We start from the raw sequence: 56,266 nt of genomic DNA on the forward strand, positions 1-56,266 counted from the left end.
ATGCCGTGTTGCTTAAGTTTGTGCTTGATCTGGAAATACGGCTCGCCCATTTTCACAAACGGTTTGCTGTCCGCGCTGCGGGCGATCACGCAGCCATCGTTATTCGACAAAACTACGATCGGCGTCTTCGCCAGATCTGGGCGAAAGACTCGCTCACAACTCGCGTAGAAGCTGTTGCAGTCGATAAGCGCGAAGACAGGATCAGGCTTTCGGATCATGAGCACGTACGCTGAATGTCACCACACCCCAGATAATCAACTCATCGCCTTCGAGGATGTATCGCGGTGGGTAACCTACGTTTTCGGACATCAAGATGATGTTGGGCCCACGCTTACAAAGGCGCTTGCAGACCGGCTCGCAATTCACCGCCGCAATCACGATGTGCCCATGCTCAGCGGTGATCGAGCGATCAACCACAGCCATATCACCATCGAATATTCCAGCACCTTCCATGCTGCTTCCCTCGATGCGCACCAGGTAGATATGCGGTGCTCGAATGTCCAGAAGCTCGTCGATGGAGATGTGTTGCTCAAGGTGATCCGCAGCCGGCGATGGGAACCCCGCAGGGACTTTGAAGGAGTAGAAGGGAAGCTGAACTCCCCCCTCTGCAATTGGGCCGAGGATGGTAACGCTCATGAAGGTTGCCTTAACCTAAACTGTATATGCATACAGTTAACGTCGAAGCGCGCTTGCGGTCAATCTTGGGCGAGGAAAATTGCGACCGATGGGTTTTCTTGGAAGACGTTTGGAGGTTGGTCAGGAGTCATGAAGGCTGAAACCTGACCGAATTTCGATGTGCCGTCCGAGGTTGCGAACTGCATTCCACTGCTGACCGGTTTGCATGCAACTCACCAATCGCATTGGTTTGTCCCTAAACCAAATTGGGCAAGGAACAAGGCATGCGACAGGCAGAAGTCGGCCAAGAGCAGCCATTCAGCGCACCAAACAACGGACGAATGATGCATTTACTGATTCACCATGGGGTGACGGAAATGGGCTACCTTGGTGACCCAGTTACTCACAGCTCAGGGAGAGCGACATGTCTGTAGAAATCCAGCTTTCGGAAAATGCGACTGAAGCAGAGCGGTTAGGAATTTTGACTCCGTTACTGGCCCATAATCTGGCTAACGGTGGGAACGACGCCCATGAAACATTTGCCCTGTTGCTACGAGACCCTGACAGTAACGAAGTTATAGGCGGGCTGTACGGCAAGGTCTCATATCGATGGCTGCTCATTGATCTTGTCAGCGTTCCCGAGTCGATACGTGGCCAAGGTATCGGAGAACGGCTAATGCGCATGGCCGAAGATATCGCTCAGAAAAAGAACTGCACGGGTATCTGGCTGGAGACCTTCAGCTTTCAGGCCCCCGGCTTTTATCAAAAACTTGGCTACTCCGAATTCGGACGCCTGGCAGACTATCCACCGGGACATACCCGGCTCTACTACCAGAAGTCGTTGTGCTGACAGCGTTTTGATCTTGGCCCGATAGCTGCCTCGTAGGAGACCACATTCGGCCAGAAGTTGCCTTTCACCTGTCCACAGAAAGACGCTCAACGTATCCCGCCGAAAGACAACATTGAAAAGGAGTTCGAATGAAAACTGATTGGCAACAAATTCGAGAAATGATGAGCACTGTCATCGATAGCTGTGAGCAGATCGAAACGGCAGGATTCAATGAAGAACATCGCTCCGCGACCTTGGAAATCAAAGGCGTCCATTACTCCCTTCAGGAGTTTTTAATCAGTGCCTGGACGCTCCCGGAAAACATTCGCTATCAGATCATTCGTGAGCGTCATGAGGCTGGAAATGACCTTCCCTACGTTCCCGAAGCAGCACGCATGCTTGTCTCAATGGCGCAGGCTTGTGCGGAATTGGTCGGAGCAGCGGACACGGCACCAGCTCAAAAAGCTATTGCAGGAATGAATCATTGGTACAAGGCCTACGCTGTACCGCATATGACCACAGCCATCAGGCTAGCAAAAAAAGAATCTGACGCTTAGATTCACCGGCAATCACCGGCGGAGACGGATTTGTAATCTCTGGTATGAACGTCTCCTATGGGTTGATTTCAGCCAGTCGCGATAGGCAGAAATCGGCCAAAGGCGGACACGTCGGCCTGGTTTGCGTCAGAAAATAATTCGAGATTATTAGAATGCCGGTTGAGTGCAAAAGGTGCGGTCAAGGTTCAGTCCAAGCTATGCGTATCCGTTCTACGAATATCTTGCTGTGGGTCTGCGAAGAGTGTGAAGCGACATGGAAAAGCCAAGAGGAAGTCAACGTCGGTAAGTTTGAAGACTACGGAACGCTAATGAGGGGAATCGGGCGCAGCATTTTGTGGTCGGAGCTAGTGCCCCAGTAAAAAGCGCGCAACATTCGCTTTACACTTTCTGCGAACCGTCCGCTTGGGGTCGATCTCTGCCGGTCGCTCATCTAGATTCAGCGTCAAACTCGATGCAAAAAGCTGATCAGAATGGATTTAATCTGGCTTGCGATCCTGTGCAATTTCCCGGCAGAAAGGCAATCGCTTCTTCGCGCAAGCGGCTTGCCGTACCGGGGGAATAATCCAATCAGGTAGGTGGTTCATCAATGCCCCAGGTAGTGACAGGCGATTGAGTGTGCGCATGATAGCCTCGGCTCAGACATCACTGTTCTGAGAACCAACCTTGAGCACAGCTAGCCTACCCAACGATTTCCACGCACTGATCAACGCACCAAAATTTTCGGACGACGCGGTTGGACAGCGTCAAATGAAGCGGTGGCAATTGTTCGCTGGCGACATCTACAAAAGCACCTCCATCGAGGCATTGCTCGAAGCAAGGGGCAAAGCTGAGGGCTACATTCACGGCCTGGTGGACGCTGGGCACCTGTCGACGAGAGACACTGACCGAGACTATTTGATCATGTGCATCGTGCAAAGACGGCGCGAGTTTTAGCGGCAACTGACTCACGGAGCGGCCGGAACAACAGGCAGCTCCCGCACCTCGCTGACGCGCACTTATCAAGGACGACTTTCGATACCCTGTCCTGCAACCTGCAATCGCCTCTTCGCGCTAGCGTCTAGCCTTTTCATATTTCAGTGTTTGGCAGGTCTGACCGCACCCAAAGGCCGGGGGTTTTCAACAATATCAATCGCCATCGTCAGCTCAAGCTGCATATGCGCAAAAACTGTATCGAGGTTCGGATGGCCTACCGAATCGCGCAAGGCATTCACCAACTGCAGTAGCTCTCGACCGTGTGCGACCGGCGTTTGGATATCGCAGTACACAGTGCCGTCATCATGGGCCACCTTCAATCTCCGCATTAGCCTTACTGGAGTACATTTGGCGGAATTTGGGAACTCTCTGTGACAGATTTAAGAAAGGATCTGAAGCTAGCCCGCCCTTCCCCTTTCATGAATGAAGCGACCAAATAACGAGAGTTCATGGTAGTCAACACCCAGAACCTCCCCTCCTTTTTTGCATTACGAATGCTAGATGTGCGCATCAAATGTCCGTCAGCGAAACGGCCATGACGATCCACCCTTGTATGGCCAAAAACGACTCCAACCGCCACGCCATTTGATACAAATACATCGCTCAAGGACGCAGTAATGGGCGCGTCATAGATGTGTTCACTTGCACGAACGATTCGGCTCAGCTGGAAATCCGTGAGACGCTTTGAGTGAAGCTCGACTTCGTGTATGTCGCTCATTAAATTTCTCCGATTCGGTAGTCGCCCGGCGATGGATTAAAAACGTCAGTAAATTTTCCTGACGTTAGTTAACGACTCTGGCTTAAAAGACCGATCGTGGGTGTCGGTGTAGACCTCGCCACTCTCAAGCTCAAGCAGACATATGACGATGCCATTTCGGTCGTAGCCAATAGAAACCCCCTTTAAAATTTCCATTCGCCAACTTTCGCCGCCGTTCATCCAAGAGGGTGTCAACGCTTGAATTTCTGTAATGACAAAGTCTTCGTTCTGCAACTCAAGAATTTCGAGCAGCCGTGTCTCATCATTCAACATCTCAATCATGCTCACGAATCGACCGTCGAGCTTCTTTTTCACGCATACGTGATACCAGTGAATATTCAACGCCCGCGAAATGCCATGCCAGTGCGCGAGACCTTCCCCGAACATGCCCGGTACACCTTCAATATCTTCGATTTTGGTTCTGAACATTTTTCTCTCAATCTGGAATCGTTGCTTGGGCACCGCGTCATCTAAAAGAAAGAAAAGATTGTCTCGAGGCTTGCTGTTTTTTCGTGACCGGGCCCCTTCAACACATAAATCGTGTTCCAGGTTTCAAAAAGGAAGCCGTCTTGAAATGAAATCGCCATCGTGGAACGTACCCAGTCGCCAACATCAAAGCGGCGCTGGCTGTCGAAGCGCACATTGTGAGCAAACAAAACCAGCGGTAACTTTCCTGCTGCGTCGATTTTTTGGAGCTCGTCGTCAGTGACGTCAACCTTGAAGATTGTCCAATCCTCAACGAGGCAGTAAGGCTTTCGGGGGAAGAGAGCCTTAACCAGTTCTATGAGAATCTCGTCGTCATCAATCGATCCTTGGCGAGGACTGCCAGGCCCGCCGAGTAACCCTTCAGCACCTTCGTTTGTCTCTGTGCTCAATCTCGTAATCTCCGTCAATACAACTGGTGTGTTCATTGAGCGATCACCATCCGGAGGAAGTCTCGAACTGGGCACCCACCGATTTTAATGCTCCTTGAGGAAGCTTTGGTGGCGTCCTGCTACCTTCGAATCGAGGCATCTGGCCCACAGGAGCACCCGACATAACGGATAATACACTATATTGACGTTTATTCGTAAACCTCAGTTATGGCTATATCCTGGCTTTTGGGAAAGTCATGGAACTGAGAACCGCATTTGCTGGCGTACTTCGGGCGCTCCGTCTCGTCCGGCGCGCTAGGTACGCTGACGTCTCGGATGCCACCCACCGACGTAAAGTCAGTGCTCTCGAGAATGCGCAGACCAGCATCACAGTCGAGCAATTTGACGAGCTGGCGCAATCTCTTGGTCTCGATCCCATAGCGATGCTTACCCTCTGCATTGCCCTCCGCCAAGGTGAGCAACCGCTGACGGTAATTGGTCGTGCATTGACCGACGTGGCGGCCTTCGAAGCTGAGGGTGGCATGAAGGTGCTCGGTGATCAGTTCGACGCTAACGGTAACCTCATAAAACGAGGACGCGGAAAGCCGCTTAACGCAGATAATGAGAGAGCGGTATTGGCACTCAAGGCAGAAGGTGCGACGCAGCAGCAGGCGGCGGCGCAGTTGGGGCTGGCATTGACGTCCGTGAGGGAGTATTGGAGGAAGTCATAAGACTTGAGTGATGAGCCGTAAAGCGTGCCTTCGGGACTTAAGATCTTCTGGACTTATCAATGACATTCTCTTGCCTCCGTAGATAACCAATGGATAGCTAGCAAATGTCATCGATCGCAATACGCACAGCGTGAGTGCTAGAGGTGCACCCGCAGATACTAGGCAATAGGCAGATTAATAGAAACGAACATCGATTCTAAAGACACTGAACTATGCTTCTTTCCGTGGAATCGCCCTCGCCGACTTTGTTGCCAAAAATGCTGCAGTTAATAACTGCTCTGCTAACCATTCGGCTTCACTGGTAGTAAACATCCAACGAACCCAGCCAAAACTCAAATAAATGTACTGTGCTTCTAGGCCGATTTGCAGATCGTAATAGGGCTCCTCACCGTCTTCAAATTCAACCATAGGCTCAGGATCCAATAGAGTTCCGACCATGAGGAACTCTCTTCCTCTTTTAAAAACCTGGAGAAAGTCAGATTGTTCTGTTGATCTAAACGGCTCATTGCGCTGTATTAGAGCGCTCCAAAACTCTAGATTTGTTTTATGTTTTGAATTTCCCGACTCATTTTCATCATGGCCATTCGAGTTGATGATTGCCGAGATTAAACCCAACCCCACGTTATAGGCCTGAATAGATGTGAAGCTGGCATTAAAATCGTGGAGTCGTAACCGCACGATCCGTGACGCTGTAAGTTTGACAGTCGTACGAAAATCCTCATCCGTTCCTGGGAACATGAAAGTTTCAGATGACTTGAAGTTGAGGCTGGATTCCAAACGCTTTTTGCCGCTCATAGGATTCTCGAAAGTTGGCTCATGCACTACTAAACGGAACAGTTTCGAAAAATCTTTAGCGGATTTCAGAATTTTTTTTGAGTAGGTCAGTCAGAGGAAAAAGCAGAACCTGACCAACCATTCCCTTGAAGCACCGAGGGTGGTTGCCTCGTGGGAAAAGTGGCGATCGATTCAAGCATTGAAAGCCGAGGGATATAGCCAGAGTGACATCGCCCGAGAACTCGGTTGCCACAAGGCTACAGTGTGGCACCTTTGGAATGATGAGCCAGACGAATAGCATCAGCCAAAGGCAAGGCAAGTCGGGGTTTAACTCGCAGGAAGTCTGGAGGGAGTGAGCTGCCTTATGACCAGACAGCTCTATCTAATGGTTAAAGGTAGCGCAGCGCTTTCTCAAGCGCTTCAAAGGTGCCAGGTTTGAAAACACGCTCTCCACTCTCATTCCTGACATCACCCTTGTCCCCGCGAACTAACTTCCATGCTTTCAGAAAGTCCTCGGACAAGATGTGCTCCAACGCCCTTCTTTCGCCCTCGTCTAATTTGAATTTCGCTTTCGAGCTTGTGCGATCGTCGACATAGATTTCAAGAGATGGCGGAACCACCTCTTTGATTAACCTCCGCGCCTCAGCCAATTCTGACTTCAGAATCTGTACGAGAAGTCGGTGACGAGCAGTCGGTAATTCTTCTATCCATACCTCCGATTCAGCATTGGCATATTTCGGTTTTTTAGCTGGCGCTGCGGCAGAGAACGACTCAATAAGGGCTCTGTAATGAACCCCCGATGCGTTACGAATACTCTGAGCCTTTGGAACACCACGTTTTTCCCCAAGCCGTGCGACCGTCGTGTAACTAAAATCCGATTTACCCTGCTCAAGCTGCTCTTGGCAGACCTCGTATATGGCCTCTAACGTCCTGCAGGTTCGGTCTGACGTCACGGTTTTGAGATGTTCCAATACGGCTTTAGGCTCCATCACCGCACCTCCGATGCGAGCACAGCTTGTCGGCCGTCCAAAATAGACTGAATGTCCTTAAGCGCGATTTGTTCATGCGAACCTAGATCTTCTAACCGCATTCTACCCTCGATCAATGCGTCCATTTTTGTCCATGATTCCACTCGAGACAGAATAAAAGTGGTCAGCTGATTCCCAATGACCAGCTGTTGCTCCTTATCTAGCGTGTACATCTTGGGCTTCAAGTTATTAAATGCAATCATCTTGTCAATCATCTGCGACCGGGGCGCAATTGCAAGGTCAGCCGAGGCGGACTCATAGATCTCAGCATTTTCGCAGACTTCGTTCAGCTGATGGAATTTTGAAGTTTCTTCCATCGCGATATGAAGCTCATTCCCCGACTGGACAATGAGTTGAGTAAGGCTGGACTGCCCCCCTTCCGCAACCCGCTCATTGATCATCGCCTGGCTTTGATTGATCAGCCTGGAAATAGCTTGGATGTCACACAAAAACATATCGGCTTTTTTCGCGGTGCTCTCCATTTCCGAGTTCAGTTTCCGAATCTTCAATTCAAGATAGTTACGTTCTCCTGGATCAAATTTTCCACCGGCCTGTTCTGTTTCATACTGAGCGTTTTCTTGCCCTTCGATACAATGTTTAAGGGCTTTAATCTTGGACTCAAGACTTGCGATTTGTTCAAACTGGTAATTTGCTTGCAACGATATTTCGTTGGCTAATGACAGCAAACCACCGATGAAGACTGGGCCGGTCACAAAATGCCGGCAATGTGGACAGTTTTGAAAACCCAAGTAGCCGGCGGTGACAGGTTGTCGAACCTGAGTACTCCCGATTAGTGGCCCGCCATCTCCACAACGCGCACCCGCGAAGGGACAAAAGCCATAATCGCGAAACAGGAAACTGCCAGGTTGACTATTACCCATGTATGGCTGAATAGTCCCCTCGTTATTATTGAAAAAGGTATCCCTAATTTCATCGATTCGATTCTGCTCAATCATTTGTATTGCTGCATACGCCTGATTGGAGAGCGCTCGCTTCTCTCCCGCCGCAAACTTCTGTCGCAAACCTTCCTCGTTCAACTTGACATAATAAATGGTCATTACCATCGCGCTATGTCCCGCGATTTTCATAACAATCTCAAGCGGCAGCCCAAACTCCATTACATACGCTGTAATCAGACTTACTCGCATGCTGTGGGGCGTATAATCGGATTTGTAAGCGGAGAGAGCAGATGCCTTACCATTTTGTTTTGAAAGCGGTAAACCCGATGGTTGGCTGTAAAAAAGCGCTGCTGCCAGTCGGTCTTTCAAACGACCTGAAAAATGGCCGCACTCCTCATCTCCAAAATCGCGAAACAAAAAGCAATTCGATTTTTTCACTTTAAGCTGTGCCGGATTTAAATCAGTGCGGGTACACTCAAGCCAAGGCATTGGTCGGGTTATAGGGTTATATTTAGTCTGCCAGCGGCGCAATCTCACCATCCAAAGCGCAAGCGCTTCAGGCATCCAAGCAACATTATACGCCGCACCTTTCACTGAGGTTTTGTTGGAGGTGAAATGCATGCCGAAGGCGCCGTCTGGGTATTTCCTTACAAAACTTTGATGTTCGGTTGTTCCCGCTAAATTGGATTGATTTCGTTGGAACACAATTTTTCCGTCTACGATCTCGGGAACTTCAACATCACCTTCACCCGAATCATTGTACGCCAGCTGGCGACCACGAGCTGGCACCGAAGCCAAAGCGTAAGCATGCATCCAGTAGACTGGGCACCATATTCTAGTGCGTCCATACTCTTGCTTGTAAACACAATCTGGGTCGTTTACATCGATCAACGCTGAATCAATATCAACCCAATCCGCATCAAAAACATGAAGATGTTCAAGGTCTTTGAAGCAGTTAGATTCCGGTGGAGCAATCCACTCACACATTGCATGAACATACTGAAAAGCTAGCGCAGGTTTATCACTTTCTCCTAAACGACTATTTTCACCATCGCCCTCATACGCATATGATGCGAAAGGATTACGAGCGTTGGGAGTCACGACCCGTTCGCCACTCTCTTCATCTTCGAGTGTTAGCTTTGTCCTGATATAGTGATCACAAAACTCCTTAGCAGCGGAGATAATGTAACGTTTATTATTTTCGGAGTTCTCATCCTCTAAAAACTCCTCAAACAGATTAATGTCGACCCGAGGAGTGGTAAGAAAAATCGCCGGAGAAAGCCCTAGCTGATACCTCTGGATGTAGTTACGTACGAAACGACACAACTGTGTTTTTTTGGCATCACCTCCTCGCGCGACTTCCATAAATTTTTCAATCGATTCTTTCCAAGGAAGGTAAGGATCGTAAATATGTTTAGTTTTAAAAGGCTCAGGGTTGCCCAAATAAACATACCAATTAACCCATTCATCCTTATAAATGGCATCTGGATAACGTGGGAGTCGAGGGTCATTGGATTTTGCGACAAACGACCTGTATTCCTGTTGACTTGCTAAATTTCGAGCAGACGCGATTTCCCGAGCCTCTTCGTAGCTATAGGGACGAGGAATATCACACGTGTCAAACCAGTCAATCCATTCAGCACTAAACATTCTATCCGGATGAGCAGGCAAGCAAGGGTAAAGCTTTTGCTGATCGCGATATTCTTGGCTGTTTTTGATTTTGACAAGCTTGATGACAAACTTAACATCGGCCAACGACAAGCATTTCTCGGGCAAAAGAAAAATTATCCATCCTGGCCATGCGTCCTTGTAAAAAGATTGCGCATCTGCAGGTAGGCGAGGATCATTGAAGCTAAATTTAAGATAATCTGTCGCGCACGCGATCCCCAATGCTGCTGCAGCTATTCCCGCTTCGCGCCAGTCTTTATATCTATCCACCCCAAGATATGCATCCCAACCCCAAAGCTTCCATTTACCTGCGTATTTTCCATGAGGTGAGGACGGTAAACGCGGGTCTGCTTTGTACCCAGCCAAGTAGTCTTTTTTGGATCTAAAACCTAGGCGTTGCGCGGCCCCGCTAGCCTCAGTGATGGTTTCGTAGATCTGCTCTCGGTCGCCAAAAAAACTCGGAAACCCGAGCCATTCATCCGAGTATATAATATTCGGATTAGAAGGGAGAGATGGATCTTCGCTATATCGACGCTTGTACTCAGTGCTCGAGTTGATTCCGAGCGCCCTAACTGCTGCCTTCGCCGCTTGTAGATCTGGATAAGTTGCCACATTAAATTGATGAAAGAAATTTCGATAGCCCGTCCATAAATCTTCATAAAACACATTCGGATTCGACGGCAGCAAAGGATCTAAACGATAATCCTGTCGATACTGTTTCCGAGACGTAATTCCAAGCTCCGCAACTCTACGCTTTGCGTCATCCAAACTATAAAAATCTTTCGTTCTGCTCAAGCCTATATAATCACTCCAGCCTTGCCATTTGCCCTTAAAGTATTTAGCCGGCGAGCTTGGCAGCCTGGCGTCAAGTGCCTTGTATCCACGCTTGTACTCAATAGCTGAGGAAAAGTTTAGCGCTCTAGCTGCTTCTCGCGCTTCTTCAAATGTTTCGTACTTAAACAAAACGTTATTGTTGCCCAGGTAAATCTTCCAACCTTGCCAATCTTCTTTATAAATTTGATCTGGATAAGGCGGCAGTTTTTTGTCCTGCGTTGCTTTCGCCCAATACTCTTTTCGGCTGGTGGCCTTTAACCTCCGAGCAGCCTCTTGTGCCACAGCATATGATACATAACGTTCAACCCCCTTAAAGCTATCACTAACTCCAAGGAATTTCGCCCACCCTTCCCACTCCGCAGAGTAGAAATGATTAGGTTGAGCAGGGAGCTTAGAGTCGGATTTATACCCGACTTGGTAGTCTCGTATTGTTTTGAAACCGAGCGCCTTTACGATGTGTGTTGCTTCCATCAGCGTTTCATATTTCCCTTGGCGCTTTCTGGGGTTCGGGGGCAAAAATGCATTCCATTTAGTCCACTCGTCTGGATAGTACCTATCAGGTCGAGAAGGGAGCAATGGGTCTTTTTTGTAGCAAGCCAAATACTCGGTGCTTGTATACGCGCCGAGGGCTTTTGCAGCCTCCTTAGCCTCAGAGTATGACGCGTACCGCTCAACTTGTAGACCAAAGAAATGCTGATACCCTGCCCAATCTTTGTAGAAGGCCCAGATATTTGCAGGCAATTTGCTATCCTGGTGATAAAGCTCCTGATAGCTTGCCGATGTAGTAATTCCCAATTTTTTTGCCGCTTCCGACGCTTCCGCTAGCGTTGGATAGAATTTTGAGTTCACACTACTAGATAAGTAATCGCGCCAGCTCTGCCAATCAGCGTAAAGCTTCTCAGGGCAGACGGGGAGCTTAGGATCCACACTACAGAGTTTTTTGTACTCTAGTGCAGTCGTGGCACCAATAGACTTGGTAGCTTCCTTTGCTGCTGCATATGTCGGATACCTCTCAAACGATCCATCAAAGAAATCTGGAAATCCTTTCCATTCTGGATAGTATTGATTTGGATTCGAGTGAAGCAACGGATCACGGCTATAGAATTTTATATAATCCCCGCTGGACGTAATACCTAACCTACTTGCAGCGATAGCGGCCTCGCTTAAAGTGGCGTAGTAAAGTACTTTCGGGCTAGACGGAAGAAAGTTACCCCATCCCGTCCACTCATCCCGGTAGGTTTCATTTGGACAAGCAGGCAGTAACGGATTTTTGTTCCGCTGTAATTTATATTGATCCGTTGTGTACGCATCAATAAGAGCTGCAGCTTGCCTGGCTTCTTCGTAAGTGAGGTACCGAGCTGTTCCTCCGCCTACATTATTTAATGTTCCAAGGTTTTCCGTTCCAAGAAAATTCGGGAAACCTTTCCAATCCATTGGATAGGAAAAAGCTGGAGAATGCGGAAGCTTAGCATCTTCCTTATAACGGTTCAGGTATTCTTGGACAGAGCTAATCCCTAACGCTTTAGCAGCCGCAGAAGCTTCCTGTATCGTCTCATAGAGATTCTTCTTAGCTGCCATATTCGTCTACTCGTTCCATTTTCTCACGAAGTTCTTTGTTGGTAGACTGCAAATACACTAAACAAGAATCTGGCGACATGTGATGCATCGCCTTTTGAATGTCGACCTGAGAAAACCCCATTTCGGCCAAACGATAACCATAGGCATGACGATGACCATGTTCAGTTGTGCCTAAGTACTTCAAATGACTTAACCCGATACGGTTCACAGCAGCCTTGTGTAGGCGTTGAAAGTTCTTTAGCGTTTCAGGCTGGCCAATGGTATTAGTAAAAGCATAGGGATGATCTTGAATACTTGGTTCGACGCGCTGATACAGCAAGTAATTATTAAATGCGATCAGGAATTCGGTCGCCTTTTTGGTTGGATAAAACTGCACTTTGAAATAGCGTTCGGTAGACGTCAAGGCAGGCGTTTTCCACCCAAGATGTAGCCTCTCACTTTTGAGATACTCTGTCCTGGGTCTCAGCAAGAAGTGCTTGGCGAGATACTCCTTGCGAGTTTTGCAATCCTTTACTGGTGAAGCGCCTTCTGAAGGGTGATAAATGCGGACAATTGCTTCATGGCGTTTTTTATCGATCTTTATGTCACTTAGATACAGGTGTAACGCTTCGCTTTTTCTGAGCCCGCCGTTATTGAGCAAAATCGTTATAGCTCGACCCTTCCAATCAATTTTTCTATTAGGGTCGACTTCATTTGCTTGAGTTGCTCTAACGAACCCTTCGTCTAGAAGAGAATTGATCATGTCAGAAGGAAATTTTTTTACTTCTTCGTCATAAATAGGAGCACTACATCTGCGTCCAATTTCTCTGACGTACCTGTTGCGCTCCTTGGTTTCCTCATCCGACTCCAGATGATTTAAGAAAACTTTGTTATGCCGCTGGTAGTAAGCACACCAGTTCAAACGTTGCTCAACAGATGCGGCCAAGCGAAACGGGTTGGCACGCCTGGTTTTGTATTCAGGCTGGCCAGCAAGCCAGTCCGTATAGGCCGTGATGTACAGAATGAGCGATTCAACGTCATCTGGTGACCGAGGACTCCAGTACAGTCCGGATGGATCGCTGAGGTCTGCGTCGTTGATCGTGCCCATGGTGAGGGCCTCTCGAAAGGAACGGAGCAGTTCTGTGGTTTGCTCGAATGTGCCTTCGTTGGCGTTGATGTACTTAATCAAAAGCATGACTGCGAAGGTCAATCTGTCACGCCAAGACTGCCCTCTACTTGTCCTGCTGGCGAGGAACCGGAGGTGGGAAATCAACAAACCTCCCTCAGTGAGAATTGCGGGCAGGCGCAGCTCTCGACCGGTTTTATCGTTGCGGTATCTAGCCTTCACCCTCAGCACGTAGGCCATTTTTCACCATACTAATTATTATGTAGTTAGGGGTACTATCTAGAACCGCACTCATGAACATTAGCCTTTTTTTGGCAGTATTCAAGCCTAAAAGCAGATAAATAGTACGATTATAGGTGGGGTTCTAATACACCTACGGCAAAAAGATGCTGCGCGAGATCGACAGTCGCGTACGCTTTCTCACCAAGCGGCTGGAAGCGCTCAAAGTCGTCAGCGAAAAACCGAGCGATCCGAACAAAGTCTATTTTGGCGCCTGGGTCACGATCGAAGACGAAGACGGCAAAGAGTCACGCTATCGCATAGTCGGGCCAGATGAGCTGGACTTGAAACAGGGCCTGATCAGCATCGACTCACCGCTGGCCCGCGCCCTGATCGGCAAGGCGCTGGACGCCGAGGTTCGGGTCCAGACACCGACCGGTGAGCAATGCGTGTATATCGTGGCGATCGACTATCTTTGAACCGCAGCGTTCAAAGCCTCAACGGCGGGTAATCAGCCCCTGTCGGGCAACGCGAATCAATTGCTTGATCACTTCGGGGGCGTCCTCGAGGCTGGGCGATTGAATCACCGCCAGATCGAAACTGTCGCTGGCAAATCGAGCCAGCGATTCACCCACTTCGACAAACTGGATCAGGAAGGCCGCAGGCCCACCGGTGCGACGTGGCCAGCCATCGAGATAACGCAATAGTGTTGGCTGATGTTTGCCGCCAAGCAGGATTTTTGGATTGCGCTGGGTGAGGTGTGCCGTGATCGGCGCGGGGCGTATAACGGGGCTTAGTGCATTCATTGTGTCGTGTCTCTGCCTCAAAAGTCTGCATGGCAGGTGAGAGGCAACACCGAACCAGCGCTTTAGCGGTATTTCGAAGCCTGTTTCAAGCTTCTATCGGCAACTGAATGAGTCACCAGGCGCCCCGCAAGTAGCTGTTTAAATCGGCGCATGGGCAGCATCCTAGAGAAGCTGACCGGACAGTGTCAAGAATGACGAGAACAAAAAAGGCCCGCGCAATGCGGGCCTTTTCATTGAGTCAGAGCGGTCAGCCAGCGATAGCGCGGTCAGCCGAGAGCTTGCCGGCGCCTTCGATCAGCACCGCGATGCTGCCACCGAGCAGCGCCAGGGCGAACTCATAACCGTTGTTGGCCATGAACAGACCGTTAGGAAGGTGCACCGAGAAGATTGCCACCAGCGAGAGGAAGGTCAGGCCGAGGGCTGCCGGGCGAACCAACAAACCGATGATCAAGGCCAGACCGGCGAAGAACTCGGTACCGCCCGCCAGCGTCGCCATCAGATAGCCCGGCGCCAGGCCGATGCTTTCCATGTACTGCGCGGTGCCCGCCAGGCCGTAACCACCGAACGCCCCAAAGAGTTTCTGCGAGCCGTGGGCAGCGAAGATGATGCCGACGAAAATCCGCAAGACAGTCAGGCCGTAGCCAGCGCGGGTAAACAGTACCTTGTTGATCAGTGTGCTCATGCTGTGTCATCCGTTGTCAGTGTGTGTTGGTTGGCCGCTATATTAATCAGTAAAACTCATGTTAAAAGCGCAATAAATTCGTCATGACAATCAGTTTATTCGATTATTTACGTGAGGCAACTTTCTGCCCCTGGGGCTCCAACGACTCCCGCTCCCGATCGAACGCCAGGTAATACTTGTTCACGCTATTAACATAGCTGACGGCGCCCATTCCCACCTGCTCCATGGCAATGCGTTCGACCTGGAAGAACCACTGATTGGGATTCAAACCGCGCCGACGAGCCTCGGCACGCATGCCCTGAACCCGCTCCGGCCCCATGTTGTAGGCCGCCAGCACGAACGCCATGCGCTCGCGCTCGTTGAGTTTGGGGCTGGCAAAGAACTTGCGACGAATCATCGCCAGATACTTCGCCCCGGCCTGCACATTGGCGTCGAGATTCTGAATGTTGTTGACCCCCACCCGCTGGGCGGCGGACGGGGTAATCTGCATCAGGCCGGTAGGGCCGCTGCCACTGCGGGCATTGGGTTGCAGGGCCGATTCCTTGAACGCCAGGGCAGCCAGATTCAACCAGTCCATGCCTTGGGCTTCGGCGTGTTTCTGCAGCACCGGTCGAAGTTTCTCGAGGCGCTGCCGATCAGCCTTGGCCAATGGATAGTGCACTTGATACAGACGTCGATAGATCCGCAGGAACGCGGCATCCTGATCCGATGGTTTTTTGTAACCGGTCAGGAAGCGATCAATGCTCGCCCGCAACATTGAGGCGTCGCGGCGCACGAACCAGAATTCTTCGCCCGGCTCACTGATGAGTACCTGCCGATCGAAACGCAACTTGGGCAGGATCTTGCCCCAGCGCTCGGCAATGGGTTGTTCGACGATCGTCAGGTGAAAGATTCCGCCCTGGACCATCTCCAGCACATCCTCGACCGCCAGACTGGGATCGACCCACTCGATGATCACCGGTGGCAGTTTAAGCAGCGCGAGCTTTTGATTGATCTGACTGACCGCGTCCCCGGCGGCACTGCCGGTGGGCAACGCCAGGGTTTTGCCGGAGAGTTGTTCGAAACGGGTGTAACGTCGCTCGCCTTTGATCCCGACCAATATCAACGGGATGTTGCTGGCAATCGGTTCACTGGTGCTGACCGCGTGGCCCGGTTGCAGGTCCAGCAGTTCCCCCGGCGCGACCAGATCACCCTCGCCGCGCTGCAAAGCGCCGATCAGTTGATCCTTGCCCTTGGGAATGATCTTGAGGGTAATTTCCTGACCGTCACGGGCGTGACCGTTGAGGTATTGCTCGAAGGCACGCAAGCGGTGGTATTCAACACCGATGGCCTGGCCCTGGACTTCGCCGGAGCTGTTGCGGCTCTGGTTGACCAACACGCGCAGCACGCGACTGCTGCGGATTTCCGCCAAGTCGCGCACTTTGGTCGAAGGCACGGCTTGCAGCGGCCCGGCCAGACGCGCAACCGCCGGCATCGGCAGCAGCAACGAGCAACACAGCAGTAGCAAAACCGAGGGACGTATCATCCACTCTCCAGAAAGAATACTGGGCCGATCTCAAGAATTTTCATGACATCGAACGACAGAAACAGAGCGCCGTGAGCGCTGGCAAAGTGCGAAAGACTGGCACAGTGATGGCACCCAAGCCACCCTGACCTGTCTCGCGGCATCAAGAGACAGCTATAACTCGTTGTAGTTCTTGGCTTTTCTTATAAATCTCCAGCTCTGATATGCTTTCCGGCCTTTGGTCCGAGGTAGCACCATGCAACTCATCGATATCGGCGTCAACCTGACCAACCCCAGTTTTGCCGACAAACACCAGGCTGTACTCGACCGCGCCTACGCGGCCGGGGTCTGCCAATTGGTGCTCACCGGCACCAGTGTCGAGGGCAGCGAACAGGCGCTGGAACTGTGCCGGCAACTGGACGAAACAGCTCATCGGCTGTTCGCCACAGCCGGCATTCATCCCCACTGCGCCAGCGACTGGAACGCTGACAGCGCCCAGCGTCTGCGCAGTTTGCTCAAGGAGCCGAACGTCGTGGCGGTGGGTGAATGCGGACTGGATTTCAATCGTGATTTCTCGCCGCGCCCGCAGCAGGAAAAAGTCCTCGAAGAGCATCTGGAGTTGGCAGTCGAGCTGCAATTGCCGGTGTTCCTCCACGAGCGCGATGCCAGTCAGCGCTTGCTGGAGATCCTTCGCGATTACCGTGATCAGTTGCCGGCCGCCGTGGTGCATTGCTTCACGGGCGAAAAGAAGGCGCTGTTCAGTTACCTCGATCTGGATTTGCACATCGGTATCACCGGCTGGATTTGTGATGAGCGCCGGGGCACGCACCTGCATCCGTTGGTGAAAGAGATCAAGCGGGGACGGTTAATGCTGGAGAGCGATGCGCCGTATCTGTTGCCGCGCAGTCTGCGACCCAAGCCGAAGAATGGTCGCAACGAACCGGCGTATCTGACCGAAGTGTTGCGGGAAGTGGCGTTGCATCGCGGGGAGAGCGAGGAAGATCTGGCCGCTCACAGCACGGCGTGTGCGCGAGAATTCTATGGGTTGCCTTCTGTTGATTAATACAGCCTCAACGCTATCGCGAGCCTGATCCAGGCCCGCGATACAAGCGCCGCGGTCTTATTGACCGCTACGCATCATCTCTTTAGGCACGTACTTGCCAATCTCGAATTTGCCGATCGCCGCGCGGTGCACTTCATCCGGGCCATCGGCCAGACGCAGGGTGCGCTGCATCGCATACATGTAGGCCAGTGGGAAATCGTTGGAAACCCCTGCCCCGCCATGGATCTGGATCGCCCGGTCGATCACCCGCAAGGCCACGTTCGGTGCGACAACCTTGATCTGAGCGATTTCGCTCTTCGCAATCTTGTTGCCGACGGTGTCCATCATGTACGCCGCTTTCAATGTCAGCAGGCGCGCCATGTCGATTTCCATCCGCGAGTCGGCGATTTTGTCGATGTTCCCGCCCAGACGTGCCAAAGGTTTACCGAACGCAGTACGGGTTACCGCCCGTTTGCACATCAGTTCCAATGCACGTTCGGCCATGCCGATTGAACGCATGCAGTGGTGAATCCGACCTGGGCCAAGGCGACCCTGAGCGATTTCGAAGCCGCGTCCTTCACCCAACAGGACGTTTTCGTACGGCACACGGACGTTTTCGAACAACACTTCGGCATGGCCATGAGGTGCATCGTCATAACCGAACACTGGCAGCGGACGAACGATCTTCACGCCAGGGGCATCCACCGGCACCAGAATCATCGAGTGCTGCGCATGACGCGGCGCATCAGGATCGCTCAGCCCCATGAAGATCAGAATCTTGCAGCGTGGATCGCACGCGCCTGAGGTCCACCATTTTTTGCCGTTGATCACCCACTCGTCGCCATCACGCACGGCGCGGGCGGCCATATTGGTGGCGTCGGAGGAAGCCACGTCCGGTTCAGTCATGGCGAACGCCGAGCGGATCTCGCCGCGCAGCAGCGGTTCGAGCCAGCGTTGCTTCTGTTCTTCGTTGGCGTAGCGCACCAGCACTTCCATGTTGCCCGTGTCTGGCGCGGAGCAGTTGAACGGCTCGGGGCCCAGCAGCGAGCGGCCCATGATTTCCGCCAACGGCGCGTATTCGAGGTTGGTCAGGCCGGCGCCGAGTTCGGACTCAGGCAGAAACAAATTCCACAAACCTTCAGCCTTGGCCTTGAGTTTGAGCTCCTCCATGATTGCGGTCGGCTGCCAGCGATCGCCCTCGGCGACCTGGCGCTCAAACACCGCTTCGGCGGGATAAACGTAGGTGTCCATGAACGCGGTCACGCGCTCACGCAGTTCTTGCACCTTGGGCGAATAAGCGAAATCCATGGGCAGCTCTACCTTTTAACGGAGGGTTTTGATGAGTTGTTCAGGTCATGCAATCGATGCTAGAACAGCTACGAAAATTTACCTAGCCTATTCTCGGCGTGTATTAACATTCATCACCGATATATGATCGGCTGATCGAGAGCCCAACAATAAGAGTGCAGCGCAATGAATCTGAGCAAGGTCGACCTCAACCTTTTCATCGTCTTCGACGCGATCTACACCGAAGCCAACCTGACCCGCGCCGGGCAGATTGTCGGCATTACTCAACCGGCGGTCTCGAACGCTCTGGCCCGTCTGCGCGAGACCTTCAATGACCCGTTGTTCGTGCGTACCGCTCAGGGCATGGTCCCGACGCCCATGGCGCAGAACATTATCGGACCGGTGCGCAACGCCCTCTCCTTGCTGCGGGTGTCGGTGCAGGAAAGTCGTATTTTCAACCCGTTGCAGGCGGTCAAGACGTATCGCATCAGCATGACCGACCTCACCGAAGCGGTGATCCTGCCGGCACTGTTCCAGCGCCTGCGGCGCCTGGCGCCGACGGTGATCATCGAAAGCTTTCTGTCCAAGCGCCGCGAAACCACCAAGGAGCTGGCGGCCGGGCGTCTCGATTTCGCTGTCGACGCGCCACTTAACACTGATCCGCAAGTGCGCCACGTCAAGTTGATGGAAGACCGTTACGTGTGCGCCATGCGCAAGGGCCATCCGCTGGCGGGCAAAGAGAAATTCACCCTCGATGATTATCTGTCGCTAACCCACATTCATATTTCCAGCCGCCGCAGCGGTCTGGGCCATGTCGACCTGGCCCTGGGCAAAATGGGCATCCAGCGCAAGATCGCCCTGCGTTCCCAGCACTACTTGATGGCTTCCCAAGTGTTGCAGCAGACCGACATGGTGATGACCGTGCCGGAACGCTTCGCCCGTCGCCATGACCTGTACTCGGTGAACCTGCCGGTCAACGATGTGCCGCCGGTGGAAACCCACCTCTACTGGCACGAAAGCACCGACCAGGACCCGGCCAACCGCTGGATGCGCGAGCAGATGATCGAGTTGTGCCAGCAAGTGACGGCACATGAGAAGAAGCTCGATAAGATGTAGGAAACACCTGATAGACGAAGGATCAGGGCGCGATGCTTGACGTAAACGTCAACCTGCCATTAGCTTAGCGCCATGACCTTTTTCGAGCGCTTCCATGAGCAGCCAGACCTATAGCATTTCCGACCTCGCCCGCGAGCTCGACATCACCACCCGGGCCATTCGCTTTTATGAAGAGCAAGGCCTGCTCAGCCCCGAGCGACGCGGTCAGGAACGCATCTACTCGCCCCGTGACAAGGTCAGCCTGAAGCTGATCCTGCGGGGCAAGCGCATTGGTTTCTCCCTGGCCGAATGCCGCGAGTTGATCGAACTCTACGACCCCACCGGCGGCAATCAGAAACAGCTGCAAACCATGCTGACCAAAATCGCCGAACGTCGTGAACAGCTAGAGCAGCAAATGCTTGACATCGAACAGATGAAGCTGGAACTGGACACCGCGCAAGAGCGTTGCACCCAGGCGCTGGAACAGACCATCAAGAGCCAGCAGCTCGTGTAGGAGCTGAGCTCCTACAGGGTTCTGTGAACATTCATACAATTTCAACAGGTCCATTGCCATGTCCCTACCCACTCACGTACGCCTGGTCGAAGTCGGCCCACGCGACGGTCTGCAAAACGAAGCCCAACCCATCAGCGTTGCGGACAAGGTGCAACTGGTCGACGCGCTGACCGCCGCCGGTCTCGGCTATATAGAAGTCGGCAGTTTCGTGTCGCCCAAATGGGTACCGCAAATGGCCGGTTCCGCCGACGTCTTCGCGCAGATCCAGCGCAAGCCTGGCGTGACTTATGGTGCACTCGCCCCCAACCTGCGCGGGTTTGAAGACGCCATCGCGGCCGGGGTCAAGGAAGTCGCGGTCTTCGCCGCCGCGTCGGAATCGTTTTCCCAACGCAACATCAATTGCTCGATCAGCGAAAGCCTGGAACGTTTCGTGCCGATCATGGACGCGGCCAGGCAACACGGTGTCAGCGTGCGCGGTTACGTGTCCTGCGTGCTGGGCTGCCCTTACGAAGGTAACGTTGCGCCTGCGCAAGTCGCTCGGGTCGCTCGCGAGCTCTATGCGATGGGCTGCTATGAAGTTTCCCTGGGCGACACCATCGGCACAGGCACCGCTGGCGCGACCCGCAAGATGTTCGACGTGGTGTCGGCCGACGTACCCCGTGAAAAACTGGCCGGGCACTTCCACGACACTTATGGCCAGGCCATGGCCAACATCTACGCCAGTCTGCTGGAAGGCATCTCGGTGTTTGACAGCTCCATCGCCGGCCTCGGCGGCTGCCCGTACGCCAAGGGCGCCAGCGGTAACGTCGCGACCGAAGACGTGGTTTACCTGCTCAACGGCCTGGGTATCGAAACCGGTATCGACCTGGACGCCTTGATTCTGGCCGGCCAGCAAATTTGCACGGTGCTGGGGCGAGCGACCGGTTCGCGCGTGGCCAAGGCTCGTAGCGCACAGTAAGTGCGCGGATGTGTCCCGGTGTTACCGCTGTGTCTGAAACGTGGGGCGCAAGCGAGTAACACGGAAACAAATTGTCGGGTTTTGACTGAACGAAAAATCCGACAAAAACTTAAGCTATTGATTTTAAAGGCTTTTAAAAAGTTGGCACGCCTTCTGCTATCTCTATTGCATAACAAGAACAAAAAAAGCGGCAAACCTAATAAAAATAAGACGTAACGACTCTGACATAACAAAAACAACACGGCAGAGACGCAGCTAACAGATTTTTTTGGAGAGGATGTGCTTTTCAGGGTGCTTTTCGGAGTAACCCGCAACCGGGCAGAGAACAATAAAACTACCTTCAGGTAGCTCCCGAACTGGTTGGATCGCTTAGCGAAAAAGTAGATCAGCGCTCAAAAAAATACGTTTGCTCTTGATCCCGGATGGGGATCGACAAAAACAGCGGTAAAGGGTCACGGTTTCCAAAAACAACAACAGACCGCCCCTCAATAATAAAAAAAGAGCACGCGCAACGACAAAATTAAAGGGGAGCCTCGGCTCCCCTTTGTGCTTTCTGGCGTTTGTAATTTCCAGCGCCATCCCCTGTGGGAGCGAGTTCGCTTCTCACAGGGGATTATCGTCAGATGTTAATGTTCTTCAGCTCCTCGATACTGATCTCGCGCATCCGAAACTTCTGAATCTTCCCGGTCACCGTCATCGGAAACTCCTCCACGAATTTGAAGTAACGCGGTGTCTTGAAGTGCGCGATGCGCTCCTTGCACCACGCTTGCAGCTCCTGCTCGGTAGCACTGTGGCCCGGATGGAATTTGATCCACGCGACAATTTCTTCGCCATACCGCGAGCACGGAATCCCGATCACTTGCACATCCGCCACCGCCGGATGGGTAAAGAAGAACTCTTCCAGCTCCCGCGGGTAAATATTCTCACCACCGCGAATGATCATGTCCTTGTTACGTCCGGCAATGCATACGTAGCCTTCGTCGTTCATGCTCGCCAGATCACCGGTGTGCATCCAGCCAGCCTGGTCGATGGCTTCGGCGGTGCCTTGCGGGTTGTTCCAGTAACCGAGCATCACGCTGTAGCCGCGGGTGCACAGTTCACCGATAGTGCCGCGCGGCACGAGATTGCCCGCCTCGTCGATGATTTTGCTTTCCAGTTGCGGCTGGGTGCGGCCGACGGTGGTGACGCGCAATTCCAGTTCGTCTGACGGACCGGTCTGCAACGACACCGGACTTGTTTCCGTCATGCCGTAGGCAATCTGCACTTCGCTCATGTGCATGTCACTGATGACCCGACGCATCACTTCGATCGGACAGGTCGCCCCGGCCATGATCCCGGTGCGCAGGCTCGACAGATCGAACTCCGCACGTTTTGGCTGATCGAGCATAGCAATGAACATGGTCGGTACGCCGTAAAGCGCGGTGGCCTTTTCTTCGGCGACGGTGGTCAGGGTCAGCAATGGATCGAACGCATCGTTGGGGTAAATCATGGTGCTGCCGTGGGTCATGCAGCCGAGGTTGCCCATGACCATGCCGAAGCAGTGATACAGCGGCACCGGGATGACCAGGCGATCACTCGCGGTCAGGCCGAGGCTTTCGCCGACCATGTAACCGTTGTTCAGAATATTGTAGTGACTGAGGGTCGCACCCTTCGGGAAACCGGTGGTACCGGAGGTGTACTGGATGTTTACCGCCTGGTCGAAATGCAGGCTGTGTTGACGTTCGCTCAACTGCTCGGCCGACACGCTCCCCGCGAGATCGGTCAATTGTGACCACGGCAGGAAACCCGAGGGCGGCTGAGCATCAAGGCTGATGACACCGCGCAGCTCCGGTAGTCGTTCGCTCAGCAATTTTCCGATGGATTGCTCGGCCAGCTCGGGAACGAGGCCTTGCAGCATCCCGTGATAGTCGGAGGTCTTGAAGGCGCCTGCGCAGACCAGCCATTGGCAACCGGATTGCTTCAACACATATTCGAGTTCGGAGCTGCGGTAGGCCGGGTTGATATTGACCAGAATCACGCCGATTTTCGCGCTGGCGAACTGACTGATACACCATTGGGCGCAGTTCGGTGCCCAGATACCGAGACGGTCACCGGCCTGCAAGCCCAGCGCCAACAATGCTCTGGCGTGCAGATCCACGGCTTCGGCCAGTTGCTGCCAGGTGTAACGCAACTGCTGATGGCGCACGACCAGCGCCTCCCCGGTCGGGTACTGAGCGACAGTGTTATCGAACGCCTGGCCGATGGTCATCGCCAGCAAGGCTTTGTCCTGGGAACCACGGGTATAACTGCGCTGCGGGCTTGCACTGGGTTGATCCATGACGACCCCTATTGTCTTTTTTAGTGGGTTGTTGGAACGAGGCATGGCGAGCCCCGATCATTCAGAACTGGATCTACTCTCGCTCAAGTTGACGTTAACGTAAAGGGTGATTGACAGCCATTCGTCACAGGCTTACGTTAACGTAAAGGTGAGAACCACATCACGGCCCTCCCTACCCTACAAAAAAGCCAAAAGGTGACCCATGAGCTACCCATCCCTGAACTTTGCCCTCGGTGAAACCATCGACATGCTGCGCGATCAGGTTCAGTCCTTCGTCGCCAAAGAGATCGCACCACGCGCTGCTCAGATCGACATCGATAACCTGTTCCCCGCCGACCTGTGGCGTAAATTCGGCGACATGGGCCTGCTGGGTGTGACCGTCCCGGAAGAATACGGCGGCGCTGGCCTGGGTTACCTGGCCCACGTGGTGATCATGGAAGAAATCAGCCGCGGTTCGGCCTCGGTCGCCCTGTCCTACGGCGCGCACTCCAACCTCTGCGTCAACCAGATCAACCGCAACGGCAATCACGAACAGAAAACCAAATACCTGCCGAAGCTGATCAGCGGCGAACACATCGGCGCCCTGGCCATGAGCGAACCGAATGCCGGTTCCGACGTAGTGTCGATGAAACTGCGTGCCGACAAACGCGGCGACCACTACGTCCTGAACGGCAGCAAGACCTGGATCACCAACGGCCCGGACGCCAACACCTACGTGATCTACGCCAAGACTGACCTGGAAAAAGGCCCCCACGGCATCACCGCGTTCATCGTAGAACGTGACTCCAAAGGCTTCAGCCGCAGCAACAAATTCGACAAGCTCGGCATGCGCGGTTCCAACACCTGCGAGCTGTTCTTCGACGACGTTGAAGTGCCGGAAGAAAACATTCTCGGCGTGCTCAACGGCGGCGTGAAGGTGCTGATGAGCGGCCTCGATTACGAACGCGTTGTCCTGTCCGGCGGCCCGACCGGGATCATGCAGGCCTGCATGGACTTGATCGTGCCGTACATCCACGACCGCAAGCAGTTCGGCCAAAGCATCGGCGAATTCCAGCTGATCCAGGGCAAGGTCGCCGACATGTACACCCAACTCAACGCCAGCCGCGCCTACCTCTATGCGGTAGCGCAAGCCTGCGAACGCGGCGAAACCACCCGCAAGGACGCCGCCGGGGTGATCCTTTACAGCGCCGAACGCGCCACACAAATGGCCCTCGACGCGATCCAGATTCTCGGTGGCAATGGCTACATCAACGAATTCCCGGCCGGTCGTCTGCTGCGTGACGCCAAGCTGTACGAAATCGGTGCCGGCACCAGTGAGATCCGTCGCATGCTGATCGGTCGCGAACTGTTCAACGAAACCCGCTAAACGGAGCTGTCCATGGCTATCCTGCATACCCAGCTCAACCCCCGTTCGGCGGAGTTCGCGGCCAACAGCGCGGCGATGCTCAAACAGGTCGACGACCTGCACACCCTGCTCGCTAAGGTGCAGCAAGGTGGCGGCCCGAAGGCGCAAGAGCGCCACACCTCGCGGGGCAAACTACTGCCTCGTGAACGGATCAATCGCCTGCTCGATCCGGGTTCGCCGTTTCTCGAGATCAGCCAATTGGCGGCCTACGAGGTTTATGGCGAAGACGTTCCGGCCGCTGGCGTGATTGCCGGGATCGGCCGTGTGGAAGGCGTCGAATGTATGATCGTCGCCAACGACGCCACCGTAAAAGGTGGCTCGTATTACCCGCTGACCGTGAAAAAACACCTGCGAGCCCAAACCATCGCCCAGCAGAACCGCTTGCCGTGCATCTATCTGGTGGACTCTGGCGGCGCCAACCTGCCACGCCAGGATGAAGTGTTCCCGGACCGTGAACACTTCGGACGGATCTTCTTCAACCAGGCCAACATGAGCGCCATGGGCATCCCGCAAATCGCGGTGGTCATGGGTTCCTGCACCGCCGGTGGCGCGTACGTGCCGGCCATGGCCGACGAAGCAATCATGGTGCGCGAGCAAGCGACGATTTTCCTCGCCGGCCCGCCACTGGTAAAAGCCGCCACGGGAGAAGTGGTCAGCGCCGAAGACCTCGGCGGGGCCGATGTGCACTGCAAGATTTCCGGAGTTGCCGACCATTACGCCGAGAGCGACGAACACGCCTTGGCCATTGCGCGGCGCAGCATCGCCAACCTCAACTGGCGCAAACTCGGTGAACTGCAACAGCGCACACCCATCGCCCCGCTCTACAACAGCGACGAGCTCTACGGCGTGGTGTCGGCGGATGCCAAGCAACCATTCGATGTGCGTGAAGTGATTGCGCGGTTGGTGGACGGTTCGGTGTTCGACGAATTCAAAGCACTGTTCGGGACGACCCTGGTGTGCGGCTTTGCTCACTTGCACGGTTACCCGATCGCGATCCTCGCCAACAACGGCATTCTGTTCGCCGAAGCCGCGCAGAAAGGCGCTCACTTCATCGAGCTGGCCTGTCAGCGCGGCATCCCGCTGCTGTTCCTGCAAAACATCACCGGTTTCATGGTCGGCCAGAAATACGAGGCCGGCGGCATCGCCAAGCATGGCGCAAAACTGGTGACCGCCGTGGCGTGCGCCAAGGTGCCGAAGTTTACTGTGATCATCGGCGGCAGTTTCGGTGCCGGTAACTACGGCATGTGCGGCCGGGCTTACGATCCACGCTTCCTGTGGATGTGGCCGAACGCACGCATCGGCGTGATGGGCGCCGAGCAGGCCGCGGGGGTTTTGGTGCAGGTTAAGCGCGAGCAGGCCGAGCGCAGTGGTCACAGTTTCAGTGCCGAGCAGGAAGCCGAGATCAAGCAACCGATCCTCGACCAGTATGAAGAACAGGGTCATCCCTACTATTCCAGCGCCCGGTTGTGGGACGACGGTGTCATCGACCCGGCGCAAACCCGCGATATATTGGCCCTGGCCTTGTCGGCGTCGCTGAATGCGCCTATCGAACAGAGCCGCTTCGGCGTGTTCCGGATGTGATCGGGAGAAAATCATGAGCGACTTCAACACCCTCGAACTGCTGACCGACCCGCGTGGTTTTGCGACCCTGTGGCTCAGCCGTGAAGAAAAGAACAACGCCTTCAACGCCGAAATGATCCGCGAACTGATCCTCGCGCTGGACAAAGTGTCGAGCGATGCCAGTCTGCGTTTCCTGTTAGTGCGTGGACGCGGCAAGCATTTCAGCGCCGGCGCGGATCTGGCCTGGATGCAGCAATCGGCCGAACTCGATTACCACACCAACCTCGACGACGCCCGAGAACTGGCGGAGTTGATGTACAACCTCGCCAAGCTCAAAGTCCCGACGCTGGCGGTGGTGCAAGGCGCTGCATTCGGCGGTGCACTGGGCCTGATCAGTTGCTGCGACATGGCCATCGGCGCCGATGACGCGCAGTTCTGCCTGTCGGAAGTGCGCATCGGCCTGGCCCCGGCGGTGATCAGTCCGTTCGTGGTGCAAGCCATCGGCGAACGCGCGGCACGTCGCTATGCGCTGACTGCCGAGCGTTTCGGCGGACAACGAGCGCGGGAAATCGGTCTGTTGTCGGAGAGTTATCCGATCGCTGAACTGGAACAGAAAGTCGAACAGTGGATCGACAACCTGTTGCTCAACAGCCCGGCCGCCATGCGCTCCAGCAAGGACTTGCTGCGCGAAGTCGGCCACGGCGCGCTGACCCCGGCACTACGCCGCTACACCGAAAATGCCATCGCCCGAATTCGCGTCAGCCCCGAAGGTCAGGAAGGCTTGCGGGCCTTTCTGCAAAAACGTCCGCCGAGCTGGCAAGCCGAAACCACCACCAAGGAGCCGCGTTGATGAGCGCACCTGTTCTCACCACCCTGCTGGTGGCCAACCGCGGCGAAATCGCTTGCCGGGTGATGCGCACCGCCAAAGCCCTGGGCCTGACCACCGTGGCCGTGCACAGCGCCACTGACCGTGAAGCCCGACACAGCCGCGAAGCGGATATCCGCGTCGACCTCGGTGGCAGCAAAGCCGCTGACAGTTACCTGCAAATCGACAAACTGATCGCCGCCGCCAAGGCCAGCGGCGCTCAGGCGATTCATCCGGGTTATGGCTTTCTTTCCGAGAACGCCGGGTTCGCCCGCGCGATTGAAGAAGCTGGGCTGATTTTCCTCGGCCCGCCCGCCTCGGCCATCGACGCGATGGGCAGCAAATCCGCCGCCAAAGCCTTGATGGAAACCGCCGGCGTGCCGCTGGTGCCTGGCTATCACGGTGAAGCTCAGGACCTCGACACTTTCCGCGACGCCTGCGAACGCATCGGTTATCCAGTGCTGCTCAAGGCCACCGCGGGCGGTGGCGGCAAAGGCATGAAAGTGGTCGAGGACGTCAGTCAACTGGCCGAAGCCCTGGCCTCGGCCCAGCGTGAAGCGAAATCCTCGTTCGGCGATTCGCGGATGCTGGTGGAGAAGTACCTGCTCAAACCGCGTCACGTGGAAATCCAGGTCTTTGCCGATCAGCACGGCAACTGCCTGTACCTCAACGAACGTGACTGCTCGATTCAGCGTCGGCACCAAAAAGTCGTTGAAGAGGCACCCGCGCCAGGCTTGAGCCCGGACCTGCGTCGCGCCATGGGCGAAGCCGCCGTGCGTTCGGCACAGGCCATCGGGTATGTCGGCGCCGGCACTGTGGAGTTTCTGCTGGACTCTCGCGGTGAGTTCTTCTTCATGGAGATGAACACACGCCTTCAAGTCGAACACCCGGTCACCGAAGCCATCACCGGCCTCGATCTGGTGGCCTGGCAGATTCGGGTGGCCCGTGGCGAAGCGCTGCCGATGACTCAAGCCGAGGTTCCGCTGATAGGCCATGCCATCGAAGTGCGGTTGTATGCCGAAGACCCGGGCAATGATTTCCTGCCGGCGACCGGCCGACTGGAGCTGTATCGCGAATCCACGCAAGGTCCGGGACGGCGGGTGGACAGTGGCGTCGAAGAAGGCGATGAAATTTCACCGTTCTACGACCCGATGCTCGGCAAACTGATTGCCTGGGGCGAGGATCGTGAACAGGCGCGACTGCGGCTGCTGAGCATGCTCGATGAGTTTGCCATTGGCGGGCTCAAGACCAACATCAACTTCCTGCGTCGGATCGTCGGCCATCCGGCGTTTGCTGCGGCCGAACTGGATACCGGGTTCATTCCGCGTTATCAGGAAGAACTGCTGCCAGTCACCTCGGACCTCAGTGACGAATTCTGGCAAGCCGCCGCCCAGGCGTTTGCCCAAAGTCAGCCGAGTTCTCCACGAGCCGATGACCCGGTTTCGCCTTGGGCCAACAGCAATGGTTTCCGTGCCGGACTGCCGACAGAAATCACGCTGCATTTGAGTTGTGAAGGCCAGGATCGAGCGCTGACATTGGGCGACGCTGATGCCCACACCGCTCAACTCAAGGGCGAGCAACTGCTGACCGAGCACAACGGCCTGCGCCGTCAGCATCGGGCAATCCGCCGGAGCGACGTTCTGTATCTGCAATGGGAAGGTGAATTGCGCCGCATCGAGTCCTACGACCCGATCAGCGCCGTCGAGGCCAGTCACAGCCATCACGGCGGGCTGACCGCCCCCATGAATGGCAGCATCGTGCGGGTACTGGTGGAAGCCGGACAAACGGTAGAAGCCGGGGCGCAACTGGTGGTGCTGGAGGCGATGAAAATGGAGCACAGCATTCGTGCGCCACACGCTGGGGTGATCAAGGCGCTGTATTGCCAGGAAGGCGAGATGGTCAGTGAAGGCAGTGCGTTGGTGGAGTTGGAAGAAGCGTGAAATGAAGATCGGTCCTACGCTTTGCGAGGACCGATCTGATTAGAATTTGGCGGTTGCCTGAACCACTACGCCGATAATTCGGCACTCTTCGGTGAAGATAGCCTTCGGATAGGTCGGATTGAGCGGGACCAGGTAACGCTGCCCGCCCTCTTCGATCAGCTTGCGAAAGGTCGCCTCGGCGCTGTCCGGCCAGTGGGCAATCACCAACTTTCCGGGTTCCGGCACAATGGCCGGGTCCACCAGGATCATCATGCCTTCGGCAATGCTGATACCCGTGGGCGCGGTCATCGCATCGCCCACCACACTCAGCCAGAAGGCCGGGCCTTGGGCGTGGTAGTCGGTCAGCTCAAAGCGTTCCTCCTTGCGATACACCGTCAGCTCACCATCGCGCAGCTGCGCCGGCTCCTTCCAGTCACTGACCGGGTAGCGGAAGTACGGGTTGTACTTCAGCGCCAGAGGCATCTCCTCCTCTTCCAAGATGAGTGGTTCGCGGATCACCAGCGCCACTTCGAGAAAGTCCATGCCCAGCGCCTTCAACACACGGTTCATGTTGACGACGCCGGGGTCGCGGCGTTTGTTCAGCCAGTGGCCGACGCCGCCCTGGGACATCCCGAGGCGATCTGCGAGTTCTTCTTGAGTGACTTTGAGTTCACTCATCTTGGCCTTGACCAACTCAATCCATTTATCCATGTGCGGCACGATACGTGGGCGCCTCCAGCCGTCAAAACACAAATTGTAGTATTTAATCTCTCGTCATAAATACAGTACGTACTAGGATTGGTTCACGGATCTGAATCTATCACGGAGTTTGCCATCGCCATGTCCATCCCCTGCAACGACCTGCCTGACATGCAAATCGACACTTCCCTCACCTCGCCAAAAGGCTCTGCCGCCGCGCAACGAGCACTGGACTATTACTTGAAACCAGCTGTTTCAGAGGAAGTGGTCGAAGAACGTTTCTTTGACGTAAACCGCAACATCAGCTGCGAAGAGGCGCTGGTCCATGCCACGGACTTGCTACGTTGTGCCGCCGCCATCGCGTACGAGTCAGCCAGCAATTTACAGGGCGCAAGTCGGGACCTGGCGTTTTCGGCGGTGCACATGATCGATATGGCCAGGGCGATGGTAGATCGATCCCTGGAGGGCGATCAGAACGGGTGATACGCGGGTGCTTGCGAGGAGGACAGGAAAGACTTTTCCAATCAGGCAGATAAAAGCATTTGACTTGCAAACGAGAATGATTATTATTGCATGCAACTGGTCGCGAGATCAGTCGATTGTCCAAGTGACCTTAGGTCGGTCTCCTGGACTATCTCCTCATCAGGCTAATCACGGTTTTTGACCCGGCTTTTTGCCGGGTCTTTTTTTTGCCAGTTATTCTGGCTTTACCTTCAGGCTAATGAAGTCTTTAGGTGCTGCAAATTCGAATGGCGCGGATGATATCAAAAGAATATCCGTTGGCAAGAGAAGCCCGGCATCATTGGCCCAAACCAATCAAAAATAGCGCTTGAGAATCAATCGCACAGTCTCTAAGCTGCGTCGGCGTCAAGGAGGACGCCCCCCGCTTCAGGCCAGAATTTCCCCCGGTTTTACCCTTCCCAGCGTGTAAAGTAACAGCCATAAAAATCATATTCAGGAATCGACTATGGCCGTGGCTAAATCCTCTTTCGACATCAGTGCCAACTTCGACAGTGGCAACATTGAAGTGCTGGACATCAGCAATCCATTGCAAGCCCTGCTGGCCATCAAGCCAGACACTCGCAGCCAACACTTTCAGTGGTTCCACTTCAAGGCCAGCGGTCTGCACGTCGGTCAGGAACACTGGTTTCGTCTGAACAATGCCAGCAAGTCCTCCTACAACAAAGCCTGGGATGGTTATCAGACGGTGGCGTCCTACGACCACGTCAACTGGTTCCGGGTGCCGACCATTTTCGAAGGTGACTGCCTGCGCTTCAGCCTTGAAGCCACCGCCACCCACGCCTGGTTTGCTTACTTCGAACCCTACAGCCGCGGTCGCCATGACTGGTTGATCGAGCAAGCGCTGACCAAGGCCGGCACCGAACTGCTGGCCACCGGCAAGAGCGTCGAAGGTCGAGACATCCAGCTGCTGCGTAAAGGCACGGGCGCCGAAGGTCAGCGCAAGGTCTGGATCATTGCCCAGCAACACCCCGGCGAACACATGGCCGAGTGGTTCATGGAAGGCGTGATCGAACGTCTCGAAAAACACGACGATCCGGTATTGAACAAACTGCTGACAAGCGCCGATCTGTATTTGGTGCCGAACATGAACCCGGACGGCGCTTTCCACGGTCACCTGCGCACCAACGCCATGGGCCAGGACCTGAACCGCGCCTGGCAGAGCGCCAACCAGGAAATCAGCCCGGAAGTGCTGTTCGTTCAGCAGCAGATGGAAAAGTACGGCGTCGACCTGTTCCTCGACATCCATGGCGATGAAGAAATCCCCTACGTGTTCACCGCCGGTTGCGAAGGCAACCCAGGCTACACGCCACGGATCGAAAAACTCGAAGAGCATTTCCGCAGTCATCTGAAGCACCTGACCAAGGACTTCCAGACCAAGCACGGCTACACCCGCGACGAGCCGGGCAAAGCCAACATGACCCTGGCGTGCAACAGCGTCGGCGAGATATTCGACTGCCTGTCGCTGACCCTCGAAATGCCCTTCAAGGACAACAACGATGCGCCGAACGCCCTGACCGGCTGGTCCGGCAAGCGCTCGAAGCAGTTGGGCAAGGATGTGCTGACCACCGTTGCGGATATGGTCAACACCTTGCGCTGAACACGCAGAATCAAAAGATCGCAGGCTTCGCCAGCTCCTACGCCGACCGTGTGAACCGCACGAATCTTTGTAGGAGCTGCCGCAGGCTGCGATCTTTTAGCCGCGATCCTTGCCCCGCAACATGCTGTCCAGCACGTCATCGCGGCGCACCCAACCGTGAAACAACGCCGCCGCCAAATGCAGCAGCACCGTCAAGAACAACAAATACGCCAGATACCCGTGAGCCTTGCGCAGGAACGCAAACACCTGCGCATTCGCCGGTACGATCGACGGCAACTGCAACGAGCTGCTGAGCATCACTGGATCCCCCGCCGCCGAAATCATCGCCCAGCCCAGCAGCGGCAAAATCAGCATCAAGGCGTACAGCAACACATGCGAAGCCTTGGCCGCCAGCGCTTGCCAACCCGGCAGATCCGCCGGCAGCGGTGGCTGTTGCGTGGAAAAACGCACGGCCAGGCGCACGATCACCAGCAGCAGAATCGCGACGCCCAAGGGTTTGTGCAGATGAATCAGCCACTCATGACGCTCGGACACCGAAGCGGCCATGCCCGCGCCGATAAACAGCATGGCAATGATCATCAGCGCCATCAGCCAGTGCAGCAATCGCGCTAAAGGCGCGAAGTGGTTCGGTTGAGCGCTCATTGACGAGACTCCTGTTTATTCGCAGCGGGCAACTGGCTGACTTCGCTGGTACGACGCAAGTAGGAAGTGGCGTACCCCGCTGAACGAGCGACGAGCAATGGGTCGTCGGAACTTTCTATGCCGGCGGGCAGTACCAGTGGGTCGTAGTTGATGTCACGGCATTCGCCATTGAGTTGCGGCTGAGTGCTTTCGAGCACCAGGGTGCCGGCGTTCAACACTTTGCGACCCTCGGGCCAGGCTTTGCTGGCGTCGTTGACCGGATCGCCAGGGTTGGCCAGGGTGATGTTCAGCTGCCAACGCAGCGGCCCTGCGGAAATGCGCTGAACCAGGTCTTTCTCCAGGAAATCACCCCCCTCTGGCGCCATTGCGCCCGCAGCGTCCTGAGCCACCGGCACCATGCTCCAGCGCACCGCCCGCCGCTGTCCCGCAGCGTTCACCAGGTAAAACGCATTGACGCTGTTGTAGGTTTCCGTCACGTAACTGGCCGACGGCTTGGCGGTTTTGATCCAGGCCAGGAACGGTGCAGCTTCCGGATGCGAACCAAAGAACGCGGGCACCGCAGCGGGGTTCGGCTTGCCGGTGGCCGGGTCGGGTGACTGGGCTTGTTGCAGTTGATAGAACGCCTCGGGCGTGCCAACCGGGAACACCGGCATGCTGTTCATCCCGGTGCGCCACTGCTGGCCGTTGGCCTGGGTGAATCGCAACGCCAGGCTGCGGATTGGCACGCTGTTGTCTGGCGCATAAGGATTACCGGCCGGCAATGCAAAACGCCCGACCACCGGGGTCCGCGCGTCATTGAACACCTGAGCGCTGGAATAGCTGCGCGCCTCACCGCTGCTCTCGAAATGCCCGATCACACACACGCCTTTGGAGTGGTTACGCCGGAAACCCGGGTGCACGCCGTTGTTGGTCTCCAGCACATTGATCAGCTTTTTCGGCGTCAGACGCTGTGGGTCGAAGGTGCCGTTGACGTAGGCAAAAGCCCCGGCCAGGGCGGCAACCACCACAGCGATACCGGCCAGACGTAACGTCAGGCTCGCGGCACTCAAGGGTGGCCGGGTTGGCGGTGATGAGCGATCTACCATGAAAGACTCCAGGGCCATCGGCCACAAGTGAGAAGGATCAAGCAGACGAACCCCACGGTGGTTTATTCCATCGCGCGGTATTTATTTTTTCAGGCGTGGAATAACCTCCAATGCCGGGCGTCTTCCGGGTGTCCGATCTCACAAATACGTTCCTTTTTTGGCGAGTGGCTGTTGTTGCCAGGCAAGGCGCCGCGACGCGTCATAGCTCGCTATGGCAAGGAGCGGCAACGCAGTATGGCGACAACAGACGCCGCCAAAAAGGAAACGTATTTGTGAGACCGGACACCCCCTAGCGTAGTGACTAGCCAGAACTTCATGAACGATATCGACGAACAACTGAGAGAAATCATTCCCAGATTGCGCCGGTTTGCCGTGTCGTTGACGCGCAATCCCAGCAGCGCCGACGACCTGGTGCAGTCTTGCCTTGAGCGCGCGCTGTCGAGTTGGGGCGACAAACGCCCCGAGGGCGACTTGCGCGCCTGGTTGTTTTCGATTCTGTATCGACAGTTTCTCGATGCTCACCGGCGCTCCCGGCGTTATGCGCGGATGCTCGAACTCTTTACCGGGCGTGACGATACACAGCCGTCGGTGGAACGCACCGTGATCGCCCAATCGACCCTGAAAGCCTTCGATCAACTCAGCACAGAACAGCGCGCCCTGCTGCTCTGGGTCTCGATCGAAGGCTTGAGTTACAAAGAGGTCGCCGAGATTCTCGACGTCCCCACCGGCACCGTGATGTCCCGCCTGTCCCGTGCCCGCCAAGCCTTGCGCCAGTTGAGCGACGGCGAAATCACCCGCCCTTCTCTGCGGAGACTCAAATGATCAGCCTGCCCCCAAACGAGCGTGACCTGCACGCCTACGTCGACCAGCAACTCAGCGATGCCGACCGACGTCTGGTGGAAACTTTTCTGGCCAGCAACGCTGAAGTGGCTGCCAAAGTGCGTGCCTGGCAGCAGGACGCCCAGCAATTGCGCGCGGCATTGAGCGGCGCCCTGCAGCAACCGGCCAACCCGGACCTCGACCCGGCGCTGATTCGCCAACGCCTCAAACGACAATCTCGCCGTCACCTGGCCAGCGCCGCCGTGTTGCTGATCGCGGTCAGCGTCGGCGGATTCAGCGGCTGGCAAGCCCGGGAGATGACGCTCATCAGTGCCCAACTGCCGATGACCGATGCCCTGCAGGCCTATCGCCTGATTGCCCAGCAAGGCATCCTGCCGGCCGATTACAAAGTCAGCGACGACGGTGACATGCAGGGTTGGCTCGACCGCTATTTCACTCAGGCCAATCGCTTGCCTGACCTCTCGGGCGCCGGTTTCAAACCGGTCAGCGGGCGCTTGCTGAGCACCGAGCAAGGGCCGGCGGCGATGGTGGTCTACGAGGATCAAAGCGGCCATAAAGTCAGCTTCTACGTCCGCCCACCGGGCCCGAAAAACTACCTGTTGCCGAGGGGCAGTCGCAGCGATGGCGAGTTGCAGGCCGAGTACTGGTCAGGGGGCGGGTATAACTACGCGATGGTCAGCCCGAGCGATACGCCGGCGGCGCAGTTGCTCAAGCAAACCGTGCAGTTCTGAGCACACCACCGCTCCCACAGTGGATTTATGGAGGTTTGTGGACCGTGTTCAACCCTGCCCGAAGACTTGGGATGGCCTACGCAATAACGGGTCGAACGGGTTGATCCGCGGCCCGATCAGTGCCGCTTCGCGCTTGAGCATTTCCACCACTGTCGGCAAGCGATCCGGCCCCAGCCGATCACTCACGGTCGCCACACTCAGTGCTGCCACGGCCCGCCCTTCACGATCCAGAATCGGCACCGCCACCCCGGCCATGCCCTGCAACACTCCGGTGTTGCGTCCGGCATAACCCAGCTTGCGCACGTTCTCGACTTCCGAGCGCAGAAACACCTCGTCGTACAGGTGGAAATCCTTGAGCCTCGGCAAGTTGTAGTGAATCACTGTGTCGCGTTCCTCTTCTGGCAGGAACGCCAGAATCGCCAGGCTGCCCTGCCCCACACCCAGTGCTACGCGCCCACCAATGTCACCGGTAAAGGTGCGGATCGGAAACGGACCTTCACTGCGGTCCAGGCAGATCGCATCAAAACCACTGCGCGCCAGCAAGAACAACGAATCCCCCAACGATGCCGACAGCCGCAGCAACGCCGGACGCACCAGTTCGCGCAGGTTTCCAGTGTTCCCGGCACGAGCCGCCAGGGCGAAAAACTCCAGACTCAAGCGATAGCGTTTGCTGCGCGCATCCTGCTCGACCATGCCCTCATCCATCAGGCTGCGCAGCAATCGGTGCGTGGTCGGTTGGGACAAACCAATGCGCTGGGCCAGTTGCGTCACCCGCTCCCCGCCCTCGACGGTTTCACCCAGACTGCGCAGCACGGCAAACAGTCTGGAGACCGCGCCTACACCGACATCACTTTTGCTTTCATTCCGCTCAATGGAATCTGTCATGGGTTTTCTCGAGTATTAATTTACTCACCGAATGAAACTGAAAATATTCATCGCTTCAGTGAAATAGGCCATTGAGCCCATCCTATTCTTCGTCCTACTCTGCGTCCAGACAGGGGCGATTCGAACAACAGCGGCAGCCGACTAGAGTCGAGCGCCAACGCACCCAGCAAGACCTTTTCGTATCTGCCCATACAAAAAAGCGCGCCTTCGGGCGACGCATAACAATCTCAGGTGGAGCGCAGTTATGGCTTTTGTGCAACTTGAAGGACTCGGCAAACGTTACGGTGAGATCGACGCCGTCGTTGCTACCAACCTCTCGGTCGACAAAGGCGAGTTCGTCTCGCTGCTCGGCCCCTCCGGATGCGGCAAAACCACCACCCTGCAAATGATTGCCGGCTTCGTCGAAGTCAGCAGCGGACGCATTCTGCTGGACGGTCGCGACATCACCCACGCCAAACCCGCCAGCCGTGGCTTGGGCGTGGTGTTCCAGAGTTACGCGCTGTTCCCGCACATGACGGTGAAAGACAACGTCGCCTTCGGCCTGCGCATGCGCAAAGTGGCCAACGGCGAATTGCAGCAGCGGGTGGACCGGGTGCTGAAACTGGTGCGTCTGAACCCGCATGCCGAGCGCTACCCGCGAGAACTCTCCGGCGGCCAGCGTCAACGTGTTGCGTTGGCTCGAGCCCTGGTGATCGAGCCCCCGGTGCTGCTGCTTGATGAGCCGCTGTCCAACCTCGACGCCAACCTGCGCGAAGAGATGCAATTCGAGATCCGCCGCATCCAGCGCGAAGTCGGGATCACCACATTGATGGTCACCCATGACCAGTCCGAAGCGCTGTCCATCAGCGACCGGGTGGTGGTGATGCAGGCCGGGCGCATCACCCAGATCGACGCGCCTTACACCCTCTACGAACACCCGCGCACCGAGTTCATTTCCGGCTTCGTCGGCAAGGCCAATTTGCTACCCGGCGAGCGTGATGGCGCGGGTGTGGTCCAGGTTCGCAGTGGCGGCGAACTGACCTTGAGCCTGCGTCCGGAAAAAATCGATCTGCGGGACAAAGGTCAGGGCCGTCTGCAAGGCAATATCGTCAGCCGCTTCTTTCTCGGCAGCCAATGGCTGTACGGCGTATCGACGACCCTGGGCGAACTCAGCGTGGTTCGCCGCAACGACGGTTCGGCACCGCTGACCGAAGGCACGGCGGTCGGCCTCGATTGGGACGCAGCGTTGCTGCGGGTGCTCAGTGTCGACGAGGTGCCGGCATGAGTACGCTTGTCGCCATTCGCCAGGGACGCCAGGGTTACTGGCTGTCGGCACCGGCCCTGGCCTTATACCTGGGCCTGCTGGTTATCCCGCTGCTGCTGACCTTGGTGCTGTCGTTCAACGTCTTCGACTACAGCTCGGGGATCAACGGCGACGCCTACACCCTCGATCACTACAGCAGCCTGCTCGGCGATCCGTACTTCTACGAAATCTTTCTGCGCACGATGTGGATCAGCGCCCTGACCACCCTGCTCTGCGTGGTAATCGGCGTGCCCGAGGCCTACATCCTCAGCCGCATGGGCACGCCGTGGCGCTCGATTTTCCTGATTCTGATCCTCACCCCGTTGCTGATTTCGGTGGTGGTGCGCGCCTTCGGCTGGAGCCTGTTGCTCGGTGCCGACGGCCTGGTCAACCAGACCCTGCAAGCCTTCGGCGGCTCGCCGATGAAGCTGCTCTACACACCGTTCGCGGTGGTGATTGCACTGGTCCACGTGATGCTGCCGTTTATGATCATTCCGGTCTGGACCTCGCTGCAGAAACTCGACCCCGCCGCCGAGCAGGCCGCGATGTCCCTCGGTGCCAGCCACTTCACCGTGTTGCGCCAGGTGGTGCTGCCACAGATCATGCCCGGCGTGCTCTCGGGCACCTTGATCGTGTTCGGTCTCGCCGCCAGTTCGTTTGCCATCCCTGGCCTGCTCGGCGGACGCCGGATAAAAATGGTCGCCACGCTGATCTATGACCAGTACCTGTCGGAGCTCAACTGGCCGATGGGCGCGGCCATCGCCGTGGCCCTGCTGTTGCTCAACCTGCTGATCATGCTGTCGTGGAACCGGATGATCGAAGGCCGCTACAAGAAGTCATTGGGATAACTCGTCATGTCCAAGAACGGTCCTTTCGCCCTGCTGTTCCATACCCTGGTGGTGCTGTTCATGCTGGCACCGCTGGTGGTGGTTTGCCTCGTGGCCTTCACACCGGAAAACACCCTGAGCCTGCCGACCACTGAGTTTTCCCTGCGCTGGTTTCGCGCGGTGTTCGAGCGCGCAGACTTTGTCGATGCGTTCTACAACAGCCTGATCCTCGCGTTCTGCGCTGCCAGTCTGGCGACGCTGATTGCGGTGCCGGCGGCGCTGGCGATCACGCGCTTCGAGTTCCCCGGTCGCGACTTTTTCAACGGTCTGTTCCTGTCGCCGATCATCATTCCGCACTTGGTGCTGGGTGTCGCATTGCTGCGCTTGTTTGCGCTGATGGGCGTCAATGGCAGCTTCGCCTGGCTGATCTTCGCCCATGTGCTGGTGATCACACCGTACGTGTTGCGACTGGTGCTGGCGTCGGCCATCGGCCTGGATCGCAGCGCCGAACACGCCGCGCAATCGCTCGGTGCCGGGCGCTTCACGTTGTTCAGGGAAATCACCTTGCCGATGATTCTGCCGGGGGTCGCCGGTGGCTGGCTGCTGGCGTTCATCAACAGTTTCGATGAGGTCACTTTGTCAATTTTCGTCACCTCGCCGGCCACGCAAACCCTGCCGGTGCGGATGTACGTGTACGCCACTGAATCCATCGATCCGATGATGGCGGCGGTGTCGGCACTGGTGATTGGGCTGACCGCGCTGACGATGATTTTGCTCGACCGGGTTTACGGCCTGGATCGGGTTCTGGTGGGCAAACAATGAGGGCGCCATGGCTCTGCTGAAACGACTGGCCGAAGGCGACCGCCCGGCCTTGGACTTTACCCTCGACGGCACGCCGGCCACCGGCCTGCTCGGCGACACCTTGCTGACGGCGGTGCTGACCTGCAGCGAACACTTGCGCGGCAGCGACTTCAGCGCCGAACCCCGCGCCGGGTTTTGCATGATGGGTGCGTGTCAGGACTGCTGGGTAAGACTGGGCGATGGTCGACGCGTGCGCGCCTGTTCGACGTTGCTCGAAGCCGGGCAGCAGATCAGCCGCGAACCGGGGCGACACTTATGAGCACACCCTCGGTGGTCATCATCGGCGCCGGTCCGGCCGGGATTCGTGCAGCGCAAACATTGGTCGCCCACGGCGTTCGCCCGGTGCTGCTGGACGAAGCAGCACGCGGTGGCGGGCAGATTTATCGTCGACAACCGGCAAACTTCAAGCGCTCGCCGGTCAAGCTGTATGGCTTCGAAGCCGGCAAGGCCAACGCGCTGCATCAGACGATTGATGAGTTGCACGAGCAACTCGACTACCGTCCCGAGACGTTGGTATGGAACGCCGAGGACGGTGCGCTTGACACCTTGCATGAAGGCCGCGCCGCGCGGCTGGCGTTCTCCCGCGTGATCGTCGCCACGGGCGCCACCGACCGGATTCTGCCGGTACCGGGCTGGACCCTTCCGGGGGTCTACAGCCTCGGCGCAGCGCAGATCGCCCTCAAGTTTCAAGGCTGCGCTATCGGTGAACGCGTGGTGTTCGCCGGCAGCGGGCCGTTGCTGTACCTGGTGGCGTATCAATACGCCAAGGCCGGCGCCAAGGTGGTCGCTGTGCTCGACAGTTCGCCTTTCAGCACTCAGGCCCGCGCCCTGCCCGGTCTGCTCTCGCAACCGGCCACCCTGGCCAAAGGCATCTATTACCGCAGTTGGTTGACCGCCCACGGCATCCCGGTGCATCAAGGTGCCAGCCTCACAGGCATCAATGGCGATCAGCGTGTGCAATCGCTGACCTGGCGCAACGCGAAGGGCTATCAGCATCTTAATTGCGACGCCGTCGCCTTCGCCCACGGCCTGCGCAGTGAAACCCAACTCGCCGATCTGCTCGGCTGTGAGTTCGCCTGGAACCCGCTCAACCGCGCCTGGCTGCCGCAGCATGACAGCGCTGGTCGCAGCAGTGTCGCCGAGGTTTACCTGGCCGGTGACGGCGCCGGCATCATGGGCGCCGACGCGGCGGAAATGGCCGGCGAGCGCGCGGCTCTGGCGTTGCTCGAAGACATCGGTCACCTGATCCCACCGCAACGTGGGGCGCAATTGGAGCAGGCGCTGGGGCGGATCGATACCTTCCGCCAAGGCCTGGAACGGGCCTTCATCTTTCCCGAGAATTGGGCCGCCGATGCCCCGAATGACGTGATGATCTGCCGCTGCGAAGAAGTGCGGGCCGGCGACATTCGCCAAGTGGTGCGCGAGGGCCATTGGGAGATCAACCGGGTCAAGGCGCATTGCCGGGTCGGCATGGGCCGCTGTCAGGGACGGATGTGTGGCGCCGCCGCCGCGGAAATCATTGCCTGCGAAAGCCAGCGCTGCGTGTCCAACATCGGCAGGCTTCGGGCTCAGGCCCCCATCAAACCCCTGCCGTTTGGTTTGGAGGTCGAGTCATGATCGAAGTCGATGCCGTCATCATTGGCGGCGGTATTGTCGGCGCCTCCGCCGCGCTTTTTCTGAGCAAGGCCGGCCGGCGTGTCGCGCTGCTGGAGCGGGACTTCTGTGGCTCGCATTCCAGCGGCGTGAACTACGGCGGCGTGCGGCGTCAGGGGCGACCGTTGTCGCAACTGCCGCTGTCGCAGCGGGCCCACGACATCTGGGGGCAACTGCCGCAGCTGATTGGCATCGACGGTGAGTATCAGCGCAGCGGCCACCTGAAACTGGCCCGCAGCCTCAGCGACCTGCACGCCTTGCAAGACTATGCCGCCAGCAGTCGGGGCTTTGGCCTCGATTTGCAGGTATTCGAGCGCAGTGAATTACGCGCACGTTTTCCGTGGGTCGGCGAGGTCGCGGTCGGCGCCTCGTTTTGCCCCGATGACGGTCATGCCAACCCGCGACTGGTCTCCCCGGCGTTTGCCCGGGCGGCGCGGCGACATGGCGCACAGGTCCATGAACAATGCCCGGTGACGGCGGTGGAACACGACGGTCAACGCTTTCGCATCAGTACGCAAACCGGTCTGGAGCTACAGACGCCCTGGCTGCTGAATTGCGCCGGAGCCTGGGCCGGCACCCTGGCAGAACAGTTCGGTGAGGGGGTGCCGATGCGCGCCGGGCACCCGGCGATGCTGGTCACCGAGCCATTGCCGCTGGTGATGAATGCCAGCACCGGGGTCGAGGGCGGCGGTATCTATGCCCGTCAGGTCGCTCGCGGCAATTGCGTGTTGGGTGGCGGTCAGGGTTTTGCCCTCGACGACGCCCGCGCCCGGCCGGGCCAGCACGCCGTGATCGAGATCCTGCGTCAGGCCGTCGAGCTTTATCCGTTTCTTGAAGGCGCCCAGGCGATTCGCACCTGGAGCGGCACCGAAGGTTACCTGCCCGATCACCAACCGGTGATCGGCCACAGTGGCACTCAACCCGGTCTGTTGCACGCGTTCGGCTTTGCCGGCGCAGGTTTCCAGATCGCCCCCGCGGTGGGCCAGGCGCTCACCGAAATCATCTGCAGCGGCGCCTCAAAGACGCCACTGGATGCGTTTTCCATCACCCGGTTTCACTCCATCTCCGTTGCTTGATAGAGGAAGGTCGCGCCAATGAATAACGTCAAACGCAGTGCACTGCTCGGTTTCTCCTGTCTGACCGCCCTGCTCACGGTCACCCAGGCCCAGGCCGAACCGACGCTTTACCTGGGCATGAACGGCGGGACTATGGAGCGGCTATACGCCGACAAGGTGCTGCCGGTTTTCGAGAAGGCCAATAACGTCAAAGTGGTGATCGTGCCCGGCACCTCCGCCGATATTCTGGCCAAGGTCCAGGCCAGCAAAGGCAACCCGCAGATGCACGTGATGTTCCTCGACGACGGCATCATGTACCGCGCCATCGCCATGGGGCTGTGCGACAAACTCGAAGACAGCGCACCGCTGGCGCAGATTCCGGCCAAGGGCCGCATCAAGGATCAAGCGGTGGCGGTCAGCCTCGGCGTGACCGGGCTGGCGTACAACACGCGTCTGTTCAAGGAGAACGGCTGGACCGCGCCGACCTCGTGGATGGACATGGCCGACCCGCGCTTCAAGGACAAACTGGTGTTCCAGTCGATGGCCTCCTCAACCTTTGGCCTGCACGGATTCCTGATGTTCAACCGGATTCAGGGCGGCAGCGAAACCGACGTCGAGCCAGGCTTCAAGGCGTGGCCGAACACCGTCGGGCGCAACGTGCTGGAGTACATCCCGAGTTCGGCGAAGATTTCCGAAATGCTTCAGACCGACGAAGCCGCGCTGTTCCCACTGACGCCGACCCAGGTCACCGCCCTGAAACTCAAGGGCATGCCGGTGGAATATGCGCAACCGAAGGAAGGCGCCGTGGTGCTCAACGTGGCCGAATGTGCCATCGCCAACAACACCCAACCGGAACTGGCGCAGAAGCTCGCGGCCTTCTTGCTGACGCCGCAAGCGCAGGCCGCCGCGCTTGAAGACGGCGACCAGATCCCGTCCAACCCCAATACCCCGACCACCGACAAGACTCGCGGCCAGGTGGAGGCGATGAAGCAGTACCTGACCACTGCCATTGCGATCGATTGGGATCAGGTCAACGAACAGCGCCCGGCATGGAATGCGCGGTGGAATCGCAGTATCGAGCGGTAACTTCCGGCATAGCGCTATCTATGTAGCAGCTGCCGAGCCTGCGAGGCTGCGTTCGGTTCGGGCCGCGTTCGGACGGAGCAGTCGCCAATCCATTCTCTGCGGTTTTCTTGAATGACCGCGGTGTTTGGTTTTACGACTGCTCTGCAGCCGAACGCAGCCTCGCAGGCTCGGCAGCTGCTACAGGTCGACACAACTGGAATGGAAATTCCCCCTTTGGTTACACTACGGCGCGGCAGCTCGGGGAGCTGCCTGCCGATTACGGGGTGAAATCACAGTGGCCGTTCGACCGTCTGGCGCGCACGCGCAGCCGCTTGGGGCAGTTGGTCGAAATCAGGGACCCGTAGGTTTTGTGGCGTAGCTCATGCTCGCGATAGCGGCATGAGCTGCACCACACTTTTCCGGCTATCATGTCGCCCGTTTCCAGGCCTCCGCGCCCTCCTCTCGATCAAAGTGAATCTGTTCATGGATACCCTTGCCCAACTGCGCGCCGGCCAACTGTCGGGCGTTACCCGCCTGGACCTCACCGGCGGCCTGACGGAGTTTCCGCGAGAAGTCTTCGACCTGGCGGACTCGCTGGAAGTCCTCGACCTCAGTGGCAATGCCTTGAGCAGTCTGCCGGACGACTTGCACCGTCTGACCCGTTTGCGCGTGCTGTTCTGCTCGGACAATCTGTTCACCGAACTGCCCGACTGCCTGGGCCAATGCGCCGCTCTGACGATGGTCGGCTTCAAGGCCAACCGCATCGAACACGTGCCAGGCGCGGCCCTGCCACCGTTGCTGCGCTGGCTGATCCTGACCGATAACTGCATCACTGAACTGCCCGCCGAGCTGGGTGAACGCCCGCACCTGCAAAAACTCATGCTTGCTGGCAACCGCTTGCAACGCTTGCCGGAGAGCTTGCGTCATTGCCATCGACTCGAACTGATCCGCATCGCCGCCAATCGGTTGACCGAGTTGCCCGAGTGGCTGCTGTCCCTGCCGAGCCTGACTTGGCTGGCGTACGCCGGCAACCCGCTGGAGACCGAAGCCGATGCGGCCGCTCTCGAAGCCACGCCCCGCATTCCCTGGTCCGAACTGCGTCTGGAGCAGCAACTGGGCGAAGGCGCGTCAGGGGTGATTCATCGCGCAATGTGGGATCGACCGGGCCAACCGGCCACACAGGTCGCCGTCAAACTCTACAAAGGCGAAATGACCAGCGATGGCTCGCCGTTGCACGAGATGAACGCCTGCATCACCGCCGGTAGTCACCCCAACCTGATCCGGGTTGAAGGGCGCGTCGTCGGGCATCCAGAAGCCCAGGCCGGGCTGGTGATGCAGCTGATCGATCCGAGCTATCGCAATCTGTCCGGGCTGCCGAGCCTGGCGTCGTGCACCCGCGACGTTTACGCCAACGACACCCGGTTCAGCGCTGGCGTGGCATTGCGCATCGCCTGTGGCATCGCCTCGGCAGCCGAACATTTGCACCAGCATGGCATCACCCACGGCGACCTCTACGGCCACAACATTTTGTGGAACGAGCACGGTGATTGCCTGCTGGGGGATTTTGGCGCCGCATCTTTCCATGCCACCTCGGACAGCCTTGAAAGCCGTGCGCTGCAACGGATCGAGGTACGGGCGTTTGGTGTTTTGCTGGGAGAATTGTTGGAGCGGATCGACTCAGGGTTGAGCGATGAGGACTGTGTGCAGCTGGAGCAATTGCAGCAGCGCTGCTGTCAGCCGCAGGTGCTGGAGCGACCGGGGTTCAGCGAAATTATTCAGGCGCTGGCGGTATTGGCTTCAACCACTGGAAGCCAATACAAACCTGTGGCGAGGGACCTCCCCACAGGTCATCACACGCTCGAAGCGGTTTAACCCGCCAACCCGACAAACATGTCCTGCACGTCATCGTGGTTATCGAGGCCTTCGAGGAAGGCTTCGACTTCAGCCATCTGCTCATCGCTCAGACCGCTGACCGGATTTTTCGGCTGATAACCCAACTTGGCCGACAACACGGTGAAACCTTGCTCTGGCAGGGCTTTCTGCACGGCGTCCAGGTCCGCAGGCTCGGTCAGGAACAGGGTCGTGCCCTCTTCTTCGCCCGGCTCGAAATCCTGGGCGCCGGCTTCGATAGCGGCCATTTCCGGATCGGCGTCGGAGCTGTCCGGGGACGCCTCGATCATGCCGACATGGTTGAAGTCCCACGCTACCGAACCGGAAGCGCCCAATTGGCCCTTGCGGAACGCGACGCGGATTTCAGCAACGGTGCGGTTGACGTTATCGGTCACGCATTCAACGATCAGCGGCACCTGATGCGGTGCGAAGCCTTCATAGGTCACGCGATGGTATTGCACGGTTTCGCCCAACAGGCCCGCGCCTTTCTTGATCGCGCGATCCAGGGTTTCCTTGGGCATCGAGGCTTTCTTGGCCTGCTCGACCACCAGACGCAGGTGTGCGTTGGTGGCAGTATCGGCACCGTTGCGGGCAGCAATGGTGATTTCTTTTACCAGCTTGCCGAAGATCTTGCCCTTGGCGTTAGATGCCGCTTCTTTGTGTTTAACCTTCCACTGTGCGCCCATTACTCACTCTCTTGATCTGTGGCGCCGAGACATCTATTGGCCGACGCATGGCGCAAGTTTATACGCCCTAAAGTTGGCAATCGACCAAAAAATCTACCCTGTTCACCCGCATGACCAATCGACATCTTCACCTGCAGTTGTAGGGCGATTCTGAAACTTCGATTTGCGGTGACCATAAAGGGCTGTGGTTTCGTACCCTCTGCGCCCGAATTCCATGGCAGAAGCGCGTTCGATGCACAACGACAAGGAAAGTCCCTTCACCCTGACACTTCTCGACGGCGATTTGAGTTTGCAGGTGTTGCAGTTCAGTGGCCGAGAAGCCCTCAACCAGCCCTATCGATTCGACATCGAAGTGATCGGCCTCGCACCGGCCATGAGCCTCGACCGATTGCTGCAACAGCCGGTGTTCCTCTGCCTGATGGAGGGCCAGGGTGTTCACGGCGTCCTTCACAGTGCCAGTCGCGAGCATCGCGGCCCACACCGGATCGGCTACAAACTGGTGCTGGTGCCCTACCTTCAATGGCTCGACCGGCAGCGTTCACGCCGGGTCTTTCATCACCTCAGCGTACCGATGATCCTGCGCCAACTGCTGGAGGAACATGATGTGCCCGAGAGGAGCTATCGCTTCGAATTGTCGAACGGGCACTATCCGCTCCGGTCTTTTTGCATTCAGTACGAGGAGAGTGATCTGGCATTGCTGCAACGGCTGTGCGAAGAAGAAGGCATTCACTATCACTTCGAACATCAGCGCGACGGGCATGTGCTGGTCCTGGCGGATGACAGCCTGAGTTTCCCCCAGGAACCCATCCTTACGCCTTTCCAGGGCAACGCATCCGACGACATTGACGGGCCGGCGATCAGTGAGCTGTTCCAGCGCCATGACTCGCCGCCCTTTCCCTCGCGACTGGAGGCCAGGAACCGTGGCTCGCAAAGCCCCGACGACGGCGCGGCCAACCATGCTTTCAGCAAACCATTGCCCGTGATGGTCCGCCCCGCTCCCGAGCACATCCATCGCGACCAACTAAGCCGTCGACAACTGGAACGTCTGCGTTGCCAGCACCTGCAGATCCACGGTCAAAGCAACCAGAGCGCACTGCGCAGCGCTCGGATTGTGCAGGTGTCGGAGCATCCATTGTCGAATTTCAACGATCAATGGCTGCTCACCGAAACCCGACATCAGGGGCAACAACCTTCGATTCTTGCCACCGACACACCCGTCACTGTCCGCCATTACCGCAATCAGTTCACCGCCATTCCCTGGTCAACGGTATTCAGGCCCGCGCTCAAGCAGACCAGGCCGAGCATTCCGGGTTATCAACCTGCCCAGGTGCTTGGCCCTGCCGGGCAACCGGCTGTGCTGGATGATCGAGGTCGAATACAGGTCAGACTGTGGCCAGCAGTGGAATCAGATCCGCTTGAATCTGCCGGTCTCTGGCTACCGATGGCCTTTGCAGCGCCGGACGGTCGGATTGACCCGTCCAGCCTGCCAAAGGCCGGCAGCGACGTCCTGATCAGTTTTCTCGACAGCGACCCGGACCGGCCGGTGCTGTGCGTCGGCATGGGCCATCACCCGCGCACTCGGCCTGTTCCCGCGCCACGCCGCGATAGCCACTTGCTGCTCGATTGGCTGGTCAATCGCTCGGACCTCACGCCCTGACACTCAGCCCTTGTCGGCCTTGCCTGCCGCCGCCGCGAACCTCGCCAGACGCACATCCAGATGCCGTGGCCGATACCCATGATCCTCGGCGCGCTCCTTGCGGCGAATGGCGTTGCGCACCATCAATGAGCCGAGGTAACGAATCGGTTCCGGCGGAAACAAGCCCAACGGGCCGTTGACCAGAGGCGAACGAGTCCAGGCGTTGTCCAGACCCTGAACCATCGAGGCGAGAATCTGCCCGCCCATGTGACACGGGCCAACCCCGCTGCCGGAATATCCGAAACCATAAAACACGTTGCCACTGGCGCTCATCTGACCGAAGAACGGCAAACCGGTGACGGAGCGATCAGACGGACCGTTCCAGGTCGCCTCGACCTTGACCTGGGCAAACGCCGGAAAGAACTCGCTCAGGCTGTGCTGCAACATACCGGCATAGGGCGATGGCTGATCGAACACCGGCAACATTCGCCCGCCGTAAGCAAAGGTGTTGCCGCCCTTGCCGAGCATGATTCGGCCGTCCGGCGTGTTGTGGTAGTAGTGCACGAAAATCCGCGAATCGAGCACGGTGACGCCGCTGGTCAAACCGATCTCGTTGAGCAGATCGGGCCGCGGCTCGGTGATCAGCATGTCGCTGGAAACAATCGCCACACTGCGCTCGAACTGTGGAAACGCCCGGGCCATCCAGGCGTTCATCGCCAGCACCACGCGATCCGCGCGAACGGTGCCGTTGGGGGTTTGAATCCCCGCAGGCTTGCCCTCCTGCAACCCGGTCATGGCGGTGTGCTCATGAATCCTCACGCCGAGTTGCAAGGCGACCCGGCGCAAGCCGCGCACCAGTTTGCCCGGCTGCACACTGGCCGCCGCCGGGGAAAACCAGCCTTCCAGATGTTTGCTGGAACCGGCCATGCGTTGCACATCGGCCACCGGCCGTTGGGTGAAGGAGTTGATGCCATTGCGCTCCAGCGCCGCGATGACGGCGTCGGTCGAGCCGCATTGGGCGCGGTTGGTGGCGGTGTAGAGCGTGCCGTCGAGGCGGTAATCGGCGTCCACCGCGTACTGCTCGCAAAAGGCGCCGATGGCATGGATGCTGCGCTCCGATTCCTTGACCAGTCGCACGGCTTCTTCGACGCCGAACAGCCGCTCAAGGGTGAAGTACTTGGCCGACCACGACAGTGCACAACCACCGTTGCGACCACTGGCACCGGCGCCGCAGATATCGGCCTCGATCAGCAGCACATCCAGTTCGGGGTTCTGTTCCTTGAGCATGATCGCGGTCCACAGTCCGGTGTAGCCACCGCCGACGATGCAGACGTCGGCGCGGGTATCGCCCGTCAAGGGTTCGCATGGCGCGCAGGACTCGGTCGCCAGCGCCTGTTCGAGCCAGAAAGGTCTCATGGGTCAATCCTTAAGTACGCAGAGGTTTTACGGTGATCGGTTGGTTAGGGACGAAAACGCTTTCGGAACGCAGGCCAGCCGGGCGGCTGTTCCAGTGCGGGATCAGCACCAGGGCCGAAAACAACGCGCAGCCGGCGAAGACGATGAACACGGTGACCGAGTCAAAGTAGCCCGGCAGCAAGCCGCCGAGAATCGCCCCAACCGAGCCGCAACCATTGACGAAACCGGCCGCGGTGGCGCCCGCCTTGGCGGTGCCGAAATCGATCGCGGCCGCGCCGCTGATCATCGAGTCCGGTCCGTACAGGGTCAGGCCCATGACGAACAGCAGCGCCACCACCAGCATCACGCTGCCGGTTTGCAGGGCGCCCATGAACAAGGCCAGGGTGACGGTCAACGCCAACAGGCTGAGCACACACGCCGGCATGCGTCGGGCGCCGAACAGTTTGTCCGAAGCGAGCCCCAGCAGAATCGGCCCGAGTAACCCAGCCAGTTCAAACGCGGTCGGAATGATTGCCGCGCCGACCTTGCCCACCGAGGGCATCTGCTCGAAGACGATCACCGGTCCCCAGAGCAGAATCGCGTAGCGCGCCGGTTTCAGCAGAAAATACGCGAGGCCCAGCACCAGCACGGTGCGGTTGCGCAGAATGTCTTTTAACGGTTCCAGCATGCTGATCTTGCTTTGCGCGTCGGCCTCTTGCGCCGTCAGTTGCGGCTCTGGCTCCACCGCCGGCAAGCCAACATCTTCGGGTTTGTTGCGCTGAAAAATAAAAAACAGCACGGCGACCAGCCCAACTACCGCCGCACTGGAAAAGAACGCCGCATGCCAAGTGCCGATCAGCGTATACGCCCACCAGCCTGCAAACGGCGAAGCCACCAACCCACCAAAGGCGTAACAGGAACTCCACAACCCCAGCACCCGCCCACGCTGCTCGGAGGGAAAGAAACTACCGAGGTTCTTGCACAGCCCGGACCAGCCGGTGGACTGGGCAAACCCTTGAATCAACATGCAGGTAGCGAAGATTGGCAACGTCGCGAAACTGCCCATCACCAAGGCTGCCGCCGCTGAAATCAACAACCCGCCAAACACTACGACCCTTGGGCCAAAGCGGTCGGCCAGGATGCCCCAGGTGAATTGCCCGATGGCGTAAGCCGTGAGGTAGATGGCGTCGAGGTTGGCCATGGCCATTTTGTCGAGCATGAAGGTGGGGTCTTCGGCGATCCCCAGTTTTGCCACGGAAAAAGCTTTGCGGGTGAAGTAGAAAGCGGCGTAAGCGAGCCAGGTGATCGCGAAGATCTGCACGCGCCAACGCTTGATAGTGCCGATGTGCTTGTCCATTGTGGTTCTGACCTCAGGGTGTGAGTGTGCCGGCAGAAATTGAGAAATAACGCCTGTTTTTTTATTGTTGAGCACTTCGATATCGCAGCTTCCCTGAGGCGATATCGGTCAGATGAGTCCTGCTGTTGCACGCACAGGCTCATGGCCGCCAACGCTGTTTGACTGACCAGTCACCGGGGCTGAGGTGGATAAAAACAATTACTGATTAATAAGTGAAATCGATTTATCGTATTTCCAATATAAGCTCAGCTTGTTACTGGAGGTTTCGATGTCGGTTTCCCACGCCCAGCTCAAAGCCTTCCACGCCGTGGCCGTGCACGGAAGCTTTACCAAAGCGGCCGAGCGGCTATTCCTCACGCAACCGGCGATTTCCGACCAAGTGCGCAAGCTCGAAGAGCGTTTCAGTGTGCTGCTGTTCCACCGCAACAAACGTTCGGTACGCCTGACCGATCTGGGCGAGCGGTTGCTGAGCATTACCCAGCGATTGTTCGTTATCGAGGCCGAGGCGCAGGAACTCTTGCATGACTCCAGGGCCTTGCAGACCGGCAGCCTGATTCTCGCGGTGGATGCGCCAGTGCACGTGTTGCCGCAGATTGCTCGCTTTTGTGAGCGCTACCCCGGCATCAGCGTGAAGATCGAAACCGGCAACACCGACGAATCGCTGTTTCGGCTGTTCAACTATCAGGCCGACCTGGCGTTGCTGGGTCGGGAGGTGAGTGACGAACGTCTGATCTCGTTGCCGCTGCGCAACGACCCGATGGTGGCGTTCGTTTCGCGCAATCATCCGTGGGCCGACCGCGAGTCGATTTGCCTAGCGGATCTGGATGACACGCCATTGGTGTTGCGGGAAATCGGTTCGGTAACGCGCCAGACGCTGGAAGAAGAAATGGCTCAGGCAGGCTTTCGCATTCGCCCGGCGATTCAGGTTGAAGGCCGGGAAGCGGCGCGTGAGGCGGTGGTCGTGGGGATTGGTGTTGGCGTTGTTTCAGCTGCCGAATTCGGTGCAGATTCGAGGGTGTGCGCGTTGCCGATTACCGACTGCAAACGACGATTGACCGAGACGCTGGTGTGCTTGCGCGAGCAGAGTTCGCGGCGGGTGGTGGCGACGTTTCTGGAGATGGTTCGCGAGAGTCTTGTGTAAGCCGGTCAGGCCCCATCGTCGGAACGCCGCCCGGACCAAGCTCGCTCCCACAGGGGAATGCGTTCCAATGTGGGAGCGAGCCTGCTCGCGAAGGGCGCACCTCGATTACAAGGCGGGCGCCAAATCGAAAAACGCCTGTATCAAGCGCAAATCCCGCCGCCGCTCCATGCAGCCAATCATGTGTCGGTTAACCAACCCTTCACCAAGAATCGGCACCGCCGCGACCCGCGGGTCATGACTGACTTCCACCGACGACACCACGCCAACCCCCAACTCCGCGGCGACGGCTTCGGTCACCGCCTCGCGACTGTCCAGCTCCAGCAACACCCGTGGACTGACCAACGCCGCCGCGCACGCCTCGTCGAAGGTGCGCCGGGTGATCGAACTCGGCTCGCGCAACACCATGATCACCTGATCCAGCGCCTTGAGCGGTACCCCCTTGGACATCTGCGCCCAGGGATGACCGTCAGGCACCAGCGCACAAATCCGTGATTCGCTTAAGTCTTGCAAATGCAGCCCCTTGCGCGGTTCGACCTCGGTCAGCACCGCCACGTCGGCGTGCTCCGACAACAACGCCGCCAAGGTTTCCTGAGCATTGCCCAGCCGCAGGTTCACGGTAATGCCGGGATACCGCGCGCGCAAACTGGCAAGCATCGGCATGACCATGTGCGGCCCATCCGCCGCAACCTCCAGACGCCCGGTCAGCAACTGCCGGTTGGCCTCGAGCATCACCTGCGCTTCTTCGGCCAGGCCGAACATCGCCCGGGTGATCGCGGCCAGTTTGGTGCCCTCCTCCGTCAGCTCCACCCGTCGTGCGGTGCGCCGCAACAGGGTGATCTGGTAATGCTCCTCCAGCGCCTTGATGTGCCCGGTGACCGCCGGTTGGCTGATGAACAGTCGCGCGGCGGCCCGGGTGAAGCTGCCCTCGCGGGCCACCGCATCGAATGCGCGGAGCTGGAACAGGTTCATGAATAACCCTCACTGATGGCTGGCATAACAACAAACAATTTGATTGATAGCACGGCAAATTGCAATTTAAGCCCCGTAGCTTCATCCCATCGATTGCGAGGACACGAGAATGAGTACTGCCGAACCCATCCTGCTCACCCCCGGCCCACTGACCACATCGGCCCGCACCCGTCAGGCGATGATGCTCGACTGGGGTTCATGGGATGACCGCTTCAATCAACTGACCGCGAGCCTGTGCGAACAACTGCTGGCGATCATCAACGGCGGCGACAGCCACCACTGCGTGCCCCTGCAAGGCAGCGGCACCTTCGCGGTCGAAGCGGCGATCGGCACGCTGGTGCCTCGTGACGGCAAAGTCCTGGTGCTGATCAACGGCGCCTACGGCAAACGCCTGGCGAAAATCTGCGAAGTGCTCGGCCGCTCCTTCAGCACCTTTGAAACCGCCGAAGACGAACCGACCACCGCCGCCGACGTCGACCGCCTGCTGCGCGCCGACGCCAGCATCACCCACGTCGCGCTGATTCACTGCGAAACCAGCACCGGGATCCTCAACCCGCTGCCGGAAATTGCTCACGTCATCGCGCAACACGGCAAACGCCTGATCATCGACGCCATGAGCTCCTTCGGCGCGCTGCCGATTGACGCGCAACAGGTGCCGTTCGACGCGCTGATCGCCGCCTCGGGCAAATGCCTGGAAGGCGTGCCGGGAATGGGCTTTGTCTTCGCTCGCAAAGAAGCGCTGGCCAATGCCGCCGGTAACTCGCACTCGCTGGCGATGGACCTTTTCGATCAGCACACCTATATGGCCAAGACCGGCCAATGGCGCTTCACCCCGCCGACCCACGTGGTCGCCGCGCTGCACGAAGCCCTGCTGCAATACAACGAAGAAGGTGGTTTGCCAGCCCGGCATCAGCGCTATGCCAACAACTGCAAAATGCTGCTCGATGACATGGCCAAATTGGGGCTACGCAGCTTCCTGCCCGCCGAGATTCAGGCGCCGATCATCGTCACCTTTCATGCGCCGAAAGATCCGCGCTACCAGTTCAAGGAATTCTACGAACGCGTCAAGGCCAAGGGTTTCATCCTCTACCCCGGCAAATTGACCCAGGTCGAAACCTTCCGCGTCGGCTGTATCGGCCACGTCAACCAGGACGAGATGCACGCGGCCGTATCGGCGATCGCCGAAGTGCTGCGCGAGATGGAAGTCCTCGACATCTAATTCACGACGACTTGTAGCAGCTGTCGAGCCCTAGCGAGGCTGCGTTCGACTGCGCAGCAGTCGTAAACCATCCACCTCGGTGTTTTTAGATGAACCGAGTCGCCAGAGTTAACGACTGCTGCGCAGCCGAACGCAGCCTCGCTGGGGCTCGACAGCTGCTACAGGGCTCTTCATTCCCCAATACAGGATTTGAGACATGAACTACGCAAACCCAACCAAGCTGCAAGCCGCCATCCTCGACTGGGCCGGCACCGTGGTCGACTTCGGCTCCTTCGCACCGACACAGATTTTTGTCGAAGCTTTCGCCGAGTTCGACGTCCAGGTTTCCATCGAAGAAGCCCGCGGCCCGATGGGCATGGGCAAGTGGGACCACATCCGCACCCTGTGCGATCAACCGCAAGTCGCCGAGCGTTATCGCACGGTGTTCGGCCGTACGCCGACCGACGATGACGTCACCGTCATCTACAAACGCTTCATGCCGCTACAAATCGAGAAAATCGCCGAGCACTCGGCGCTGATTCCGGGCGCATTGGACACCATCGCCAACCTGCGCCAGCAAGGGATCAAGATCGGTTCCTGCTCCGGCTATCCAAAACAGGTCATGGACAAAGTTGTCGAACTGGCCGCCACCAACGGTTACGTTGCCGACCACGTGGTCGCCACCGATGAAGTGCCCAATGGCCGCCCATGGCCGGCCCAGGCGCTGGCCAACGTGATTGCGCTGGGCATCGATGATGTCGCAGCCTGCGTGAAGATCGACGACACCGTGCCGGGCATTCTTGAAGGTCGCCGTGCCGGCATGTGGACCGTGGCGCTGATCTGCTCGGGCAACGCGCTGGGCCTGGACTACGAAGCTTACCGCGCCCTCGGCAGCGACCAACTGGCCAGCGAACGCAAGCGCATCCACGGGATGTTCGAAGGCTCGCGTCCCCACTACATGATCGACACCATCACCGAATTGCCGGAAGTGATCGCCGATATCAACCAGCGCCTGGCCAAGGGCGAGATGCCGCAAACCAACTGATTGCGCCTATCGCTGCATAAAAAAAGCGCCAGCTCCTTAACGGAACGGGCGCTTTTTTGTGGCCAATCACTTGATCCAGAGCATTGAACGCCCAAATAGCCACAGGCAAATCCACCAAAGCGGATTACAGTTAAAGCACACCGTCGAACAAGAACGGTGGCTCGACCTGACCTGTGAGGAACACCGTATGCCCTGGAAGAACTCCGACTCACGCTACAGCACCGTGTCGATCACGCTGCATTGGTTGATGCTGGTCCTGCTGGCGCTGGTTTACGCCTGTATTGAATTTCGCGGGATCTTTCCAAAAGGCAGTGGCGGGCGGACGCTGATCACCGAATCGCACTTTATGCTGGGCTTGACGGTGTTTGTATTGGTTTGGCTGCGGCTGTTCGCGCGCAGCCTGGGCCCGGCACCGCAAATCTTCCCGGCCTCGCCTCACTGGCAGACCGTGTTGGCCAAACTGATGCACTGGGCGCTGTACATTTTCATGATCGCCATGCCGATTCTGGGCTGGCTGGTCACTAGCGCAAAAGGGCACCAAGTGATGTTCTACGGCTTCGACCTGCCGCTGCTGATCGCGGAGGACAAGGCGTTGGCCAAGCAGATCGAGGGCTGGCATGAACTCGGCGGCACCATTGGATACTGGCTGATCGGCCTGCACGCCGTGGCGGGGATTTATCACCACTATGTCGTGGGTGATAACACCTTGCTGCGGATGATGCCCAAGCGCGGGTGAATCCAGCCGCTCACTGGAAACCCCGGCGGCCCTGCAAACCGCCGGTATGGATGAAGTTCAGGCGCGTGCCCTTTTCCAATCTTCCCGCTTCTACTTGCTGCTTGAGCGCCAACAGGGCTTTGCCGGTATACAGCGGTTCAAGGGGAATGCCGCAGGCCTGTTCGGTCTGATCGATGAACTCGAGCAACAGCGGATCGACTTTGGCAAAGCCGCCACGGCTGGCGTCGAACAATTCATAAGCGCGATTGTGTAAACCCGCCTCCCGCACGATCGAATCGACGTGCTGCGCAACCCCATGATCGTCGGGCACCGCCAGCGCGCCATACACCGGATGTTCACCTGCTTCGGCCAGCACCAGACCAGCCAGGGTGGTGCCCGTTCCGCAGGCCAGCCACCAACCTTCGTAGTCACTCCAGCCAAGACCGTTCAGTTGCTCGCTGACCATTGCCCTCAGCGGCATGCAGCCCCTGGCGCCCTGTAAACCACCGCCACCTTCCGGCACCGGATGCAGATCGGGATACTGCGCCTGCCATGGCAACCAGAAACCCGGCTCGTGCCGCGCTCGATAACCGCCATAACCGAGCCAATGCAGCTGCATACCGAACGCCTGCAAGTCTTTTACCGTTGGCGTTTCTTGCGGATGACCACGCAGCAGGCCAACGGTGCGAAAACCGAAACGTTTGCCCGCGGCGGCCAGTGCATGCAGATGATTGGAGTGGGCACCGCCCAGACTGATGATGCCTTTGGCACCAATCAGGTCAGCGGCTTTCAGGTGCTCGATGAGTTTGAACCACTTGTTGCCGCTGATCAGAGGGTCGATCTGGTCGAGGCGCAGGATCCCGACTTCGATGCCGGCTGAGGTGAGCCAGTCGAATTGCAGGGGTTGCAGCGGGGCTTGGGGTAGCCAGTCGTTGGGCGGGAGAAGCATCGATGCCGGCTCTGGGTGAAGAGCCAGCATTCTAGTCGCTCTGAGGACGCCTTCGCGAGCAGGCTCGCTCCCACACTCGATCCATGTCGCACCGAAGATCTACTGTGGGAGCGAGCCTGCTCGCGAAAGCCATTGGCACGCTGAGCCTGCTTATTACAACTCAGCAG

Annotated in this window: 53 protein-coding genes and 1 pseudogene (2 of these 54 running past the window's edge); 30 read left to right on the plus strand and 24 right to left on the minus strand. The window is 57.5% G+C overall.

The genetic code is table 11. The annotated features are described in order from the left end of the window. Both umuC and umuD read right to left on the minus strand, forming a co-directional pair. Positions 1–215 carry the start of a translesion error-prone DNA polymerase V subunit UmuC gene (umuC, locus tag QFW87_RS19460; RefSeq protein WP_283190937.1) on the minus strand. It extends 1,066 nt beyond the left edge of the window, so the window shows 215 of its 1,281 coding nt (coding positions 1–215); its start codon is at positions 213–215; the stop codon falls past the left edge of the window. Continuing rightward, entirely contained in the window at positions 202–636 is a 435-nt protein-coding gene (umuD, locus tag QFW87_RS19465) for a translesion error-prone DNA polymerase V autoproteolytic subunit (RefSeq protein WP_283188608.1), read from the minus strand. Before umuD ends, umuC begins: the two co-directional genes overlap by 14 nt. Before the next feature lie 403 nt (positions 637–1,039). Here umuD and QFW87_RS19470 point away from each other — a divergent pair, with 403 nt between their 5' ends. The 3 genes from QFW87_RS19470 (at position 1,040) to QFW87_RS19480 (ending at position 2,934) form a co-directional block, all read left to right on the plus strand. After that, the gene (locus QFW87_RS19470; RefSeq protein ID WP_283188609.1) at positions 1,040–1,465 is read left to right on the plus strand and encodes a GNAT family N-acetyltransferase; all 426 of its coding nucleotides are present in this window, start codon (positions 1,040–1,042) and stop codon (positions 1,463–1,465) included. A gap of 128 nt (positions 1,466–1,593) precedes the next feature. Continuing rightward, a complete protein-coding gene (locus QFW87_RS19475) occupies positions 1,594–2,001 on the plus strand; it encodes a hypothetical protein (RefSeq protein ID WP_283188610.1) in 408 nt (135 codons plus the stop codon). 747 nt (positions 2,002–2,748) lie between these two features. Continuing rightward, the gene (locus QFW87_RS19480) at positions 2,749–2,934 is read left to right on the plus strand and encodes a hypothetical protein (protein WP_283188611.1); all 186 of its coding nucleotides are present in this window, start codon (positions 2,749–2,751) and stop codon (positions 2,932–2,934) included. A gap of 140 nt (positions 2,935–3,074) precedes the next feature. Here the strand turns inward: QFW87_RS19480 and QFW87_RS19485 are convergent, their stop codons facing one another. The 3 genes from QFW87_RS19485 to QFW87_RS19500 form a co-directional block, all read right to left on the minus strand. Continuing rightward, the gene (locus tag QFW87_RS19485) at positions 3,075–3,302 is read right to left on the minus strand and encodes a hypothetical protein (RefSeq protein ID WP_283188612.1); all 228 of its coding nucleotides are present in this window, start codon (positions 3,300–3,302) and stop codon (positions 3,075–3,077) included. A 434-nt stretch (positions 3,303–3,736) separates the two neighbouring features. Further along, positions 3,737–4,159, minus strand: a complete 423-nt coding sequence (locus tag QFW87_RS19495; RefSeq protein WP_283188614.1) for a hypothetical protein — start codon at positions 4,157–4,159, stop codon at positions 3,737–3,739. A 41-nt stretch (positions 4,160–4,200) separates the two neighbouring features. Beyond that, the gene (locus tag QFW87_RS19500; RefSeq protein WP_283188615.1) at positions 4,201–4,641 is read right to left on the minus strand and encodes a hypothetical protein; all 441 of its coding nucleotides are present in this window, start codon (positions 4,639–4,641) and stop codon (positions 4,201–4,203) included. A gap of 200 nt (positions 4,642–4,841) precedes the next feature. Between QFW87_RS19500 and QFW87_RS19505 the strand changes: the two genes are divergently transcribed. Next, a complete protein-coding gene (locus tag QFW87_RS19505; RefSeq protein WP_283188616.1) occupies positions 4,842–5,315 on the plus strand; it encodes an XRE family transcriptional regulator in 474 nt (157 codons plus the stop codon). A 210-nt stretch (positions 5,316–5,525) separates the two neighbouring features. On the opposite strand, the gene QFW87_RS19510 is transcribed toward QFW87_RS19505, so the two are convergent. From QFW87_RS19510 to gmtY, 4 genes are all read right to left on the minus strand, one after another. Then, positions 5,526–6,110, minus strand: a complete 585-nt coding sequence (locus QFW87_RS19510) for a hypothetical protein (protein WP_283188617.1) — start codon at positions 6,108–6,110, stop codon at positions 5,526–5,528. Positions 6,111–6,478: 368 nt separating this feature from the next. Continuing rightward, positions 6,479–7,078 (minus strand): gamma-mobile-trio protein GmtX, encoded by a 600-nt coding sequence (gmtX, locus tag QFW87_RS19515; protein WP_283188618.1) that lies wholly within the window; start codon positions 7,076–7,078, stop codon positions 6,479–6,481. Then, positions 7,078–12,096, minus strand: coding sequence for a VPA1269 family protein (locus QFW87_RS19520; RefSeq protein WP_283188619.1), 5,019 nt, complete (start codon positions 12,094–12,096; stop codon positions 7,078–7,080). Before QFW87_RS19520 ends, gmtX begins: the two co-directional genes overlap by 1 nt. Then, entirely contained in the window at positions 12,086–13,441 is a 1,356-nt protein-coding gene (gene gmtY / locus QFW87_RS19525; protein WP_283188620.1) for a gamma-mobile-trio recombinase GmtY, read from the minus strand. Before gmtY ends, QFW87_RS19520 begins: the two co-directional genes overlap by 11 nt. A 134-nt stretch (positions 13,442–13,575) precedes the next feature. On the opposite strand from gmtY, the pseudogene QFW87_RS19530 reads away from it, so the two are divergent. Then, positions 13,576–13,899, plus strand: a pseudogene (locus QFW87_RS19530) (GreA/GreB family elongation factor); the annotation flags it as partial. Between the two features lie 18 nt (positions 13,900–13,917). On the opposite strand, the gene QFW87_RS19535 reads toward QFW87_RS19530, so the two are convergent. The 3 genes from QFW87_RS19535 to QFW87_RS19545 all read right to left on the minus strand — a co-directional run bounded on the left by QFW87_RS19535 (position 13,918) and on the right by QFW87_RS19545 (position 16,433). Continuing rightward, the gene (locus QFW87_RS19535) at positions 13,918–14,226 is read right to left on the minus strand and encodes a class I SAM-dependent methyltransferase (RefSeq protein WP_283180937.1); all 309 of its coding nucleotides are present in this window, start codon (positions 14,224–14,226) and stop codon (positions 13,918–13,920) included. 247 nt (positions 14,227–14,473) lie between these two features. Continuing rightward, positions 14,474–14,908, minus strand: coding sequence for a DoxX family protein (locus tag QFW87_RS19540; RefSeq protein ID WP_095128917.1), 435 nt, complete (start codon positions 14,906–14,908; stop codon positions 14,474–14,476). 103 nt (positions 14,909–15,011) lie between these two features. Then, positions 15,012–16,433, minus strand: coding sequence for a transglycosylase SLT domain-containing protein (locus QFW87_RS19545; protein ID WP_283180938.1), 1,422 nt, complete (start codon positions 16,431–16,433; stop codon positions 15,012–15,014). Positions 16,434–16,668: 235 nt separating this feature from the next. Between QFW87_RS19545 and QFW87_RS19550 the strand changes: the two genes are divergently transcribed. Continuing rightward, positions 16,669–17,475, plus strand: a complete 807-nt coding sequence (locus QFW87_RS19550) for a TatD family hydrolase (RefSeq protein WP_283188621.1) — start codon at positions 16,669–16,671, stop codon at positions 17,473–17,475. 57 nt (positions 17,476–17,532) lie between these two features. Here QFW87_RS19550 and QFW87_RS19555 read toward each other — a convergent pair whose 3' ends face one another. Continuing rightward, positions 17,533–18,762: an acyl-CoA dehydrogenase gene (locus QFW87_RS19555; protein ID WP_283188622.1), complete on the minus strand. Its 1,230-nt coding sequence runs from the start codon at positions 18,760–18,762 to the stop codon at positions 17,533–17,535. A 165-nt stretch (positions 18,763–18,927) separates the two neighbouring features. Between QFW87_RS19555 and QFW87_RS19560 the strand changes: the two genes are divergently transcribed. From QFW87_RS19560 to QFW87_RS19570, 3 genes are all read left to right on the plus strand, one after another. Next, entirely contained in the window at positions 18,928–19,857 is a 930-nt protein-coding gene (locus tag QFW87_RS19560; protein ID WP_283180940.1) for a LysR family transcriptional regulator, read from the plus strand. Between the two features lie 94 nt (positions 19,858–19,951). Continuing rightward, complete coding sequence (locus tag QFW87_RS19565; RefSeq protein ID WP_283180941.1) at positions 19,952–20,350, plus strand: MerR family DNA-binding transcriptional regulator; 399 nt, start codon at positions 19,952–19,954, stop codon at positions 20,348–20,350. A 58-nt stretch (positions 20,351–20,408) separates the two neighbouring features. After that, positions 20,409–21,308 carry a hydroxymethylglutaryl-CoA lyase gene (locus tag QFW87_RS19570; protein WP_283180942.1) on the plus strand — a complete coding sequence of 300 codons (900 nt, stop codon included), beginning with the start codon at positions 20,409–20,411 and terminating at the stop codon, positions 21,306–21,308. A gap of 619 nt (positions 21,309–21,927) precedes the next feature. Here the strand turns inward: QFW87_RS19570 and QFW87_RS19575 are convergent. Continuing rightward, positions 21,928–23,625 carry an AMP-binding protein gene (locus QFW87_RS19575; RefSeq protein WP_283180943.1) on the minus strand — a complete coding sequence of 566 codons (1,698 nt, stop codon included), beginning with the start codon at positions 23,623–23,625 and terminating at the stop codon, positions 21,928–21,930. Between the two features lie 202 nt (positions 23,626–23,827). Here QFW87_RS19575 and QFW87_RS19580 point away from each other — a divergent pair, with 202 nt between their 5' ends. Genes QFW87_RS19580 through QFW87_RS19595 form a run of 4 tightly spaced genes read left to right on the plus strand, consistent with a single transcriptional unit; the run spans position 23,828 to position 29,395 of the window. Beyond that, entirely contained in the window at positions 23,828–24,991 is a 1,164-nt protein-coding gene (locus tag QFW87_RS19580; protein WP_129436997.1) for an isovaleryl-CoA dehydrogenase, read from the plus strand. A 12-nt stretch (positions 24,992–25,003) separates the two neighbouring features. Next, positions 25,004–26,611: a carboxyl transferase domain-containing protein gene (locus tag QFW87_RS19585; protein ID WP_283180944.1), complete on the plus strand. Its 1,608-nt coding sequence runs from the start codon at positions 25,004–25,006 to the stop codon at positions 26,609–26,611. A 13-nt stretch (positions 26,612–26,624) separates the two neighbouring features. Beyond that, on the plus strand, positions 26,625–27,440 hold the full coding sequence (locus tag QFW87_RS19590) for a gamma-carboxygeranoyl-CoA hydratase (RefSeq protein ID WP_056740299.1): 816 nt from the start codon (positions 26,625–26,627) through the stop codon (positions 27,438–27,440). Then, the gene (locus tag QFW87_RS19595; protein WP_283180945.1) at positions 27,440–29,395 is read left to right on the plus strand and encodes an acetyl/propionyl/methylcrotonyl-CoA carboxylase subunit alpha; all 1,956 of its coding nucleotides are present in this window, start codon (positions 27,440–27,442) and stop codon (positions 29,393–29,395) included. The genes QFW87_RS19590 and QFW87_RS19595 overlap by 1 nt, the downstream gene beginning before the upstream one ends. 39 nt (positions 29,396–29,434) lie before the next feature. Here QFW87_RS19595 and QFW87_RS19600 read toward each other — a convergent pair whose 3' ends face one another. Beyond that, positions 29,435–30,085: a S24 family peptidase gene (locus QFW87_RS19600; RefSeq protein WP_283180946.1), complete on the minus strand. Its 651-nt coding sequence runs from the start codon at positions 30,083–30,085 to the stop codon at positions 29,435–29,437. A gap of 129 nt (positions 30,086–30,214) precedes the next feature. Here QFW87_RS19600 and QFW87_RS19605 point away from each other — a divergent pair, with 129 nt between their 5' ends. Both QFW87_RS19605 and QFW87_RS19610 read left to right on the plus strand, forming a co-directional pair. After that, positions 30,215–30,556, plus strand: coding sequence for a DUF3077 domain-containing protein (locus QFW87_RS19605; RefSeq protein ID WP_046047549.1), 342 nt, complete (start codon positions 30,215–30,217; stop codon positions 30,554–30,556). A 484-nt stretch (positions 30,557–31,040) separates the two neighbouring features. Continuing rightward, entirely contained in the window at positions 31,041–32,192 is a 1,152-nt protein-coding gene (locus tag QFW87_RS19610; RefSeq protein WP_283180947.1) for a M14-type cytosolic carboxypeptidase, read from the plus strand. Positions 32,193–32,288: 96 nt separating this feature from the next. On the opposite strand, the gene QFW87_RS19615 is transcribed toward QFW87_RS19610, so the two are convergent. Together QFW87_RS19615 and QFW87_RS19620 are read right to left on the minus strand one after the other, a co-directional pair. Beyond that, on the minus strand, positions 32,289–32,834 hold the full coding sequence (locus QFW87_RS19615; protein ID WP_056740290.1) for a cytochrome b: 546 nt from the start codon (positions 32,832–32,834) through the stop codon (positions 32,289–32,291). Continuing rightward, positions 32,831–33,919, minus strand: a complete 1,089-nt coding sequence (locus QFW87_RS19620) for a catalase family peroxidase (RefSeq protein ID WP_283188623.1) — start codon at positions 33,917–33,919, stop codon at positions 32,831–32,833. Before QFW87_RS19620 ends, QFW87_RS19615 begins: the two co-directional genes overlap by 4 nt. 315 nt (positions 33,920–34,234) lie before the next feature. Here QFW87_RS19620 and QFW87_RS19625 point away from each other — a divergent pair, with 315 nt between their 5' ends. Both QFW87_RS19625 and QFW87_RS19630 read left to right on the plus strand, forming a co-directional pair. Continuing rightward, on the plus strand, positions 34,235–34,741 hold the full coding sequence (locus QFW87_RS19625) for a sigma-70 family RNA polymerase sigma factor (protein ID WP_283188624.1): 507 nt from the start codon (positions 34,235–34,237) through the stop codon (positions 34,739–34,741). Next, complete coding sequence (locus tag QFW87_RS19630; RefSeq protein WP_283188625.1) at positions 34,738–35,490, plus strand: anti-sigma factor; 753 nt, start codon at positions 34,738–34,740, stop codon at positions 35,488–35,490. The genes QFW87_RS19625 and QFW87_RS19630 overlap by 4 nt, the downstream gene beginning before the upstream one ends. 48 nt (positions 35,491–35,538) lie before the next feature. Here QFW87_RS19630 and QFW87_RS19635 read toward each other — a convergent pair whose 3' ends face one another. Beyond that, positions 35,539–36,375, minus strand: a complete 837-nt coding sequence (locus tag QFW87_RS19635) for an IclR family transcriptional regulator (RefSeq protein WP_283180951.1) — start codon at positions 36,373–36,375, stop codon at positions 35,539–35,541. A gap of 244 nt (positions 36,376–36,619) precedes the next feature. Here QFW87_RS19635 and QFW87_RS19640 point away from each other — a divergent pair, with 244 nt between their 5' ends. From QFW87_RS19640 to QFW87_RS19675, 8 genes are all read left to right on the plus strand, one after another. Next, the gene (locus QFW87_RS19640; RefSeq protein WP_283188626.1) at positions 36,620–37,639 is read left to right on the plus strand and encodes an ABC transporter ATP-binding protein; all 1,020 of its coding nucleotides are present in this window, start codon (positions 36,620–36,622) and stop codon (positions 37,637–37,639) included. Next, positions 37,636–38,505: an ABC transporter permease gene (locus QFW87_RS19645; RefSeq protein ID WP_283188627.1), complete on the plus strand. Its 870-nt coding sequence runs from the start codon at positions 37,636–37,638 to the stop codon at positions 38,503–38,505. Before QFW87_RS19640 ends, QFW87_RS19645 begins: the two co-directional genes overlap by 4 nt. Before the next feature lie 6 nt (positions 38,506–38,511). After that, complete coding sequence (locus QFW87_RS19650) at positions 38,512–39,306, plus strand: ABC transporter permease (protein ID WP_033057243.1); 795 nt, start codon at positions 38,512–38,514, stop codon at positions 39,304–39,306. Positions 39,307–39,313: 7 nt separating this feature from the next. Then, complete coding sequence (locus QFW87_RS19655; protein WP_123366184.1) at positions 39,314–39,604, plus strand: (2Fe-2S)-binding protein; 291 nt, start codon at positions 39,314–39,316, stop codon at positions 39,602–39,604. Then, a complete protein-coding gene (locus QFW87_RS19660) occupies positions 39,601–40,962 on the plus strand; it encodes an FAD/NAD(P)-binding oxidoreductase (RefSeq protein ID WP_283188628.1) in 1,362 nt (453 codons plus the stop codon). Before QFW87_RS19655 ends, QFW87_RS19660 begins: the two co-directional genes overlap by 4 nt. After that, a complete protein-coding gene (locus QFW87_RS19665) occupies positions 40,959–42,074 on the plus strand; it encodes an FAD-dependent oxidoreductase (RefSeq protein WP_283180955.1) in 1,116 nt (371 codons plus the stop codon). The genes QFW87_RS19660 and QFW87_RS19665 overlap by 4 nt, the downstream gene beginning before the upstream one ends. An 18-nt stretch (positions 42,075–42,092) precedes the next feature. Continuing rightward, complete coding sequence (locus tag QFW87_RS19670) at positions 42,093–43,139, plus strand: ABC transporter substrate-binding protein (protein WP_283180956.1); 1,047 nt, start codon at positions 42,093–42,095, stop codon at positions 43,137–43,139. A 462-nt stretch (positions 43,140–43,601) separates the two neighbouring features. Then, positions 43,602–44,990 carry a protein kinase gene (locus QFW87_RS19675; protein WP_283188629.1) on the plus strand — a complete coding sequence of 463 codons (1,389 nt, stop codon included), beginning with the start codon at positions 43,602–43,604 and terminating at the stop codon, positions 44,988–44,990. Here QFW87_RS19675 and QFW87_RS19680 read toward each other — a convergent pair. After that, complete coding sequence (locus QFW87_RS19680; RefSeq protein WP_283188630.1) at positions 44,987–45,694, minus strand: YebC/PmpR family DNA-binding transcriptional regulator; 708 nt, start codon at positions 45,692–45,694, stop codon at positions 44,987–44,989. The genes QFW87_RS19675 and QFW87_RS19680 overlap by 4 nt on opposite strands. A 232-nt stretch (positions 45,695–45,926) precedes the next feature. Here QFW87_RS19680 and tssI point away from each other — a divergent pair, with 232 nt between their 5' ends. After that, entirely contained in the window at positions 45,927–47,351 is a 1,425-nt protein-coding gene (tssI, locus tag QFW87_RS19685; RefSeq protein ID WP_283188631.1) for a type VI secretion system tip protein TssI/VgrG, read from the plus strand. Positions 47,352–47,354: 3 nt separating this feature from the next. On the opposite strand, the gene QFW87_RS19690 is transcribed toward tssI, so the two are convergent. Both QFW87_RS19690 and QFW87_RS19695 read right to left on the minus strand, forming a co-directional pair. Then, positions 47,355–48,746, minus strand: a complete 1,392-nt coding sequence (locus tag QFW87_RS19690) for an FAD-dependent oxidoreductase (RefSeq protein ID WP_283188632.1) — start codon at positions 48,744–48,746, stop codon at positions 47,355–47,357. A 10-nt stretch (positions 48,747–48,756) separates the two neighbouring features. Then, entirely contained in the window at positions 48,757–50,082 is a 1,326-nt protein-coding gene (locus tag QFW87_RS19695; RefSeq protein WP_283180961.1) for an MFS transporter, read from the minus strand. A 268-nt stretch (positions 50,083–50,350) separates the two neighbouring features. Here QFW87_RS19695 and QFW87_RS19700 point away from each other — a divergent pair, with 268 nt between their 5' ends. Next, entirely contained in the window at positions 50,351–51,223 is an 873-nt protein-coding gene (locus QFW87_RS19700) for a LysR family transcriptional regulator (RefSeq protein WP_283180962.1), read from the plus strand. A 105-nt stretch (positions 51,224–51,328) separates the two neighbouring features. On the opposite strand, the gene QFW87_RS19705 is transcribed toward QFW87_RS19700, so the two are convergent. Next, the gene (locus QFW87_RS19705; protein ID WP_283188633.1) at positions 51,329–52,192 is read right to left on the minus strand and encodes a LysR substrate-binding domain-containing protein; all 864 of its coding nucleotides are present in this window, start codon (positions 52,190–52,192) and stop codon (positions 51,329–51,331) included. A 109-nt stretch (positions 52,193–52,301) separates the two neighbouring features. Between QFW87_RS19705 and QFW87_RS19710 the strand changes: the two genes are divergently transcribed. The 3 genes from QFW87_RS19710 (at position 52,302) to QFW87_RS19720 (ending at position 55,171) form a co-directional block, all read left to right on the plus strand. Then, positions 52,302–53,411, plus strand: a complete 1,110-nt coding sequence (locus tag QFW87_RS19710; protein ID WP_283180964.1) for a 2-aminoethylphosphonate--pyruvate transaminase — start codon at positions 52,302–52,304, stop codon at positions 53,409–53,411. A 196-nt stretch (positions 53,412–53,607) separates the two neighbouring features. After that, positions 53,608–54,435 carry a phosphonoacetaldehyde hydrolase gene (phnX, locus tag QFW87_RS19715; RefSeq protein ID WP_283180965.1) on the plus strand — a complete coding sequence of 276 codons (828 nt, stop codon included), beginning with the start codon at positions 53,608–53,610 and terminating at the stop codon, positions 54,433–54,435. Positions 54,436–54,622: 187 nt separating this feature from the next. After that, on the plus strand, positions 54,623–55,171 hold the full coding sequence (locus QFW87_RS19720; RefSeq protein WP_283188634.1) for a cytochrome b: 549 nt from the start codon (positions 54,623–54,625) through the stop codon (positions 55,169–55,171). Between the two features lie 10 nt (positions 55,172–55,181). On the opposite strand, the gene QFW87_RS19725 is transcribed toward QFW87_RS19720, so the two are convergent. Both QFW87_RS19725 and QFW87_RS19730 read right to left on the minus strand, forming a co-directional pair. Then, positions 55,182–56,099 (minus strand): pyridoxal-phosphate dependent enzyme, encoded by a 918-nt coding sequence (locus QFW87_RS19725; protein ID WP_283188635.1) that lies wholly within the window; start codon positions 56,097–56,099, stop codon positions 55,182–55,184. Positions 56,100–56,252: 153 nt separating this feature from the next. Next, positions 56,253–56,266, minus strand: partial view of an NADPH-dependent 2,4-dienoyl-CoA reductase gene (locus QFW87_RS19730; RefSeq protein ID WP_283180968.1) — the end only. It continues 2,026 nt past the right edge of the window; only the last 14 of its 2,040 coding nucleotides appear in the window; its start codon lies off the right edge, out of view; its stop codon occupies positions 56,253–56,255.

This window comes from Pseudomonas sp. PMCC200344 (assembly GCF_030053095.1).
Taxonomy (GTDB): Bacteria; Pseudomonadota; Gammaproteobacteria; order Pseudomonadales; family Pseudomonadaceae; genus Aquipseudomonas; species Aquipseudomonas svalbardensis.

Coding starts and splice junctions, on each gene's coding strand:
- umuD (WP_283188608.1), bottom strand. CDS start 636: ATGAGCGTTACCATCCTCGGCCCAATTGCAGAGGGGGGAGTTCAGCTT.
- QFW87_RS19470 (WP_283188609.1), top strand. CDS start 1,040: ATGTCTGTAGAAATCCAGCTTTCGGAAAATGCGACTGAAGCAGAGCGG.
- QFW87_RS19475 (WP_283188610.1), top strand. CDS start 1,594: ATGAAAACTGATTGGCAACAAATTCGAGAAATGATGAGCACTGTCATC.
- QFW87_RS19480 (WP_283188611.1), top strand. CDS start 2,749: ATGAAGCGGTGGCAATTGTTCGCTGGCGACATCTACAAAAGCACCTCC.
- QFW87_RS19485 (WP_283188612.1), bottom strand. CDS start 3,302: ATGCGGAGATTGAAGGTGGCCCATGATGACGGCACTGTGTACTGCGAT.
- QFW87_RS19495 (WP_283188614.1), bottom strand. CDS start 4,159: ATGTTCAGAACCAAAATCGAAGATATTGAAGGTGTACCGGGCATGTTC.
- QFW87_RS19500 (WP_283188615.1), bottom strand. CDS start 4,641: ATGAACACACCAGTTGTATTGACGGAGATTACGAGATTGAGCACAGAG.
- QFW87_RS19505 (WP_283188616.1), top strand. CDS start 4,842: ATGGAACTGAGAACCGCATTTGCTGGCGTACTTCGGGCGCTCCGTCTC.
- QFW87_RS19510 (WP_283188617.1), bottom strand. CDS start 6,110: ATGAGCGGCAAAAAGCGTTTGGAATCCAGCCTCAACTTCAAGTCATCT.
- gmtX (WP_283188618.1), bottom strand. CDS start 7,078: ATGGAGCCTAAAGCCGTATTGGAACATCTCAAAACCGTGACGTCAGAC.
- QFW87_RS19520 (WP_283188619.1), bottom strand. CDS start 12,096: ATGGCAGCTAAGAAGAATCTCTATGAGACGATACAGGAAGCTTCTGCG.
- gmtY (WP_283188620.1), bottom strand. CDS start 13,441: ATGGCCTACGTGCTGAGGGTGAAGGCTAGATACCGCAACGATAAAACC.
- QFW87_RS19535 (WP_283180937.1), bottom strand. CDS start 14,226: ATGAATGCACTAAGCCCCGTTATACGCCCCGCGCCGATCACGGCACAC.
- QFW87_RS19540 (WP_095128917.1), bottom strand. CDS start 14,908: ATGAGCACACTGATCAACAAGGTACTGTTTACCCGCGCTGGCTACGGC.
- QFW87_RS19545 (WP_283180938.1), bottom strand. CDS start 16,433: ATGATACGTCCCTCGGTTTTGCTACTGCTGTGTTGCTCGTTGCTGCTG.
- QFW87_RS19550 (WP_283188621.1), top strand. CDS start 16,669: ATGCAACTCATCGATATCGGCGTCAACCTGACCAACCCCAGTTTTGCC.
- QFW87_RS19555 (WP_283188622.1), bottom strand. CDS start 18,762: ATGGATTTCGCTTATTCGCCCAAGGTGCAAGAACTGCGTGAGCGCGTG.
- QFW87_RS19560 (WP_283180940.1), top strand. CDS start 18,928: ATGAATCTGAGCAAGGTCGACCTCAACCTTTTCATCGTCTTCGACGCG.
- QFW87_RS19565 (WP_283180941.1), top strand. CDS start 19,952: ATGAGCAGCCAGACCTATAGCATTTCCGACCTCGCCCGCGAGCTCGAC.
- QFW87_RS19570 (WP_283180942.1), top strand. CDS start 20,409: ATGTCCCTACCCACTCACGTACGCCTGGTCGAAGTCGGCCCACGCGAC.
- QFW87_RS19575 (WP_283180943.1), bottom strand. CDS start 23,625: ATGGATCAACCCAGTGCAAGCCCGCAGCGCAGTTATACCCGTGGTTCC.
- QFW87_RS19580 (WP_129436997.1), top strand. CDS start 23,828: ATGAGCTACCCATCCCTGAACTTTGCCCTCGGTGAAACCATCGACATG.
- QFW87_RS19585 (WP_283180944.1), top strand. CDS start 25,004: ATGGCTATCCTGCATACCCAGCTCAACCCCCGTTCGGCGGAGTTCGCG.
- QFW87_RS19590 (WP_056740299.1), top strand. CDS start 26,625: ATGAGCGACTTCAACACCCTCGAACTGCTGACCGACCCGCGTGGTTTT.
- QFW87_RS19595 (WP_283180945.1), top strand. CDS start 27,440: ATGAGCGCACCTGTTCTCACCACCCTGCTGGTGGCCAACCGCGGCGAA.
- QFW87_RS19600 (WP_283180946.1), bottom strand. CDS start 30,085: ATGGATAAATGGATTGAGTTGGTCAAGGCCAAGATGAGTGAACTCAAA.
- QFW87_RS19605 (WP_046047549.1), top strand. CDS start 30,215: ATGTCCATCCCCTGCAACGACCTGCCTGACATGCAAATCGACACTTCC.
- QFW87_RS19610 (WP_283180947.1), top strand. CDS start 31,041: ATGGCCGTGGCTAAATCCTCTTTCGACATCAGTGCCAACTTCGACAGT.
- QFW87_RS19615 (WP_056740290.1), bottom strand. CDS start 32,834: ATGAGCGCTCAACCGAACCACTTCGCGCCTTTAGCGCGATTGCTGCAC.
- QFW87_RS19620 (WP_283188623.1), bottom strand. CDS start 33,919: ATGGTAGATCGCTCATCACCGCCAACCCGGCCACCCTTGAGTGCCGCG.
- QFW87_RS19625 (WP_283188624.1), top strand. CDS start 34,235: ATGAACGATATCGACGAACAACTGAGAGAAATCATTCCCAGATTGCGC.
- QFW87_RS19630 (WP_283188625.1), top strand. CDS start 34,738: ATGATCAGCCTGCCCCCAAACGAGCGTGACCTGCACGCCTACGTCGAC.
- QFW87_RS19635 (WP_283180951.1), bottom strand. CDS start 36,375: ATGACAGATTCCATTGAGCGGAATGAAAGCAAAAGTGATGTCGGTGTA.
- QFW87_RS19640 (WP_283188626.1), top strand. CDS start 36,620: ATGGCTTTTGTGCAACTTGAAGGACTCGGCAAACGTTACGGTGAGATC.
- QFW87_RS19645 (WP_283188627.1), top strand. CDS start 37,636: ATGAGTACGCTTGTCGCCATTCGCCAGGGACGCCAGGGTTACTGGCTG.
- QFW87_RS19650 (WP_033057243.1), top strand. CDS start 38,512: ATGTCCAAGAACGGTCCTTTCGCCCTGCTGTTCCATACCCTGGTGGTG.
- QFW87_RS19655 (WP_123366184.1), top strand. CDS start 39,314: ATGGCTCTGCTGAAACGACTGGCCGAAGGCGACCGCCCGGCCTTGGAC.
- QFW87_RS19660 (WP_283188628.1), top strand. CDS start 39,601: ATGAGCACACCCTCGGTGGTCATCATCGGCGCCGGTCCGGCCGGGATT.
- QFW87_RS19665 (WP_283180955.1), top strand. CDS start 40,959: ATGATCGAAGTCGATGCCGTCATCATTGGCGGCGGTATTGTCGGCGCC.
- QFW87_RS19670 (WP_283180956.1), top strand. CDS start 42,093: ATGAATAACGTCAAACGCAGTGCACTGCTCGGTTTCTCCTGTCTGACC.
- QFW87_RS19675 (WP_283188629.1), top strand. CDS start 43,602: ATGGATACCCTTGCCCAACTGCGCGCCGGCCAACTGTCGGGCGTTACC.
- QFW87_RS19680 (WP_283188630.1), bottom strand. CDS start 45,694: ATGGGCGCACAGTGGAAGGTTAAACACAAAGAAGCGGCATCTAACGCC.
- tssI (WP_283188631.1), top strand. CDS start 45,927: ATGCACAACGACAAGGAAAGTCCCTTCACCCTGACACTTCTCGACGGC.
- QFW87_RS19690 (WP_283188632.1), bottom strand. CDS start 48,746: ATGAGACCTTTCTGGCTCGAACAGGCGCTGGCGACCGAGTCCTGCGCG.
- QFW87_RS19695 (WP_283180961.1), bottom strand. CDS start 50,082: ATGGACAAGCACATCGGCACTATCAAGCGTTGGCGCGTGCAGATCTTC.
- QFW87_RS19700 (WP_283180962.1), top strand. CDS start 50,351: ATGTCGGTTTCCCACGCCCAGCTCAAAGCCTTCCACGCCGTGGCCGTG.
- QFW87_RS19705 (WP_283188633.1), bottom strand. CDS start 52,192: ATGAACCTGTTCCAGCTCCGCGCATTCGATGCGGTGGCCCGCGAGGGC.
- QFW87_RS19710 (WP_283180964.1), top strand. CDS start 52,302: ATGAGTACTGCCGAACCCATCCTGCTCACCCCCGGCCCACTGACCACA.
- phnX (WP_283180965.1), top strand. CDS start 53,608: ATGAACTACGCAAACCCAACCAAGCTGCAAGCCGCCATCCTCGACTGG.
- QFW87_RS19720 (WP_283188634.1), top strand. CDS start 54,623: ATGCCCTGGAAGAACTCCGACTCACGCTACAGCACCGTGTCGATCACG.
- QFW87_RS19725 (WP_283188635.1), bottom strand. CDS start 56,099: ATGCTTCTCCCGCCCAACGACTGGCTACCCCAAGCCCCGCTGCAACCC.